Source organism: Vreelandella sp. L-15, assembly GCF_056857635.1.
On record NZ_JBSXNN010000103.1, the window covers coordinates 1 to 57,671 of the forward strand.

Below are 57,671 nucleotides of genomic sequence, written 5' to 3' on the forward strand. Positions count from 1 at the left end.
GCGCTCAGAGCACACAGGCGAGCGAATTCAGCGGAACGAAGCTCAGCCCGATAATGGGGGACAGGAACCGCCGTGGTACGGATCCGTTTGCCCGGTGGTGTGAGAGGACGGGGGAGGCGACTCCCCCTCCTACTCGATCCACGCTTAGCGCTCTCGGCTCAGGCTTTACACGGTGAATGAGCCGGTAGACGTAGGCAGAAAGATACGCCCTGATTTTTCAAGCGAGGCGGACGCCATAGCATCCACTCGCCGAAACAGCGCTTTTACCCGGACGGAAAGCTCTGCCACGCTGAATGGCTTCGTGAGATAGTCTTCTGCTTCCATTTCCAGCCTCAGCACTCTGTCCAGCTCGGCCACGTGCATACGAACCAGCTCGCCGATACCTGGGTTGTCCTCGATGATCAGTACGTTTCGCGTCATAGCTTCCTGGCTCTCGAAAGGGGCGTTACTCTTTCATGCTGTCGGTGGAGTCCATGTGATCGCTCTCCATGCTCATGTCGTCCATGGAGTGGCTCATGCCATCGACGAGCTGTTGCTCACCGCGCTGTATGACGACGCGTTTAATCGCCTAGGAAATTTGGAAAACTGAGTGAAAAACTAAGCGGCCATTTCTTGCCTTCGCCTTACGCCACCAAGCGCTAGAGCCGCGATTGCTTGCCGGATAAGGTAACGTGGTCTGTACTTTGACCAACCATCGACACGGATAGCCCACTGATTTAAATGGGCGGGCGGCACAAGCCGTTGGTTGATGGCGGGTATTGGCTCACTTTTACTGAATAAGGCAAGTATGAAAAATTACAGCTCGTGGCCCGTTTGGGGTGTGCTGGTCGTCACGCTACTGTTCTCTAGCGTTGGCATGGCGCAAACGCAAGGCGATGAGAGCGAGGACCCGCGTTGGTTCACCATGGATGCGATCAACTCAGGGTTGGATGAGGTGCCGGAAGAGGCGAAACGCATGTCGCCCCGGGAGACCATCCGCAGCTTTTTGAATTTCACCGACGATGAAAATTACGCCGATGCGGCGCATTTGTTGAACCTAGCTGATATCGACCCTAGCGAGCAGCCCGCGCGGGGTACGGAGCTAGCCAAGCAGCTGGCGGAGGTATTACGACGAGGTGAGTGGCTGAACGCCTCTAACCTGCCGGGTCGCCAAGATGCTGCCATTGAAGATCCTTCTGGCCAAAACCCTTTGGCTGGCGAGCCACGGCGCAACATTGAACTGGCTGCGTTGCAGGTAGAAGGCCAAGCCTATGATGTGCGCTTAGGCCGCTACCGTGTTGGCGAGGAAGACCCCGTATGGTTGATTATGCCGGAAAGCGTGTCGTCGATTCCCGCACTGTATGAGGAGTATGGCCCCTCCATGCTGGAAAGCTATATTCCCGAACGCTTCAAAGCGTCGTTTGGCGTGCTGAAAATCTGGGAGTGGCTGGCGATCCCTATTTTTCTGATCACGATTGGCTTAGTGGGAGTGGCAACGTATTACCTTGTCAGTTTGGTCGCGCGCATTCTGCCCTCCGGGCTCTCGACCATTTTTGCTGATCAAATTGGCGTGCCCGTCGCGTTCATTGTGGTGTCATTGTTCACCCAGATGCTGCTGGATTACGTGGTGTCGTTTTCAGCGGTAGCGACCACGACGTTTAGGGTGCTACTGATCGCGATCATGGCCTGGGGGGCAGGCACTATTGCGCTGCGGTTGGTCGATACCATCATGCTGCGCATGACCCGCCGCTTGGTGGGGGAAATCGACGATACCAAACCCAGAGACAAACGCCGGCTGCTGACCTCACTCTACGCCCTGCGCCGGGTGATTATTTTAATCACCGTGGTGGCGGTTTCGGTGTATGTGCTGGGGCAAATCCAGCTGTTCGAATCGTTGGGCCTGTCCATTCTGGCCTCGGCCAGTGTGTTGGCCGTGCTGGTCGGTATCGCGGGGCAGACGGTGCTGGGCAATATTCTGTCGTCGTTCCAACTCTCACTGGCCAAGCCCATCCGCATTGGCGATTTGGTGATCTTCGAAGGGCAGTGGTGCTATGTGGAAGGGATTTTCTACACCTTCATTCGGCTGCGTTCTTGGGATGAGCGGCGGTTGATCGTGCCGGTCACGTACTTTACGTCCAAACCGTTAGAAAACCTCTCGGTGAAAAGCACCAAAATGTACCGCTTCATGGAGCTAACCCTGCACCTCAGCGCGGATATCTCTCAGGTGCGTGAGAAGTTTTTAGAATTCGCTAAGGAAGAAGAGTGCGTGATTGAGCACCATAAGCTGCTCTGCTACGTCACAGGCCAAACTTCCTACGCACAAACGGTTACCTGCTACTTAATGACCTCGGACCCGCTAGCGGGCTGGACCGCTGAGATGAACGTGCGTGAGAAGCTGATGGCCTATATCCGCGACGAACACCCCGAGTGGTGGCCCCGCGACGTGGTGGTGATTAGCCATCATGATATTGCGCGTGGGGAGCATGCTAGACAATCAAGCGGCCAACAGAAAGGTGCGACGGGACAAACCGGTGAGTCAAACGACTCAAGTGACGCACCGGACGGCGGTGCTGAGTAAGTTCGCCAGAAAGGGCAGCGGCCATGCCGCTGCCCTTTTTACTAAGATGATTCAGCCGCCAGCTGCGCTTCGGCAAGCCGTTTCGCGCCAGCAAAGTCTGCTTTTCCTGACCCTAGACGAGGTATCTCTTCCACGGTGAGCCAGTCGCTGGGAATCATTAACGCGGGCGTACCGTGGCTACGCAGGGCGGTTTTGAGCGTTTGGGCGTCCAGCGCTGCTTCGCTCAGTAGGACGATGCGCTCGCCTTTGTTTGCATCGGGCAGGCTGACGGCCATCAGCGGTATGTTGGGGTCGTCGACGACCGCTCTGACCGCGGCTTCGACGGCGCTGAGGCTGACCATTTCGCCGCCGATTTTGGCAAAACGGGCGTAGCAGTCGATCAGTGTTAAAAAGCCATCTTCATCGATAAACCCTTTATCGCCGGTAACGTACCAGCGCTGGCCGTCGAAGCTTTTGAGGACCTGTTCGGTGCGCTGGGGGTCGTTGAGATAGCCCTGCATCACCTGCGGCCCGCTGATCACAATCATGCCTGGCTCGTTGGTGGGTAGCTCCTCGAAGCTCTCTGGATCGACGACCTTAATGCTGGTGCCGGGGAGCGGCATACCCACGGTGCCGGGCTTATTACCTTTTTGTACCTGCTGGTAGTGAACGCCGACGGCGTCGGGTAGGTTAACGGCCGCCACGGGGGCGGTTTCTGTCGCGCCGTAACCTTCATAAATCGCCTTACCGAATTTTTGCGCAAACCCTTCACGTACGCTGTCATCCAGTTTCTCGGCACCAGCCACCACAATACGCAGGCTTTCCAGCATGGCGGGCTGTACCTTTGGGCTGCGGTTGAATAGCCGTAGCATGCTGGAGGTGCCGAACATAATGGTGGCTTTATGCTTGGCCACCGCGTTGGCAACACCTGGGGCATCGGTGGGGTCGGCGTGACTGACCAGCGGCAGCCCTTCGATCAATGGCAGTAGCTGGGTGACGGTAAAGCCGAACGCGTGAAAGAGCGGCAGCGAGGCCATGACCACATCGTCGTGCTGGGTATTGAGCACGTCGGAGGTCTGCTTGATATTCGCCATCAGGTTGCGGTGGCTCAGCATCACGCCCTTAGGCTGCCCTTCGCTGCCGCTGGAGAACAGAATGGCCGCCGTGGCGTCCGCATTCCGTCCATAGCAGAACAGCGCTTGTAACAACCAAGCGGGCAGCAGGCGCACGGCAAGAAACGTAGTGACGCGCTCAAACCGGGAGATCCCCGCCTGTAGATCTTCCAAATAGATCACCTGCTTGCCTTCTAGCAGCGATTCCACCGCCAGCCCCCGCTGGCTCAGCTTTTCCATAAAGCGGCGCGCGGTGACGACGGTGCGAATATCAGCTTGCTGCAGCGCAGAGGCAAGGGCAGCTTGGCTGGCAGTGTAGTTCAAGTTCACCAGCGTTTTGCCCGCGAGCAGTGTGGCCATATTGGCCAGTACCCCAGCAGTGCTGGTAGGCAGCAGTAGGCCAAGCGTCGATTCGTTGAGGCTACGGTGGCGAAAACGCTTGGCGAGCAGCAGGCTAGCGGTGAGCGCTTGACCTGCGTTGAGTGAGCGGTTCAAGGTGTCGGCCAGCGCTGGGGCGCTTGGGCTGCGTTTGACACTGTTGATCCAGGCCTCAGGCAGCGAAGGCAGCTCCTCCATGGCGTGTTGCCACGAGTGGGTCGCCTGCTCGAAAATACGCCGTTTGAGTACGTCGGCGGGGGTGTCTTTGGGCAGCGGTTTGCCAAAGGCAACTACCACAGAGCGGTGCAGCGGCGCGTTACGTAGCTCTTTGAGTTTGCTAGACGAGCGGGAGAATTGGCTGCCCCACAGGCCACGCAGGTAAAACGGCACGATGCGCACGTCTGGGTGGGCGTGTTTGCAGGCTCGCTCGTAGCCTCGGCGCAGCTCGCCCAACTGGCCGTTGCGGCTAATCGCTCCTTCGGGAAACAGGCAAACCACTTCCCCTGCGTTGAGCTGCTCGGCCACGGCGGCCAGCGCGTTCTCGGCCCCTGCGCCGCGCTCGATGGGAATGCAGCCCAGCGCTTTAAAGAACCAGCGTAGGTACCAGCGCTGGTAGATGTTTTTCAGCATCACAAAGCGCACCGGGCGCGGGCTGGCAATTTGCACCATCGCCCAGTCTACCCAGCTAATGTGGTTGCCCAGCAGCAGCACGCCGCCTTGGGCAGGCAGGTTTTCTAGCCCGTGAACGTCTACGCGGTAACGGCGGGTAAGCAGGAAGCTGAGAATGAAGCGCACTAGGCTCTGGGGCAGTTTGAAAATGGTGTAGCCACCGCCCACCATCGCCACGCTAGCGACCAATAGCAGCAGGTAGTGGCTATCGACCCCCGCCAGCGCGAACAGCGCGGTGAGCACCAAAAAGCCCAGCATCGACAGGTTTTGGATCCAGTTATTGGCGGCCAGCACGGTGCCTAGCTCGTGATCCGCCGCATGAAACTGGATCAATGCGTTGAGCGGCACGATAAATAGCCCGCCCATCATGCCGATGAACACAAAGTTGAGCGCTTGGCTGGTGGGCGTGGTGAGGAGAGGAAGGCACCAAAGTCCGACGGCGACACCGACAGCACCCAGCGGAATTAACCCGGTTTCAATACGGTTGCGGGAGAGCTTGCTGGCTAACAGCGAGCCGAGAGCAATGCCGATACCGCTGGCGGCGAGAATGGCTTGCAGCACCAGCGTGTTCCCAATGCTGAGCGCCTCTTTGGCATAGGCGGGAAAAGCGGCTAGCAGCACTTGCCCCACCGACCAGAACGTCGCCAACCCAATGATGGAGAGCCGCAGCACCGGCTGGCGGGCAAGAATACTCAGATTGTTTTTTAGCGCAGTGCCGCTGCGGTAGCGTGCCCACGTTAGCGGGGTAGCCGCAGGCGGTGCTTCATCCAGTTGGAGCCGATAGAGGGCGACGACCTGAAGGCCACTGTTAAGCACCAGTAGCCAGCCCAGCGGGGCGATATGGCGCAGCAGGTCGCTGGGCGTGCTGGCGCTGGGGGTGACCCAGTGTTCAAACAGGGCGGTAAACGCCACCGTGCCGGCCAGGATCGCACCAATGGTAACCGCCTGCACTAGCCCGTTGGCTTCGGCTAGCCTCGGTTTACCAAACAGCCCTTTCACTAGGCCGTACTTGGCGGGTGAGTAGAATGCAGACTGAATAGCCAGCAGCAGCGTCATCGCAAAAGCGAGCCAGAACCAGCCCTGGTAGTAGGCGGCGGTAATGCCCAGCGACACCGCCACCGCAGCCCAGGCGGAGAGCCTTAGCACACGTACTTTGGGAGTGCTGTCGGCAATATGGCCTGCCGGGCTGAAGAGGAGAATAAACGGCAGCAGAATTAGCCCATTCACCAGAGCGGTAAGCACGACCTGGGTCGCGCCATCGTAGCTTTTGAAAATCGTATTCTGAATGACGATTTTGTGCCCGAGATCTACAAAGGCATTGAGAAAGATGGCCATCAAGTAGGGCCAAGCGCCCGCGATGCGCAGCAAAGGTTGCATGGTATGTTGCCTTAGTCGCCGAAAGTTAACGCACTGTCGGCAAACGGGGTGAGTGTTGCAACGCTCACCGTTCAAGTTGAGTTATATGGGCTTTCCGGTATCGTTAATGTTTAGATGCCTGATGCCCATCGATGATGTGTCAGCATATTGCCCGTCTATTCACACCAGAAAAAGCCGTCACGAGAAACTTCCGATGAATCGTACCCCTTTTCAGGCCTTGGCCTGCCCATTAGACGGCGAACCGCTCCAGTTGGAAGGTGGCACGTGGCGGTGTGCCTCAAACCATAGTTTCGATGTGGCGAAACAGGGCTATATCAATCTGCTACCAGTGCAGCAGAAACGCTCCACCGACCCTGGTGATAGCAAAGCCATGGTGGCCGCACGCCAGCGCTTTTTGGCGGCGGGTGACTATGCGCCTATAGCAAAGGCGCTTAGCCAGGCGGTGATGCGCCACTGTGAGCAGGCAGAAACGTACAGTTGCCTGGATGCAGGCTGTGGCGAGGGTTACTACCTGCGCCAGTTGGCCCAACAACTGCCAGACGTGCAGGCGCTTTCACTGATGGGGCTGGATATCTCGAAGTGGGCGGTGCAGTCGGCGGCGAAGCAAGACGATAAGCACGCACCGATCAGCCGTTGGGTCGTGGGCAGTAACGCTCAATTGCCGGTGCAGTCAGCAACGCTGGATAGCGTGCTGTGTATGTTTGGCTTTCCGGTACACGGTGAGTTTGCGCGTGTGCTTAAGCCGGGCGGGCAACTGCTTCAAGTAGAAGCGGGGCCGGAGCACCTGCGCGAGCTACGGGAAATTATTTATCCCACCTTAAAACCTGCACGTGAGAAAGCGCCTGATGTACCGGAAGGGTTTGCCCACCGAGCTTCCGAGCAGATTCGCTACGCTATTTCATTAGAAGGGGCAGACGTTATCCGCGATTTGCTGACCATGACGCCGCATTTGTATCGTGCCAGTGCGGAGGGGCGCGAGCGAGCAGCTAACTTGGAGCAGCTAACGCTGACTATTGATGCTCAACTAATCGTATGGGAGAGGATTTAATACCCAAACGCAAAAAGGCCCGCCGAGGCGGGCCTTTCTGTTTGAACCGTTCACCTAATGGGTGAGGGTTCTAGCAAACTTTTCAGTGCTATCTAGAAAGATAGGACTTAGGAGATTTGCTTGATGTTAGAAGCCTGAAGGCCTTTTTTACCCTGGGTAACGTCAAAAGAGACGTTAGCGCCTTCCTGAAGGGTTTTGAAGCCGTCAGACTGAATTTCAGAGAAGTGTGCAAACAGGTCGTCGCCACCGTCAGAAGGAGCGATGAAACCGAAGCCTTTGGTGTCGTTAAACCATTTAACTGTGCCAGTTGCCATTGTGTAGATCCTTTGCGCTAAAGCGCCGTAATAAAGTTCCTGGTATTACCCAGATGAAGTAGCGGGTGAAACAAGGAATACAATATCAGGCTGCCGAAAAAGATCGTACACTTCTGAAACCATGCTGCTTGCTAACCAACTGACGCTACAGTGTCATGCTTCTTAGCCTAGGTCAAAGCCTTTCTGCATTTATTTTCATAGGGCAGCGAGTGGTAGGTTCGCTACTTCCAACCCATTTTCCAGGTGCTATCGTCTTTTAGCGCTTGCCATGCCAGCGTTGTTTCCCGGTGGGAGTGAACCGCTTCCAGCACCACGTCCACTACGTTCTCCTCTTCATCACGTAGCAGTTGGGTCACGATAAAGTGTTTTTCTTTATTACGTGGCGTCACCGCGGTCCATTTGCTGTGGTGGAGTTTGTTAGGGTTGATCGTATTCATAGTGGCTCCTGTTAGTGGCGTTGAGGAGAGGCAAGCAATCGGCCCTGTGTAAAGTCGCCATAGGTGCCATGCTAAGCTATTTAGTCGGCGTAATGGAGCTCAAGCAAACGCCACGCTGGTTTGGCAACCCGCGATGATGCAACATGACGTGGTTTTCCATTGATTTATACCAACCTGATTTAAACCAACAGGGCATTCAATGACATATTTATGGAAGCGCTACCTTCAAGCGTCGCTCATTTTGCGCGTCACCATCGCGCTGGTGATGGGTGTTCTGGTGGGTATTGTGGGCGGTGACTGGGTGGCCGTTTGGCTGGCACCGCTGGGCGATTTACTGCTTCGTCTCCTGACTTTCCTCATCGTACCGATTGTTCTGTTTACGCTCATGGTAGGGGTGAATCAGTCTCGGGAAGGAAGCGCAGGGCGCGTTGGCGGCAAAGTGTTTATTTACTATTTGGCCTCTTCTGCATTCGCCATTGTGGTGGGCTTAACCGTGGCAACGCTATTTAGCCCAGGCAGCGGCATGACGCTCAACGACAGCGCGAGCTTCTCGGTACCCGAGAATCCCGGTGTGGTCGATGCGCTGCTCAATATCGTGCCGGGCAATATCGTGGCCGCTTTTGCCGAGCTCAATATGCTGGGCATCATCTTTACCGCGCTGGTGTTCGGGATTGCGCTGTTGAAAATGCGCCAATCTGAGCAGCAGCACGCGCTTGGCGAGCAGCTTTATCAAGTTATTGAAGGGTTAAACGAGGTGACCCTGAAGGTGATGTCGGGGGTGCTGCATTTTGTGCCCATTGGCGTCTTTGCCATTGTTGCTGAAACGGTGAGCCAGCAGGGGATGGAAACGCTTCTCTCGTTGGGTGACATGGTGATGGTGCTGTACATCGCACTCGGCGCACAGCTGTTGATCTACTGCGCGGTGATGCTGCTGTTTGGCGTGAAGTTACGCAGCTTTTTTGGTGAGGCGCGCACGCCGATGGCCACCGCGTTTGCAACCCAAAGCAGCTCCGGCACACTGCCTGTCACGATTAACGCCGCGCAGCGTTTAGGCATCCCGAAAAGCATTTATGGCTTTAGCCTGCCCCTGGGAGCAACGCTCAATATGGACGGTGCCGCCATCCGTATTGCCATTTCAGCGGTGTTTGCCGCCAACGTGATTGGCGCTCCTCTGGATTTGATGAGCATGGTGCAGATCGTGCTGATCGGCACGCTGGTGACGGTAGGCACGGCCGGGGTGCCAGGGGCGGGCATCATCATGATCGCCACCGTGTTTGCCCAAGTAGGCCTGCCCATCGAAACCGTGGCGCTACTCACCGCCATTGATGCCCTGGTAGGTATGGGGGCAACGGCGCTGAATGTCACGGGAGACTTGGTCGGCACGACCGTGATTGCCCGAAGTGAAGGGCATACGCTGGCTGAAGCGCCTGATGAAGAAGGCGGCCACGCGGTGGAGAACGGCTAATCCGTATTCAGACGATAGGGGAGGTCAGCATGGTTTACGATCATGAGTATCGCTACTTAGAACGCGCCGTGGCGCTAGCAGAAGAGGCGCTCAACGCCGGTGATGGACCCTTTGGCAGCGTATTAGTCAGCGCCTAAGCCGTTTCAACCAGAGTTTAACAAACGCCGCCTTGCGCAATGCAAGGCGGCGTTTGTTAAACTAATGACGCAATGAGAGATTACGCAATGAGAGAGGCTAGTGCTTCAATATGACGTAGAAGGCGTGAATGATGCCTGGAATGAAGCCAAAGAGCGTCAGCAGGATATTGAGCCAAAAGTGTCCTTTGAAACCGACCTCAAAAAACACCCCTAGCGGGGGAAAGATAACCGCAAAAATCATCTTGATCGGGTCAGTCGCGGTAAACGCCATGTAGCCTCCTTTGCTTACACCGTTAGTATAATGTTGCCCAGCCGCCAGTGTAGAACTAATCCCTACACTTGGCTAATTAGTCACTCCATCATACCACTACCATTTTTCGTAGCCGTTCCCCGATGAACGTCATAATGTTGAACGCTCACTGATGATTCATTGGGATTTTTCATTGGAAAGGATGCCATGACTCGCTATCTCCCTCCTTCATTATTGTTACTCAGCACCGCTTTTTCCGCCCCCGTATGGGCACAAACCGATACAGAAGCCGTACTGCCCACTGTAGAAGTCAGCGCACCGCGCTTGGCGCGTGAGATTTACGCCACGCCTGCTGCGGTCTCGACGATAGAGCAAGACGCCATTGCCCAAGGCCAGCAGCGGGTGCGTTTGGATGAGTCGCTCAACCGGGTGCCGGGCGTTTTCCTGCAGAACCGCGATAATTTTGCCCAAGGGCAACGTATTTCAATTCGCGGCTTTGGTGCCCGCGCACCGTTTGGGGTGCGTGGCATTACGGTGATGGTGGACGGTATTCCTTACACGCTGCCGGATGGGCAGGCCCAGCTAGATGCGATTGATTTGGATAGCGCTGAGCGCATTGAGGTCATTCGCGGGCCGTCCTCGGTGCTCTACGGCAACGCGGCGGGTGGCGTGATCGACATCACCACCGCCGATGGACGCGACAACCCCGGCACTCGGCTGCGTATGGGCGCCGGTAGCGATGGCTACCAGAAAATGGCGCTGCAAAATGGCGGCGTGCAGGGGGATTGGTCGCACCATATCAGCCTCACTGCGCTGAACGTAGATGGCTACCGGGAGCAGAGTTCCACCGAGAAGTATCTGCTCAATGCCAAGCTGCGCCGTGAGCTGGGCAGCGATCGGGCACTCACCGCCATCATCAACTTGCTGGACAACCCGCGTTCGGAAGACCCCGGCGCGCTCAACGCCCGCGAGGTTGCCGAAGGGCGTGACCAAGCCGCACCGAACTCGCTGGCGCTAGATGCCGGTCAAACCGTCGACCAGCAGTTGATCGGCCTGCAATACGAGGATTTGTCTGCAGGGGAGGGTGAGCTGTACCTGAAAGGCTTTATCGCTCAGCGGGATTTTGAGCAACAGCTACCGTTTGTGGGCAGCAGCCGCCTGGGCTATCAGCGCGATTACATGGGCGCTAGCGCCGAGTATCACCACGAGGTAACGCTAGGCAACCTGCCGCTGAATTACATCGTTGGGGTGGATGCCGCTCGCCAGAAAGATGACCGCTTCCGCAACGATGTGAATCCCCAAGGGGCGGTGGGCGAGCCCCTCGCGGATGAAACCCAAACCGCGACTTCCACTGGTGTGTTTGCCCAGGGGGACTTAGCGCTGTCAGAGCAGCTTTCGCTCTCATTGGGCGCACGGTTTGACCGGGTGGCACTTGATGTCGACGACGATTTTGCCGCCGATGGCGACCAGAGCGGCCAGCGCACCTTCAACGAATGGAGCGGCTCTGCCGGGCTGAGCTACCGCTATCGCCCGCAGCACCAAGCGTATATCAATACCGGCACGGCCTTCGAGACGCCGACGTTCTCTGAGTTTGCCAACCCCGCTGGCGGTGGCTTCAACCCCAGCGTAGAGCCGCAAAAAGCCTGGAACCGTGAAGTGGGGCTGCGTGGTTACATCGAGCCGCTGGCGCTGGATTACGATGTCGCGCTCTTCTCCGTCCGCGTGCGCGATGAGCTGGTACCCTACGACGAAGGCGGCCGTACGTTCTACCAGAACGCCGGTGATACCAAGCGTGATGGTGTCGAGCTGGCGCTGGGCTGGCAGTTGGCCGACCAGTGGCGCTTGGACAGCGCGCTCACCTTGGCACGCTACGAGTTCGATGAGTTTGCCACGCCTTCTGAGCGTTTCGATGGCAACCGCATACCTGGGTTGCCGGAGCAAACCTGGGTGAGTCAGCTCACCTGGGAGAGCCTCGACGAGCGTTTTGCCACGCTGGAGACCGAGTATGTGGGCGATTTGGTGGCCGACAACGCCAACCAGACGGCGGTGGATAGCTACTGGTTGGTGAACCTGCGGGTAGGCGACGGCTGGCAGCTGAGCCAACAGACCCGGCTAAGCGCTTATGTGGGCCTGCGAAATCTGCTGGATGAAGAGCACTACTCCAATGTGCGCTTGAACGGCACCTTTGGACGCTTTTACGAACCCGCACCAGGGCGCAGCGTTTATGGTGGTGTCGAGCTGAGTTTTTAACGCTGGCTATGCTTAAGGCTGACTCAGGGTTCAGGTAGCGCCAGATGCAAAAAGGGCGGCCTATGGCCGCCATATCAGTCAGTTAAAGTATTGATCTATCAGTTACGCTTGGTAAGTCTGCTGTGGGAGGCCGCTTTAGCGGGCGAATGGCGCCGTCAGGCGCCTTGGCTAAGCCACCAGTCGCGAGCTGAAGCTCCCTCCCACCAGCACTAGCTGACTCCGTAGAGCTAGCGGTTACTCCGGTAACGCGTAGCCAATCACGTAGTCACCCATCTTGGTGCCAAAGGTACCGTGACCACCGGCCGTCACCACCACGTACTGGCGGCCGTCGGCGCCGGTATAGGTCATCGGCGTGGCCTGACCACCGGCGGGTAAGCGCGCTTTGTAGAGCTCTTCACCCGTGGTGATGTCGTAGCCGCGTAAGTACTGGTCCAGCGTGCCGCTCAAGAAAGAGACGCCGCCAGCGGTGGTCAGCGGGCCGCCCAGCGCAGGAACGCCGACGTTCAACCCAATCGGCAGGCCAAAGGGCATGCTGTCGCGGGTGGTACCGTTGCGGTGTTTCCACACCACTTCTGCATCCTGCAAGTCGATACCTGCCACATCGCCCCAGGAGGGCGCTTGGCAGGGTAAGCCCAGCACGGAAAGCAGCGGGCCTAGTTCTACCGCATAGGGTGCGCCTTCGTTAGGCTGTAGGCCTTGTTCACTGGCGGAGCCTTGGCCCTCTTCCACTTGATCACGGGGCACCAGCGTAGACACGAACGCGAGGTACTTCGCACCGGTAAATAGCGCCTGGCGTTCAGGGTCGACCGCAACGCCACCCCAGTTCATTACCCCCACATTACCCGGGTAGACGATGCTGCCTTCCAAGGAGGGCGGCGTGTACTGGCCTTCGTAGCGCAGCGAGCGGAACTGGATGCGACACATCATCTGATCGAACGGTGACGCGCCCCACATATCTCGCTCGGTGAGCGGTGGTGGCAGCAAGTTCAGCGCCGAACGTGGCTGCGTTTCTGCGGTCCAGTCGCCTTCGATAGCCCCTTGCGGTGCGGGCACTTCTTCGATTGGCACGATGGGCGCGCCGGTTTCCCGGTTGAGCACGTAAAGGCTGCCCTACTTGGTGGGCTGAATCACGGCGGGCTGGGTGCCGTTAGCCGTTGCTAGGTCGATCAGAACCGGCTGAGCCGGGGTATCCATGTCCCACAGGTCGTGGTGAACGAATTGGTAGACCCAGGCCACTTGGCCGTCGTTCAGGTTCAGCGCTACGAGTCCTGCGCTATACGTTTCATCGTTTTCAGAGCGATCGGCACCGTACTGGTCCGGGGTGGCGTTGCCCATGGGCAGATACACCAGCCCTAATTCTTCATCGACGCTGATAGGGGCCCACACGTTGGGAGAGTTGCGGGTATAGGTTTCACCCTCTTCGAGTGGGGCGGTGTCGTCTGGGTTGCCACTGTCCCAGTTCCACACCAGCTCGCCGGTATGCACGTCGAAGGCACGAATCACGCCGGACGGTTCGTCGATGGAGCTGTTGTCGGTGACGTGGCCGCCCAAAATGACCAAATCTTCCGTCACCGTGGCCGGGGAGGTGGAGTAGTAGCCGCCGGGGGAGAACTCGCCAATGTTATTGGTGAGATCCACTTCGCCGTTGTTGCCAAAGCTTTCGCAGCGCTCGCCGGTATCGGCATTCAGCGCAATCAGGCGGGCATCGGCAGTGGGCAAGTAGAGCCTGCGCGGGCACATTACGTCCGTGGCGCTGAGCATGGCCGCTTCACCGCCGTCCTCAGACGCTGGGTTATCGCCTAGGCCGCTGATGAAGAGCAGGAAGGCCAGGTCCAGGTCGAACTGGCTGCCGTCATCAAACAGCACGCGAGCGGCGGCCGCGCCGTTTTCCGCAGGCGTCGTGCCATCGTTAGCGCTGCTGTCTGTATTTTCAGCGTCGTCGTTCGAGGCTTCGTCGTTAGAAGAATCGTAGTTAGCAGCATCATAGTAGGCGAGGCCGCGGCAGGTCATGTGGGCCCAACCGGAGAAATCGTCTGCGCCCATGGTGCTGATATTGGGATCAAACTCCCAAAGGGTTTCGCCGGTTTCCGGTGACAGCGCCATGGCACGGCTATGCGAGGTGCAGATATATAGGCTGTCGTTGACTTTCAGCGGCGTATTCTGGTTGGTGATTTCCGGCGGGGCATTGGGGCCGGGTTCATCGCCGGTTTGAATGCGCCACACTTCTTCCAATTCGCCAACGTTCTCGGGCGTGATTTGGTCGAGTGACGAGTAGTGGGTGCCAGCATTGGTACCACCGTAGGCAGGCCAGTCGTCGCCCGCGACCTGGGCCGGGTTGACCGCCTCGGTGTTATTGGCAGACTCGATGCTGCCCTCAATGGTGCCTGGGTAGCTAAACTGGCTGGCAATAGCGACGATGATAGCCGCGCCAATACTGGCCGTAAGGGCGAGGCTGCCACCGCGCGAGTTGAGCGGTTTGCGCCACCACGGCAGCAGCATGATGATGCCGATTAGGCAGGGAATGGCGACCCTAGGTACCAGTTGCCACCAGTCTAGGCCTACTTCCCAAAGCGCCCACACCAGGGTGGCGAACAAAATGAGGGCGTATAGCCAAAGTGCTGCGCCTTTGCGCAAGGCCAGCAGCAGCCCAGCCACCACCACGGCGACCCCAGCAATTAAGTAGTAAGCACTACCGCCCAGCATAAGCAGTTGGCCGCCACCTACGGCAAGTGCTACGCCAGCTATCGCTAGCAGCAAACCCAGCAGCAAGGCTGGCCATTTGCCACGATCACGCGTGTGTTCATCCATGAGGTAAACCCCTGTTGACAACAAGTTGATGCTGCTTTGATAAACATCAAAGCAGCGGCTCCACAACGTGCCCTAACCCATCGGCAGCGCCGATGGGTTAAAACACACATTGATTAGCTGTGATTTTAATAATCAATTCGCTTTTGGTCTAACACTTTGCTGGCTAATTATTTCTATCGACAAAAAAGCCGCGCTATTCACCATAGCGCGGCTCAGATAGATAAGCTGGGAAAGGTGTCAGATTTAACCTAGCGTAACCTCGTTAACAGCAGCCTGGTGCTTAATCAGATAGCTTCACCAGCATTTTGCCGGTATTGCCGCCTTCAAACAGCGCTAAAAAGGCGTCTGGCGTGCTTTCAAGTCCTTCTTTGATCGTCTCTTTATAGTCCAGCTTGCCATCAGCCACCTGAGGAGCGACTTCATTTAAGAAGTAGCCATAGCTGGCCCAGTGGTCGGCGACAATAAAGCCCTGCATTTTGGCTTTACGTGCCACCAACTGCGACAGGTTACTTGGCCCTGGGGCTGGGGTTTCCGCATTGTAGCCATCAATCATCCCGCAGACGGCAATGCGTGCGCCTTCGTTAAGTTGGCTGAGTGCCGCTTCCAAACAGATACCGCCTACGTTCTCAAAATAGATGTCGATGCCGTTGGGGCTGGCGAGTTTAATGGCATCGCTTAACTCTTGCGCGCTGCGGTCACGGTAGCTGACCGGTTCAACGCCTAGCGACTCCAGCCAAGCAAGCTTATGCGCAGCACCTGCGATACCCACGACATGGCAGCCTTTTGCTTTTGCCAGCTGCACCACCAGAGACCCCACCGCGCCGCTGGCGGCACTCACCAAAACGTTATCGCCCGGTTTGCACTCGGCTATTAGGTTAAGGCCTGTCCAGGCGGTCATGCCGGGCATGCCCAGAACGCCTAGGTAGGCTTGGTCTGGCACGTTGTGATCTGGAAGAGCGGTGACACTATCTCCCGGCAGCTGTGCGATATCGCGCCAGCCGCCCATGTGGCTCACTTTATCGCCCACTTTCAAGTTGGGGTGGTTAGAGGCGATGACTTCGCCAATCGCGCCGCCTTCCATTGGCTTTCCAAGCTGAAAGGGCGCTACGTAGGTGTGCACGCCGCTCATCCGGCCACGCATGTAGGGGTCTACCGAGAGCCAGTGATTGCGAATGCGTACTTCGCCTTCATCTAGGTCGGGAAGCTCCTGGCTCTCTAAGGAAAATAGCTCGCGCTTAGGTAGGCCGGTGGGGTGGTCGGTGAGGGTATAAAAACGAGATAGCATCGCTGCCTCCTGCATCAAGATGGTAAGTTACGCTTCTAGCAGGGTAGAGACCATTAGCACGCATGCAAGTTCGCGGACTTAACACGAGCATATAAAAAAGCGGCCCTGGGTGGGGCCGCTTTACTCAGCATTTGCTGCAACGCTGATCGCTTAAGGGGTATCACACGCTTGCGGATGTGTTATCCGTTAATCTACCAGGGTGATCATTACAGGTGCCGTGCCTCGGCGAATCATCCCGAGGGCTCGCGCTGCCCGTTTAGAAAGGTCGATCACGCGTCCTTTTACGAACGGGCCACGATCATTGATCATGACTTCGACTTCTTGTCCGGTATCGGGGCGGGTGACCAGCACCTTGGTACCGAAGGGCAGACTCGGGTGCGCTGCAGTCAGCGCTTGTTGATCGAAGGGCTCGCCACTGGCGGTGGTGGCCCCTTGGAAGCGGTCGCTATAGAAAGAAGCCACCCCTTCTTGTAACTCAGTTTGCGCATTGGTTTGATGAGCAACTGCTTGATTGGCCGTCAAAAAAAGCAGTGCGACTGCCAAGCAGGTCGTTCGTAGTCGGTGTTTATGGGCTCCCATAGGAGTACCTCAGTGGTTCGTAAAGCGGACTCCGCATTCGTCGACGAGGTGCCGATAGGCGTATGGATAGTAGCTTGCTATGCAGGGGTCGGCAAGCTTTAAGAAGATCGGCGCAATTACCCCCATGATTGCGGTTTTTGTCAATATGCGCTATGGCCTTTCGTTTCAGTCAGTTAGGTCGCCTCGTATGAATCGGGGTAATGAACCGGCGTCAGCGCCGCCATATTTTTCATCAAACGCTCACTTTAACTCGTTAGGCACCTTATAATTTATCAACATCATTGATATTGACTATCACTCAACCCACCCTTGCCAATGAACAAGGATGCCCCTATGGCTAAGTCTTCTTCACTGACTCTTTTGGTTGTGGCGGTCGGCGGCGCTGCCGTTGGTTACTTCGCCGCGCAAACGTTGCCCAGCGTGACCCCCTCGTCAGAAGAGCCCGACGCAGACACCACTACCGAACAGGGAGCGATGCCTGCGGCCCTTCAAGGCCTGGACTATCTCACCTTGGGTGAGCGCTCGCGGGGCGAAATCACCTCCGCCAGCGAGCTCAATGGCAAAGATGGCAGCCGCTTTACGCGTTATGCCATTTCATTGGAGGAAGAGGCACTGGTCGAGATATCGTTGAGCGGTGCGCTACAAGGCACGGTAGCGCTATATGACGATCAGCTCCAGCTATTGGCCAACGCTGAAACGGTACGCCACCGTATTGAAGAGGGGGCGATTACATTGTGGTGATCAGCGGTGTTGATGCCCATAGCTATGGGCCTTTCAACGTCAACAGCCGCACTATTGAGCTGAGCGATGCCGATACCATGACGGTGGGTACGCCCATCGATAGCTGGCTCGATACCACCGAACGTGAGATCACGCTAACCATCGAAGAAGCAGGCATGTACCAGATCGAAATGCGTGCCGATGAGTTCGATGCGTACCTAGAATTGGAAGGCCCGAACGATTACTACCGCGAAGATGACGACAGCGCGGGTGAGTTGAATGCTCGCATTGCCGATTTTCTTGCCCCCGGTGAGTACACGTTGACTGCCCGCTCTGCCTTTGGTGATGGCAGTGGCCTGTTCACCCTGACGGCCGAGCCCCATGAGCTGCCGGGGAATGGCGAGCTGCGTAACGATGGCACCGTCACCCCCAACGAGACGCTGAGCGGCTGGTACAGCGGGCAAGACGTCACGTATGACTTAGAGATCGACCAAGCGGGCATGTACCAAATCGATATGAGCTCCAGCGATGTGGACGCTTACTTGGTACTCGAGGGCCCTAACGGTTATTACCGTGAAGATGATGACAGTGCGGGTGAGTTGAATGCGCGCATTGCCGATTTTCTCGCGCCGGGTACTTACCAACTCACGGCCCGTACCGCCTATGGCACCGACAGCGGGCTGTTCACCCTCGCCATCGAGCCGCGTGATCTGCCGAACGATGTCGAGTTACGCAACGAAGGTGCGCTCACTCCCGATGAAACGCTCAACGGCTGGTACAGCGGCGAGGCTCTGACCTATCAGCTCACGATAGAGGAAAGCTCGCTCGTCACGCTGAGCATGAGCTCTAACGACTTCGATACGTATCTTGAACTGTACGGCGAAGGCGTGTCCTATACTGACGACGACAGCGGCGGTGGTACCAACGCCCGTTTAGAGCAGGCGCTACTGCCCGGCACCTATACCGTGAGCGCACGCGGTTTTAGCGCCAGCGGCAGCGGTATGTTCGAACTAGCGGTGAGCGCAGAACCCACCGAAATGCAGCCGGACACCTAAACGCGACCGCGAAGTATCGGTTCGTTTTCAACAACGCCCCTGCCGCTCTGCAGGGGCGTTGCCGTTCTACGATGATCAGCCCGCCTCATAGGGTGAGTGATTCACAAGGAGGTTAAGATGCTACGCACGTTCAAAACACTAGGAGTGGGTCTATCGCTCGCCGGAGCGCTTCTCTTGGGCGGCTGTTTGGCCGCTGATACATCGCCCTCAGAGCCGTTTGCACTGGCCTCGCTGGCCGTGGAAAAACAGTACGTGGCCCCGGGATGCCAAGGGGAGCAGTGTTCGACGGTGACTATCTCAGCGCTGGCATTTCCCCAGGCGCCTGCGTTAAGCGAGGCCCTACAAACCCGCTTGCTCACCCTAGGCATGGCGATCAGCGACGAGACGGCTGCCCCTGCCGAGAGCTGGGACGCGTACGCTGAGCGCTTCCTGAGCCTAGCTGAAGAGGACAACCAAGCCGCGCCTGGCGACATGACCAGCGAAGCGCTATTGGAAGCCACGGTGTACGCACGTCATCACGACCTGTTGGTCATCGAACTCAATAGCTATGTGTATCATGCCGGCCAAGCGCATGGGCTTCCGTTGACCGAATACATGGTCATCGATGAGCGCGAGCGGCGCATCGTCGAGCCCGAGGACATGCTGGTGGACGGGCAGGAGGCCGCTTTCGATGCCCTTTTGGCTGGCGCGCATCAGCGTTGGATCACTGAGATGGGCCTCGATGCGCAGTTTGCAACCCAGTGGCCGCTGAGTAAAAGCCGCAACATTGCGCCGCTGGAGGACCGCTGGGAAGTGACCTACAACGTTTATGACATTGCGCCCTATGCGGCGGGCCAGCCAACCCTTACGCTCCCCCTTGAGGCGCTGAAAGGCGTGGCCAAGCCGCGTTACCTGGGCCAATAAACTAGCTCTGCGATTGCTCCTAATGGCGTAAAACAAATCGCCGGTTATCGACTACGCTGAAAAGCAGCTCGCCGACACGAGACGTGTGGGGGAGCTGCTTTTTTATTGTTCCCACGAAGACCAATAGGCATGGATCGCTTATGACACCCGATACGCAAGCCGCTCGGCAAGTGCAGCTACTGGTGGTCGATACGCAGGGCCGCTTGCTGCTCAAACGCGAGGCATCGCCTCCCCACTGGACGCTACTGGGCAGCGCGCTGGCTCACGATGAAGATTACCCGGCGGCGGCAATTCGTTTGCTCTTCGAGGAGGCCGGGCTTACCTGCCCCTTGGGGCCGCTACTTCGCCAGCGTGCCCACACCGCGAAAGCGGGCCAAACCGGTGAAGAGCGCTTTTTCTTGGTGCGCTGTCCCGATACCCAGCTTGACACCCACGACAACGCCCAGGGCAGGCTGATGCTGGACGATAGCCGTGACGCCACGCCCTGCTACGCGTGGTGGCCACTCTCGGAAATCCAGAGCAGCGAGAGTGACACCTTTGCGCCGTCCTGGTTGCCAGAGCTGCTGGCCAGCGTGCTGTTTAGCGAGATGATGATGCCCACCTCAGCGGCCCGCCTTTAAGCACCCAACGACCACCAGCAGGGCGGCCGTAGGTAGCCGCCAGTCGAATACGCTCATGCCTGCCAGGACGAGTAGCAACGCTGCCAAGATAGGCACGCCATACGCCAAGCTGCCCACGAGGCTGGCGTGACCGAATCGCAGCGCTTTGTCCCACGCCACCATGGCGATGCCGTAAGGCCCCAAGCCTAGCGCGATGCCTGCCACGAGCGCTTCGCCGCGAGGCAGCGCCACGTCACCCTCCAGCCAAACGCTAGCGATACAGGTGAGTGCACAAGCAATCAACAATAAGCGCGGCAGCAGCGGCGTGAGTGAGATAGGGGCCGCTTGACCTAGCCATGAATAGAGTGCCCAGCAGCAGGCCGCCAGCAGCGCCAAGCCATAGCCGGAAGCCGAACCGCCAACTCCCCCGCTGAGCGCTTGGGGCAGCAGTAATATCGCCGCGCCCGAAAAAGCGATCAGCGCGCCGGCCACGCTTGCCCACTGCAACCGTCCCCAGCGGCTCCACTGGCTCAGCAGCACGAACAGCACCGGCCATGTATAGGTAATCAACGCCGCTTCGGCGGCGGGGGCGAGACGCATACCAATGAAATAGCTGCTAACGGCCCCAACGATCAGTAGCGGGATACCCAGCCAGACGCTTAGCCGCCAGCCTAGCGAACAGGTTTGCGTAGCAGCACGACGACTCAACGGCAGAGTGGCAAGTGCACCTGCTAGCAAGGTAAGTGCTGTTAGCTGAAGAGGGGCGGTGTCGCGGGCAAGCTCCACCAGCAGCGGCGCAATGCTCCACAGCGTCACCGCTACCAAGGCGGCGCAGACGCTGAATTTCGGGGATATGACTACTGGGGAGTGAGTGGGTTGCATGACGCGCCTCCTGGAGCCTGCAGTGATCCAACCTTTGAAGAGGACCAAGTCTTGTAATGATCCTATGGCGCGCAGCATACTCATCACCCACTCATCAAGATAACGATCTTTTATGATCAATATCATCAACAGTGGTGATGTATGCGCGCACCCACGTTTGACTTAACGCTGTTGCGAACGCTAGTGGCGATTGCGGATACAGGAAGCGTGACCGCAGCGGCGAAACGGCTGGCCTATACGCAGTCCACGGTGAGTATGCAGCTACAGCGGTTAGAAGCGCAGTTAGCGGTCAGCCTGCACGAGCGAGATGGTCGGCGGCTGCGCTTTACCGCTGAAGGTGAGCGCTTACTGGCTCATTCGCGAAGGCTGCTGGCGCTAAACGACGAGGCCTGGAGCGATATGCAGGCCCGCCAGATTACCGGAGATCTCACCCTCGGCATCCCTGAGGATTACGCCTCGCTGCTACCGTCGGTGTTTGCCTACTTTCACCAGCTCTATCCGGCGGTGGGATTAACCGTTAAGTGCGCCACCAGTGCTCACTTGGTCGAGCAAGTGAAAGCCTCGGAACTGGATCTGGCACTGGTAACGCGCCAGCGCAACTCCCCAGGGGGCGATGTAATTCGTCGTGAGCCGCTGGTCTGGGCGGTAGGGGTTCACCAGCAGCCATCATTGAGCGACCCCATTCCGCTAGCGCTATATTCCCCAGGGGCGGATGTGTTTCGTGAGGTGGCGGAGCAGGCCTTACAGGCCGCCGGGCGGGATTGGCGAGTGGCTTACACTAGCCAGTCTATGGCGGGGCTTGCGCCGATTGTGACTGCTGGGTTGGCAGTGGTGGTTGTGACGAGGAGTATGCTCACACCTACGCTGCGACCGTTAGATGAGAGTAGCGGGCTGCCTGCTTTGCCGATGATTGAGCTGGCGTTGCACCGTGCGCCGCACCGGCCTTCAGAGCCAGCTCGACGGCTGGGTGAATTGATTCGCGAACAGCTAGCGGCTCCCAGCGAAGCGTTATAAGGTATGTCATTACCTAACAATTATTTTTCTATCGTGACGCCGCTGAACTAAGCTAACGCTGACGACGCTACTGGGCAGGGAGTTTTGAATGCACGAATTAGATCACTATATCTACCCGCATCGGGTGCTGCACTGGCTGGTAGCACTGGCGGTGCTGCTATCGCTAGCGAGTGGCTTAACCCTTGGGTTTTTGGGCTATGAACGTACTGTAGCGCTCGTCGGGAATACGCTGACCAACCTACTTTATACTAGCCATAAGACCCTGGGCGTCACGGTTCTGCTGCTGATGACGCTGCGCATTATTACCCGAATTGCCTTTGTAGTACCGGATCATGATCCGCCCCTGAATGCCTTTGAGCGCATTGTGAGCACCAGCGTGCACCATTTGCTCTATGTGGGGCTGGTCGTTATGCCGCTCCTCGGCTGGGCAGCCACCGCCACAGGCGGTTTTCCGGTGGAATTTTTCCACTGGCATTTGTCAGGGCTACTAGGTAAGAATGAGGCGCTCTCGGAAACTCTGTTTATGTGGCACGAGCGTGTAGGTTGGGCACTGGTGGTGCTGATTACGCTGCATGTGGCTGGCGCGCTGTTTCATTGGCGAATTAAGCGCGATAACGTGATGAAGCGCATGAGCCTGTTTGATTAAATCGCTGCCTACGCATCTTCTAAGTCACGCTGAACCATAGCCATAAAAACGGGTGGTTTGGCGTGCTTTTTCCGTACTCATAAGCTGCCGTTGGAGAGTAATGGGGCTGCTCTGGTTCCTTGAGTGTAGACCTCTTTTTAGAGCCCTGAGTAAACATGATGCTAAAGCGTGAGATGGCTCAGCCTTTCCGTGAGCCGCTGAATCAGCTGCCCGCTGTGCCGCCAATAGTGCCAGTAGAGCGGTACGGTTAATCCTTGCCCCGGTGCGATACTCACCAATTGGCCTGCTTGCAACTGTTCAGCAGCTTGGCGCTGAGGAATCATGCCGTACCCAATGCCCGCCATGGCCAAGCGCACGAAGCCCTCTGACGAAGGGCACAAGTGGTAGGGGAAGTGCCCTTGGTAGCCGCACTGCGCCAAAAACTGGTGCTGTAGCTGGTCGTGGGGGCCAAAGACGATAGCGGGGGCTTTTTGAAACGCCTCTGCGCTCGGGCCTTCCGGAAAAAAGCGTGCGGCATAGCTGGGCGATGCCAGCGGTTGATAAGACATATCCCCCACGTGTAGGCAGCGGGCACCGGCAATTGGGTTGGGTGTGGCGCATAGGCAGGCGGCAACATCGCCATCGCGTAGACGCTTTAAGCCTACCTCCTGGTCTTCAATGACCAAATCCAGCAGCACCTCTTCCGTTTGGCAGATATCCGCCACGGCGTCGGCCCACCAGGTCACCACGCTATCGGCATTCAGGGCAATGCGTAGCCTTGGCGCGGCTTTTTCTAGAGAGGGAAGAGCATCGTGTAAATCGCGCTCCAAGAGCTGCACCTGCTGGTAATGAGCTAATAATCGCTGGCCGGCAGGCGTGGGCGCGAGAGCGGGGTGGCGCACCAGCACCGGCTGGCCCAAACGAATTTCCAGCGCTTTTATCCGTTGAGAGATAGCTGATTGCGAAAGGCCCATCACGTCGCCTGCTCGCTCGAAGCCGCCGCACTCCACCACGGTGGCCAGTGCATGCAGTAATTTGTAATCCACCATGATGTCCTCTCTGTTGTTGGCTCTGGCAGTTAATCAACACCGCAACGGCGAGTAAAGGAAGGCGCGCGGGCCAAGATGCGTAAATGAAAATCAGTCTCTTTGTTTGACTTGCCGGGGAAGTGCGTCACAATTCGCCGCTTATGTGTAAAGGGGTTGCAGCATGGAATTATTGCGGGTGGTTTTTCGTCACTACCGCTGGCCGTTTCTAGGCGCACTAGCGCTGAGCCTGGTGAGTGCCGGGCTAGGGGTGGGGGTGATTGCGTTCATCAACCAGCGGCTGATCGAAGCGGGCAGCGCCCTCTCCGCATTGCCTCAATTTTTAGGGCTATTGGCGCTGCTGCTGGCGGTCACGCTGGGCACGCAGCTAGCGCTCACCTTGCTTGGCCACTACTTCGTCTTTGATCTGCGCTCCCGGCTGGTGAAGCGGATTCTGGATACCGATATCGAACGGTTAGAGCAGCTTGGTAACGCGACGCTGCTGGCAAGTCTCTCCAGCGATGTGCGCAATATTACCATTGGTTTTGTGCGCTTACCTGAGCTGGTGCAGGGCGTAGTACTCACGCTGGCCTCGGTGGCGTACCTTGCGTGGCTCTCGCCGCAGATGGTGGTGATCACCGTGCTGTGGATGGCCTTCACCATGGGCGTTGGCTGGGTGCTGGTATCGAAGGTGTATCGCCACTTCCATCAGGTGCGCGAAAGCGAGGATCGGCTGTATAAGGATTATCAATCGGCGATCGAAGGTCGCAAAGAGCTGGCGCTTAACCGTGACCGTGCGCGGCGCTTTTTTGATGAATCCTACACGGATAACGCAAAAGCGTATCGCCACCATATTATTCGCGCAGACACCTACCACCTCAGCGCCAATAACTGGTCCAACATCATGATGCTGGGCGCTATTGGCGTGGTGTTCTTCATGGCCAACGTGCTGGGTTGGGCAAGCCCTGCGGTGGCAGCCACCTTTGCTCTAACCCTGCTGTTTTTACGCACGCCCTTGATTCAGGCCGTGGGCGCATGGCCCACGTTAATCAGCGCCCAAGTGGCGTTCGATAAATTGGCCAGCCTGGAGCTAGCGGAGTACCAGCCGGGCTTCGATGTGGAGGATCGTTTCCAAGGTTGGCAGCGCTTAACGCTCACCAACGTGGTGTATCGCTACACGCCGTCCTCCGGGGGCGAAGGCTTCCAGGTGGGACCGCTCAATCTCACGCTGGCGCGTGGCGAGCAGGTGTTTCTGATTGGCGGTAACGGCAGCGGTAAATCGACGCTGGCGCGTCTGCTGTCAGGGTTGTACCGCCCGCAAAGTGGCCAAATTAGTGTGGATGGAAAGGAGCTTAGCCCGCAAGAGTGGGCTGCGTTTCGGGCGCGCTTTGCCAGCGTCTTTACCGATTTTCACCAGTTCGACCAAGTCATGGGGCCGGGTGGCAAAGCGGCTGACCCGGTACTGGTCGCGACCTGGCTCGAGCGGCTGCAGATGCAGCAAAAGCTTGAATGGCAAGATGACCGCGTGGTGAATACGCAGCTCTCGCAAGGGCAGCGCAAGCGTTTGGCACTGCTGCTGGCGATTGCCGAAGAGCGGGATATTTTGCTGCTGGATGAGTGGGCGGCGGACCAGGACCCGCAGTTCAGGCGGCTGTTTTACCGCGAACTGTTACCTCACTTGAAAGCGATGGGCAAAACCGTGTTTGCCATTAGCCACGACGACAGCTACTTCGTCCATGCGGACCGCTTATTGGAGATGTCTAAGGGGCAATTGAGTGAGCTGACGGGAGAGCAGCGGGCACAGGCCAGTGAAGATGCGGTGGCGCAGATCAGCTCGTGAGCCTACAGCAGCCACCGACGCAGGGTGGCCACTTTTCAGCGGCCAGCTACTGGGCAACGGCGATATTGTGCTCTCCATTGGGGTGTCGGATGACTTGCATCGGCAACCCGTAAATGGCTTCCAGGGTGCTGTCGCGCATTAGCTCGTGGGGAGACCCGTGTGCCAGGAGTCGGCCGCTGTGCAGGGCCATCAGCTCATCGCAGTAGCGGGAGGCCATGTTGATATCGTGCAGCACGATCACCACGCCCAAATCGAGCTCGTCGCACAGCTTGCGAATCAGCGCCAGCACTTCGATTTGATGGGCAATATCCAGCGCCGCCAACGGCTCGTCCAACAGCAGGAAGCGGCTGCCCTGGGCAAGCAGCATCGCCAGCCAAACCCGCTGGCGTTCGCCGCCGGAGAGGGTGTCGACCAGTCGGTCGGCGAAGGCTTCCGTATGCGTGAGCGCAATGGCGCGTTCCACGGCTTCTTCGTCGGCCTGGGTGTGGCGCCCCAAGAGACCGTGCCACGGATAGCGGCCAAAGCCGACCAGTTCACGCCCGGTCAAGCTCTCGGCGCTCGGCAGGTGTTGAGGAAGGTAGGCCACTTGGCGAGCAAACTCACGATGCCCCCAGTCACTCAGCGGGCGCTGATCGAAATGGATCGCGCCCCGAGCGACCGGCTGCTGCTGTGCCATCAGCTTGATGAGCGTCGACTTGCCGGAACCATTATGGCCAATCAGGCCATACACTTTGCCTTCGTGAAACGTGTGCTCGATGGGGTTGAGGATGGGTTTGCCATTGACTTCAAACGTGGCGTCTTTGATCTCGAACATGGACGACTCCTGGTGGCGAATGCATCAATCATCATGCCGCCATTCTAGTGCTAATGGTTCTCATTTTTAATGAAAAAATGAAAAAAATAGCCGAACGCTCAATGGGACCCGCCTTGTACTCATCGATCATCTTCTGGGCGTAGGCCTGCTGAGTGAAACCCTCGGAAGTATGCCCGGTGAACGGCATGTCGACCTCGTGGGATTTCAGTTCCGGTGCCATCATGATCCCCTGCTGCTGGAAGAGCACAATACTGTTGGCATGGCTCATCAAGGTACCAGGGGACGTATAGAGGTCTGTGCGCCACCCTGGGGTGCCCGTCACTTACACCACGATACTCGTGGCATCGCTATTCACGCCCTTGCAGCGTATGAAACTCCGCGAGCGTTATGTCACTAGTGCAGCAGCGTATATCGGCCGCGTTGGTCAACGCGCCGGTGGTGTCATCGAACGCTGGCGGCACGCTGCACTACCCGGCCAATGGCGTCTCGACGATATTGGTGGTGGCGTGGAGGTCACACTGTGAGTGGCGGCAGACTAGTGCTTCGTTGGCGGTGAAGGCGACGTCGCACTCCAAGATATCGGTCCCGCCCTGAGCGCCTGCGATATACGACTCGAGCGTGTGTTCGGGAAACTGAAGCGGTGCGCCCCGATGCCCAATCGGCAGCGGCGAGCAGTGCCAGGTGGTTCGCTCGGCGGCACTGATCAGTAACGTCGCTTTGAGTGCCTGCTCGTGAGCATTGTCCGCACTCATGTCGTTGACCAGAAAGAGCGGGCGGGGTCCCAGCGTCACTGCCTACGCCGCCTCGATCAGCGCCTCGTTCCAGCGGGGCGTCTTCTCGCTCTCTTCAGCAATGGCAAGGGCAGGAGCCAGCAGGCTGCCTAGCCCGGATGTTGCACCGGGTCAGTCAGAAGTCCCCAGATGCCAGGCTCGGTGGGGATAAAAGGGATCTGGAGTGGAGTTTGGCTGCTTTTTGATCAAGTTCCTGTGCTCAGGGCGCCCCCCCCCCCACCCCTATGTCTTTTCTGTGCCGGGGACAGCACGCCGCGGTGCTATCCAGGCACCAGTTTGCCAGCCAGCTTCAGGAAGAGGTCCTGCTCCGGGTACTGGCTGCTCAACATCAGCCGGATGGTGCGCGTGTTGCGGGTGATGACGGCGCCGATCTTCAGCAGCTTCAGGCGGAGGGTGTTGACCTGGGCTTGGGCGAAGGCGGTGCGCTTAAGGTAAATCCGACGCAGCCGCTCCAGGAGCAGGTAGGCCAGCCCCGAGAGCAGCAGTCGGTACTGATTGGGCCACCATTCGTGGCAGCTGGTGCGGTCGGAGAACAGGAACTGCTGCTCCACATAGCGGGTGTTGAAGCCACGCCGGCTGGTCTCGGACTTGACGATCACCCTTCGTCGACGCTCCTTCCAGCTCTTGGCAGCGTACTCGATGAAGCCGAAGACACGCTCCTTCTCCCAACTCTTCTCGAAGCGGATAGCCGACGTGTAGTCGATGTCCAGAGCCAGCTTGGCCAAGCGCTTGTTGCCGGCGAGGCCGATGATGTAATCGACGCCGTGGCGGTCGCACCAGTTGAGAATCAGCGGACGGCAGAATCCGCTGTCGCCTCGGAAGACGATCTTCACCTCAGGCCACGCCTGGCGCAGCCGCCGGACCAACAGGGCGAGGATGGCGCCGGCGTGGTGAGCGGCATCCAGCGAGGCCGGACGCAGGTAGCTGACCAGCAGCTGGTCGCCACAGAACACGAACAGCGGCAGGAAGATGTAGTGGTTGTAGTAGCCGTTGAAGTGCCGCCCGAGCTGCTGGCCATGCACCCGATCGGCGGTAGCATCGAAGTCGAGGTAGAGCGGCTTCTTGGGTGGCCGCCGGAACGAGCGGATGAACTGCTCGATCATCTCCTCGTGGATGGTGATCGCCCAGTCCCGGTCAGCTTGCTGCTCGAAGCGGCACAGGGTGGACTGACTGGCCAGCACGCCATCGGTATCGACGGCGGTCTGCAGGGCGATATCGTGACGCAACGCCTGGTGGTCGTTGAGATCCTCGTAGCCCAGCGCCAGGCCAAACACGCGCTGCCGAACCAGGGTTTCGGTGCGATGCAGGCAGCGCTGAGCGTCGCGCTCGTCGCTGAGTCGGCGAGCGACGGCGCGGGTCAGGCCCATCTCGCGATCGAGCTGCCGCAGCAGCAGGATACCGCCGTCGGAAGTGACATCACCGCCATCGAAACGGGCGATGACCTGACGGCCTTTGCAGCGTGGAAAGGAAGCGGATGGCGTGGTACATTTTGTCATGGCGGCTGAAGCGGTTGGTTCTTGTGTAGGAGCTTGAATTATAACCGATTTTCAGCCGCCTTTTTCATGTCTGATGCAATATCCAGGCTATGGCACATCGGCTGGTAAGTTTAGGGGCTTGAAAATCAACGTTGTGATCTTTTCCCAGAAACAGGACTACTGCAAGTGAGATTTTCCGCTACGTTTACCCTGGTAGTTGGGAGTCTCGTGATGAGGTGATAGCGACTGACGATGGGCCGCTTCGGACTCGCCTGAAAGCCTTGGATGAAAACGCCTAAGAAAGAAAAGGATTGGCCTGAGGCTGACATGGGCCTCGACTCCATGTCAGTCTCTTTTGGTTTACGCCTTGAATTGCAACGATCTACGCACGTTCGGGTACAGGTAATCTCAGCCACTGTTCATAAAAGGCTTCAATATCCGGCTCGAAGTCGTGGATCACCGGGTACCACTCGGTGGGGGCCTCGACGTCGAGCAGGTCGCCGCTCAGCGGGCAGTAGTACTCGCGGATGGTTTGCCAACCGGCGCTGGGCGCCATCAGCTTCGGGTAGACCTCGTCGAGCGCCTCCTGGGTATCGCGCACATGGACGACGGCGTGCAGTTTCCAGTTCTCGCGATAGTCGCAGAACACATGGCCAGCCTCGGACTTGACCACCCAGTGGTGGGTGTCTTTTTCCTGCACGATGTACAGCTTGGGGCCTAGCGGCAGGATAATGTGATCCTCCCAGGGCACGCGTTCCTGCAGGATGGCGCGGTAGGTTTCGAAGCGTTCTGGATCCTTCGGGGTCGACTGCATCCGGTGTAGCGTATCGCGGTCGATGGTGCCGTCGACGAGATCGGCGATCTTGTTGCGTGGGTAAGACATCTTGAACTCCTTACGGAATGGTGGTGGCGGACTCGGCCGGTTTACTCCTCGACGAACTGCACGGTATGTACATCCGGCAGCTCGGAGAGGTCCATGTGGTAGCGTGAGCCGTAGTGGGGGATACCGATCTCCTCCTCGTTCAGTTCCCACTCGTCCGGCAATTCCCAGAACGCCTTGAAGTCGGCGTAGAAACGTGGTCCCAGCTTGAACGAGGCGGCAAACATCTGCTGGACTTGGGTCGAGGCCCGTTTGTCGATGATTTTCTGCCGCTCATGGGCCATCCACTCGCGGGTCGGCACGGCGCGTTCCAGTCGCTGCTTGCGGATCTCCTGGCGGCGGGCGGTGGTGGCCGCCTCGTCCAGGGTGTAGAAACCGTCGCTGTTTTCCCTGACGACCACGCCGTAGATGGAATCGGCGAAGCGTGGCAATACGTAGCCGCCCTCGAGATCGGCAACCACGCTGTGTGGGTCGCGATCCAGCGGATCGCCGAAACCGGGGCCACCCTTCATGGTGTTGAGGTAGAGGTCGTAGTCCTTGTACATCTCCTCGGTGGTGATCGCCTGCTTGTCGCGCTTGATCTTGGCATCGGGAATCAGGCTTTCGTAGACGGGATTGCCCGGGTCGATGTCGCCGCCGAGCGGGATCGGCTTGCCCTCGGCAATCAGTTGCTCGAGGTTGGTGTCATGGGCGGCGAAGCGGTAGCCGGAGGCGGCCGGATAGCCCCCCATCAGGCCCCAGTCGGAGCTGATGTGGCCGTTGCCCATGAAGAACATGCTCCAATCCTTGGCGTTCCATACCAGGCGCAGGCTCTCCCAGCCGCAGCCGCCGCGATACTTGCCGGAACCACCGGAGCTGGCCTTGATCTGACGGCCGAGATAGATCAGCGGCTCGGCCAGTTCCCAGATCTCCATGTCGCCCATGTCGCCTTCGGGGTTCCAGATCGCCGCGGCATGGCTGAGGCCATCGGCGTAGGCCGAGGCGCCGATGCCATTGGCCGCGCATTCGAAGCTGTTGACCGCATGGATCTCGTCGTACTGGTTGAAGCCGCCGCCCTGCAGCCAGTTGGAGGTGTTGGCATTGCCGGCATTGACCTCCTCGAGATAGCCGCGTCCGAAGTAGGAGCGGGAGAGACCGCGCCACAGTGCCGTCCAACTGGACACCAGGAAGTGCCAGGAGTAGGAAAACGCCACGCGGCGGTCGTCCGGATTCATCCAGGTGCCCTTGGGCAGCCGGAATTCGGTGCCGTAGGCGGCCCCATCGTTGATCATCTCCGACGGTATCAGGGTCTGGGTCATCATCACCCAGATACCCGAGGTGAAGCTGACCTGATGGGCGTTGTAGGTATGCCAGCCCCAGCGGCTGGCACCCTCGAAATCGAGCTTCCAGGTGCCGTCCGGGCGGATGGTCATCTCCGATGGCGCGTGCATGATGGTATCGACCTTGGCGAAGTCCGAGGGCACGCGTACGTCCTCGTGATCGTAGGGCACGTCGACGAAGCCCACCTGCCGATACTTGCCGGGAATGGTCATCGCCTTGATGCGATTCTGGAGGCCGATCCGACCATGTTCGACGGCCTCGTAGGCGAACTTCCAGTAGGCATCGATCCCTTCCTCGGCGATCACGTCCTCGACCAGCTGGCGAATCATGTGACAGCCGGCGACCCGGGTGCGCTCGTCGAGCATCCAGTAGCGTGTGGTGCGCACCATGCGCTGACTCTCGTGCAGCCAGTCGCGGAACAGCGTGTCGTCGGCACCGACCTTGCGGCAGGTGATGGAGTAGCCATCGCCGAAGCGCTGCACCTGGCCGGTGGCCATCGAGCCCGGCCCGACGGCGCCCGTGTCGATGACGTGGGTGACGCCGCCGACCCAGCCGATCAGTTCCCCCTGGTGAAAGATGGGCACGATGGTATGAATATCGCAGGGGTGGACGTTACCGATCAGCGAATCGTTGTTGCAGAAGATGTCCTTGTCGTTGACGCCCGGATTGCTCTCCCAGTCGTTCTCGATCATGTACTTGATCGCGGCGCCCATGGTGCCGACGTGGATGATGATGCCGGTAGAGGTGAGGATGGAGTCGCCTGCAGCGTTGTAGAGGGTGAAACAGAGTTCGCCCTCCTGCTCGACGATCGGCGAGGCGGCAATGCGCTTGGCCGTCTCGCGCGCATCGACGACGCCGGCGCGCAGACGGGAGAACAGCTTGTTGTAGAGAATGGGGTGCTTGTCGCGCAGTTCCAGGGTCTCGAGGCCGGCGTAGTGCCGTGACTGCCGGGTGTCGGCCATGATCCGGTCGCGGTGTGCCTTGAGGGTTTCACCGCCGCGGACGATGCCCTGGGTTTGGTTCGTTGTCTTGACGTGTTCTGGCTGGTTCATGAGGGTACTCCTTCGATGACATTCTTCGATCACATTGTTATGGAGTTCGCACGGGATCAGGTCTGGGTGAGATGGAACAGACGGTGCTCGTCGAGGAACGTCTCGAAGCCTTCGGGCACGATGAAGGTCGTGGCGTCGGATTCGATGACGGCCGGCCCGGCGATGCGATTGCCAGGGTTGAGTGCTTCCATCAGGTAGAGTTGCGCGTCGACCCAGCGCTGTTTGCGGTAGAAGCGACGCGTTCCCAGGAAGGCACCGTCATCCGGTGTCTCGCTGCCGAGCGCTTCCTTGGGGATGCGGGGTTTGGTCGTCGGCACGCTGCCGCGCATGATCGCGCCGGTGACCGAGTAGCCCAGTTCCGGTGAGCGCGCCGAGGCGGCGTAGACCCGGCCGTAGGTGTCGTTGAAGGCCTGCTCCAGCGCCAGCCAGTCGGCTTCGCTGTCGACCTTGTCCAGCGGTGCGTCGATCTCGAGGTCGTTGAGCTGGCCGCGATACTGCATGCGGTAGCCGGGCTGCAGGGTGACCTGGTCCGGCGTGTAGCCGTTGAGCTTGAACTCCTCGAGCACGTTCTGGGTCAGCTCGTCCCAGGCTTGCTGCAGAGTCCTCGAGGCGGCTTCGCGCTGCTCGGCGGGCGCGTCGCAGGCCAGGTTGATGTCCAGGCTCTTGTCATAGCGATACTCGAAATCTGCCGCGGCACAGCCGAAGGCCGAGAACCCGGCGGCCCAGGCCGGTACGATCACGTCCTCGAAACCCAGCCCCTCGGTATAGCCGTAGGTGTGAACCGGGCCGGCGCCGCCGTAGGAGAAGCAAACGAAACTGCCGGGACTGTAGCCCTTGCCGGAGATCATTGCGCGCAGGTAGTCGCGCAGCTCGCTGTCGAGCAGTTCGATCACCCCGGCGGCGGCATCCTCCACCGACAATCCCAGCGGGTCGGCCAACTGCTGCTTGATGGCGTCGTGGGAGCGCTGACGGTCGAGCTTGATGGCGCCACCGAGGAAGTTGTCGGGATTCAGGTAGCCGAGCACCAGGTGGCAGTCGGAGATGGTAATGGTGTCGATGCCGCTGTCGGCCCAGCACACGCCCACCCGATAACCGGCCGAATCCGGTCCCAGCTTGATCGACTTGGTGTAGGGATCCAGGTGGATGAAACTGCCGGCGCCGGCACCGACCGAGTCCATCGCCACCAACGGCAGTGACAGCACCAGTCGCGCCATGTCCGGATCGTTCTTGATGGTCAGCTCGCCCTGGGTGATCAGCGCCATGTCGAACGACGTGCCGCCGATGTCCGAGCAGGCGATATTCTTGTAGCCCAGCACCTCGCCCAGGTACTTGGCGCCGATGACGCCACCGATGGGGCCGGAGACGATGGTGCGTGCCAGCTCCTTGGCTTTCCAGGCGATGGTGCCGCCATGGGTGGCCATGACCCGGAAATCGAACTTGGTGCCGTGCTCCTTGAAGGCGGTGGATATCTTCTGCAACGTCTTTCGCGACGGCTCGGCGGCATAACCCTCGAGAATCGTGGTATTGGTGCGATGGCTCTCCTTGCGTACCGGATAGTAGTCGGTGGAGGCGAACACCGGGATCAGTTTGCCGCTTCTGGCAACCTCCTCCAGCACGATGTCCCGCACCCGGCGTTCGTGGGTGGCATTCTTGTAGGAGTGCAGGAGACTGATGACGATGCCTTCGACATCGCTGTCGATCAGCTCCCGGGCCGCCTGCCGCGCTCCCTCCTCGCGTAGCGGGATGACCACGCTACCGAACATGTCGACGCGTTCGATCACTCCCCGGGTGAGTCGGCGGGGCACCAGCGGTTCGTCGTAGTAGTGGGTATTGAGATGGATCCGGTCCTCGTAGGCGAAGCCCAGGTAGGCCTGAATGCCGCGGCCCATGCGGTGGAAATCCTCCATGCCGGCATTGACGATGAGGCCACATTTCAGCCCCTTGCGCTGGACGACGCGGTTGAGCATGGCAGTTCCTGAATAGACGCCCGTCTTCAACTGCGGCAGCGCCTGGTCCAGCGGCAGGTTCCAGTTGGCCAGGCCGTCCTCGCTCGAGGCGATCAGGCCGAGGGCTTCGTTCTCCGGAGTGCTTTGGGCCTTGCCGACGACGAACTCGCCTTCGGCATCGACAAAGAAGGTGTCCGTCATGGTACCGCCGGCATCGATGCCGAGGACCTGGACGTTGCGTTGTGGGGCTGTAGCTTCGGGCATGCGACTACTCCTCATTGTTGTTGTACGAATCCGTTCGAGTATCCGAACGAACGTCACAACATAAGGGGCATGAAGTGTGCCAACTTGACGATCAGAAGCTAGCGCGATGATTTTATTGGATACCTAAGCGTAGGACGTGCTGGTTATGAAAACAGAGTGTACGGGATCTGGACACCTGACCGTTCGGAAGTCGTACGGTCAACCCTTGTCGGCGTTTGCGCTAGACTCAATGAACGCAGCCGGTCAGATTGGTGGTGTTGCTTTTTACGCCGAAGGTCTAGTTGCGCTTGGCGTAACCGCATGTCTAGCTTCAACCAAAAAAGATTTCTACCTTCGGAGGGAGGAGTTATCAAGGCACTCAATCGTGGACTGGCGTGGCGACGGGCCAGCCACTCGCCGTGCCTCCGCTGTCCTCCTTCGTTGGACATGCGGCTGCTGTACCACAGGAGAATGGCATGATCGATAACAAAAACATTCAGCAAGCCTGGGACACTTTTCAGCAATATGGCGTTGCATCCACGCCTATCAGTCCACCCGTCTTGGCGTCATGGCAGCGTAGTCTGCAACACGGTATCGATGTCGAACGCAATGCCACAACCTTGCTCAAGGAGGGCGGGCTCCATCGTCTCAAGCTTCAGCACTCACCATTTCTATATGCTTCGCGCTTGGCCATCAGGGAAGGGCAGGAGCGTCTCAACGATACCCAATCGATGATCATTCTCGCCGACCCCCAGGGCGTGATTCTCGAAACCGCGGGAGATCCGCGTGCCATCGATGCGGGGCAGGACATCAGGTTGCAGAACGGTGGGCGCTGGGATGAAGCCAGTATCGGCACCAACGCCATCGGTACGGCGATCATGCTGAATGCACCAGTGCAAATACATGCTGTCGAGCATTTCTGCAACGAAGTCAAAAAGTGGACCTGTGCTGCCGCTCCCGTGACCGATCCTCGAGATCAGAGATTGCTGGGTGTTGTCGATATTTCCGGTCCCGCCGACACTTTCTACCCTCAGATTCTTGCTCATGCCGTCGCCATAGCACGCCAGGTTGAAGCATTGTTGGCCCATGAAATGGAGATCGAGCACTCTGGTGTGTTGCACTACTTCTTGGCTAGGCGATTTTCAGGACTGAATGACACGACGATCGCTCTCTCGCACAGTGGGAAAGTGCTTTACGCGACTGACCGCGCGTTGAAAGACCTTCGCCATCGATGTCCCCGCTTGCTGGACAGTCAGAATGGCAAGTTGGATTTCGGACAAGACAGTACCAAGATGACATCGGCAAGTTTCATTGAATTCATCGAGAGGATGATTCCTGGGGTACGTTGTGAGCCAGTGATGGAGCGGAAGCTGCTCGGCTATATTCTCATTCTACCCAATGCCTCCCCAACGGCGCCTGCCACGCGGTTGATCACGCCACAACGGTCCATTGGTTTTGAAGATATTATTGGCGAAAGTCATATCATGCGTGAAACGTGTGCGACCGCACGAAAGATGGCGCAAAGTGGCGTACCCATCCTGATCGAGGGTGAGACGGGAGTGGGCAAGGAGCTGTTCGCACGGGCGATTCACGGCGAATCGCAACGCCCGGGCTCGTTTGTTCCGATCAATTGTGGTGCGATCTCCCGTGAATTGATGGCCAGCGAGCTATTCGGTCACGAGAAGGGGGCTTTCACCGGCGCCGAACGCTCGGCTGCGGGCAAGATCGAGGTGGCGGATGGTGGCACCCTGTGTCTTGACGAAATCGGCGAGCTGCCGCTCGATATGCAGCCGTACCTGCTGCGGGTGCTGGACGACGGCGTCGTCTACCGTATCGGTAGCCACCAGGAGAAGCGTGTAGCCATCAGCTTGGTATCGATGACCAACCGCAATCTGGCCAATGAAGTGGAAAAGGACGGTTTTCGTCAGGATCTTTTTTATCGTATCGCAACGCTGCGCTTGAGGATTCCCTCTCTGCGTGAGCGAGGCGATGATGTGTTGTTGATCGCAGAAAAGTTGTGTAAAGCGCTTGCCATGCAGCGAGGATGTGCGCCCCTTTCGCTGTCGAGCCAGGCGCAGGACTGCCTACGACATTACCACTGGCCAGGAAACGTGCGTGAGCTGCGCAATGTTTTGGAAATGTCGATGCTAATGGCCTCGGGTAAACGCATTGAACGGCACGATCTACCCGAGGAGGTTCGTATGGGTCAGGGGACGCTCACCGCTATGCATTCTGTAGAAGGTTCTTCTCCTTCTGATCTAAGGACATCGGAAGAACTTCTTATCAAAGAGGCTATAGCACGCCAAGGGGGAAACTTGACGCAAGCGGCAAAGCAACTCGGCATTGCCCGATCCACACTCTACAGCCGGTTGGCTAAAGCGACGAAGCGTTAGCCGTAGCAGGCCAGGTATGACGAAGCCATTTGGGGTCACCAGCGCGATACTGCCTAATAATTATAGCGTCTTGCCTTCGCGAAATTGGGAGACTTTGTTGCAGCACGGCATGGATAAGCGCAATAGTTAATCATAGGTTTCCTGGTATCTTGATTTTCACTTCACGACTTCACACAGGGGAGCGAGGTTTGACCTTGCCGATATTGAGCAGGGCAATACCAGCACCGATCAATAGCGTGCCGAGTAGCAAGCCCTCGGGGGCGGTTTCTCCTTGCAGTAATATGGCGACAGGGACACCTACCACGGCGCCGACGGAACCCAATAGGCTTAGAAATACCGGGCCGCCACTTTTTTGCAGCAGGAAGAGCAGCAGGAACTGGCCTGCGAAGACCATCGCCTGAACGGCGATCAGCAGGATCGGGGAACGGCCTGCCGGAACGCTCAGTGATAAGCCCGGCAGAAAACCCACGCTGAAAAGAATGAAGACAGCGGCGATCAGCATCCCGGGGGCCAGCGCATCGCTGGATACGCCTTCCGGCCAGCGCAAGGTGCGGTAGAGGTTGCCGATGGCCAGCAGTACAGGGCCAATCAAGGCAAGAAGAATCCAGAGATAGTCCGCATCAGGTGCCGAGAGCTTATGAAAGGCCAGAGTGAAGGCGCCTGCGAGAGCTGACATGACTCCCGCCGCCCGCAACACCTGGAAACGTTCCATTTTTAGGATTAATGCGCCGATATAGGTGAGCAAGGGTGGCAAGGTGATGATTAACGCCACGAACCCAGCACCCACATGCGGAACGGCTGTGAAGAAAATCAGGTTGGCGCCGGCGACGCCCAGCAGCGCGGAGACCGAGTAATACTCGACGGTGCGAACGGTAATCGGCGGCAGGTTGTGGCGGAAGGCTGCGAGACCCAACAGGATAAGCGCTGCCCCTGAAATCGACCAAAACAGGAAGGCGAGCGCTGATAGCTGAATCTCGCCGGCCAGTTTCGCCAAATTGGTCGATAGACCCAGCAGGGCCCCGCCGGACAGCAGATACAGCAGTGGCGCAAGCCAGGCTCTTTTACGGGAGTGTGTTCGGGCAGTGGTGCTTGATAATGGCATTAATAATGTTCTCAATGACGTGTGCTCGAGGGTAGTGTTCTCAATTGTTAGCTTGATAACAAGGTATGGGGCATTAATCTTGACGTCCACCCAGGCCAACTGGTGAGCGGGCTGAGTGAAGAGCAACATGAGCAACTCGATGATCTGCTCAAGCAGTTCCTGGCGGGGGTCGAGCAATTGTGATGACACGACAGGTGGGCTGCAAGGAGCGTTTATGATCAGTGGCCGTGCGTTACGTTACTTCGATACCGTGGCGCGCTGTCGTTCGCTGCGCCAGGCTGCGGCTCAGTTGCATATCGCCCCTACGGCGATCAGCCGCCAGATTGATTTACTGGAGCATCAACTAGGCGCGCCGTTGATCGAGCGCGGTCCCAACGGTATTCGCCTGACAGCTGCGGGGGAGCTTCTGGCCGCCCAGGCCCAGCGCACCCTGCGCGACCTCGAGCGGGTGCAGGAGCATATTGCCGACCTGAAAGGCCTGCGGACCGGCCGGGTAAGCTTGCAGGTGGCGGAAGGGGTCGTGGCAGGGGTGCTAGCGCCTGCATTAGCCAACATGGGGCAGCGTTACCAGCATTTGAGTTTCGATATCGGCATCGCCAGCGCCAGCCAAATGGTGCAGGCCCTGCGCCGTGGCGATGCCGATATCGGCCTGTCCTTCTTCATGCCTCGCCATGACGACATCGTGCCGTTTACCAACGCCGAGCTGCATCATTATGCGGTCATGGCGCCTGACCATCCACTCGCCGAAGCGGCTGAGATAAGCCTCCATGCACTGGCAGACCATCGATTGATTCTGCCGGATGAGTCTTATGGGGTGCGTCAGGCACTGGAGCGCGCTGCCCATCGAGAGGGCGTTACGCTGGCACCCACCTTCAAGACTGCTTCTCTGGAAACCCAGAAAGCGCTGGCTCTTAACGGTGCGGGTGTACTCATACTACCGCCAATGGCAGTAGTCCGGGAGTGCCGACTAGGTGACCTGGTGAGTATTCCTTTATCGCCATTGGAGCTCGAGGCAGCACGGATCGACCTCTGCGTCTATCGTCATCGCCAGCGTAGCTTTGCCACGGAGGCATGCCTTTCGTTACTGGCAGGAGCCTTGCAAACGCTGCAAGCATCGCCGTCCTGGTGAGTAGCGTGCACACAAAAAGTGGACGCGCTGTGGTCAACATTGTAATGGCAGAAGACACGTTGTGCGTTCATGCTTTGGCTGTTGATGACTAACGCACGATAACAACAGCACAAGGTGATGCGATGTCTGACCTACACCAATTAACCGCCACCCAATTGCTCGAAGGTTACCGCACTAGAGCATTCTTGCCGCTGGAAGTCGCTGAAGCACTTGTCAGCCATATCGCGCAGTGGGAGCCGCATATCAACGCGCTTTACGCCTACGATCCTGAGACACTGCTGGCTGAAGCGAAGGCGTCGACCCAGCGCTGGGCCAAGGGGCAGCCAAGCGGGGATCTGGATGGTGTGCCGGTTACCTTGAAAGAGTTGATCGCCACTAAAGGCACACCTGTGCCGGTGGGTACGGGGCTGGGCGGTCAGGTCGCTGCCGATGAGGATGCGCCCCCCGCGGCACGTTTGGCGGAGGACAGCGCACTGCTGCTGGCGAAAACCACCTGTCCTGATTTCGGCATGCTCTCGTCCGGGCTGTCATCGTTTCATGGCCTTACCCGCAATCCGTGGAATCTTGACTGCAATACCGGCGGTTCCAGTTCGGGCGCCGGGGCAGCCGCCGCGGCAGGGTTCGGTCCACTGCATGTCGGTACCGATATTGGTGGTTCGGTACGCTTGCCGGCGGCATGGTGTGGCGTCGTCGGGTTCAAGCCGACTCTGGGCCGCGTCCCGATAGATCCTTATTATGTGGGCCGTTGCGCCGGGCCGATGACACGCAGCGTAGAAGACGCCGCTCTCATGATGACCGCGCTTGCCCGCACGGATAGGCGCGATGCAACGCGCTTGCCCCCGGAAGAGATCGACTGGCTGGACTTGTCGCTAGAGATAGAAGGCCTGCGCGTGGGAGTGATGATGGAGGCGGGCTGCGGATTACCGCTGGATGACGAGATTCGCCATCACGTCGAACAGGCGGCGAGGCAGCTGGAAGCCGCCGGAGCAACATTGGTGCCGTTGGCGCCGGTGCTGACACGTGAAATGCTGGATGGTCTGGACCGCTTCTGGCAGGCTCGCCAATGGAGTGAACTATTGAAACTCACTGCGCAAGAACGCGAGCAGGTGCTGCCCGCCATTCAGGCCTGGGCCGATGCTGGCTCACGATTGAGCGGGGTGGAGGTGGTGCAGGGGTTTCAGCAGACCCTGGCCATGCGTCGTGCCACCGAGGCGGTATTTGACGAAGTGGATGCAGTGATTTCACCCACGACCCCGAATATTGCCTTTCCCGCGCAGTGGCCGTCGCCTACCAATGATCCACGCCAGCCTTTCGAACATATCGTCTATAACGTGCCGTGGAATATGGGGGAGCAGCCTGCGATTTCTCTCAATGCCGGGTTCAGCGGTTCCAGCATGCCCATTGGTGTGCAGCTTATCGGCCCGCGTTTTGCCGATCATTTCGTGCTGAAACTGGCACAGCGGTTGGAGGCGTGTCTTGCGATGCCGATGCGCTGGCCAACACTGCCGTCAGCGAGCCATTAACGATAAATGATAAATAAAGGGGTTACTCATGCATCGTTTGATCGTATTGCCCACCTCCCGTGTAGGCTGGGGGTTGTTGATTGCATTCGTCGCGTTGGTGGTGGCGGGCACCTGGCCGGTGATTGGGTGGGTGAACCGGGCCACGCTGGTGATGGGCCTGCCGCTGATCGTGGTATGGAGCTACCTGGTCATTTTTGCCTGCGTGGCGGTCATGCTGATCGGTAATCGCATTGTGGAGAGAGACGACCATGAATAGCCCCTGGCCGCTGCTGATTACACTCGTCTATGTGGCGATTGCGATGACGATCGGACTACGCGCCCGGGCGGGGCGCTCCATGAACAGCCTGGAAGAGTGGGGGGTGGCGGGGCGCAGCATGGGCCCTGTCACTCTCTACCTGTTGATTGCGGCGGGCAGCGTGAGTGCTTACACCTTTATGGGGGCGCCGGGCTGGGCTTATTCCAAGGGGGTTGCGGTATTTTATGTGGCGATTTATCTCGCCTATCTGGCACTGGTGGCGTGGTATTTCGGCCCCAAGGTGTGGCAGTTCGGCGAACAGTTTGGCCATGTGACTCAGGCCAGCGCCATTGCCGACCGTTACCAAAGTCCCGCGCTGGGTGCACTGGCGGCGTTGGTCATGGCGATAGGGTCCATTGCCTATGCGGTACTGCAGACCATCGGCTCAGCCTACATCCTGTTTGTGATGAGTGGAGGCATGATTCCGATATGGTTGGGCGTGCTGCTGGTTCTTGCCTGTATTGCGGTGTATCTCTATGTCAGCGGCCAGCGAGCGATCGGGCGCACCAACGCCTTCCAGGGTGTGTTGATGCTGGTCGTCGCCTGGGCCGTCGGCCTGTGGGCGGTACATAGTGCGACTGGCGGGCTGAGTTTTGCCGATGTATTCGATCGCATTCAAGCCGAACACGGTGAGTTTCTCACCCTGCCGGGAGCGGGAGGTGACATGAGCTTCAGCTTCTGGACCACCTCGATCATCGTCTCGATGTTTTCGTTCATGCCGCCGCAGCAGCAGGATACCGCCGTCGGAAGTGACATCACCGCCATCGAAACGGGCGATGACCTGACGGCCTTTGCAGCGTGGAAAGGTGGCGGTGGGCGTGGTACATTTTGTCATGGCGGCTGAAGCGGTTGGTTCTTGTGTAGGAGCTTGAATTATAACCGATTTTCAGCCGCCTTTTTCATGTCTGATGCAATATCCAGGCTAGCAGCAGTGTGCGGGTAAGAAGGCCGGTCGTCTTCAGCGAGTCTCTCGTTGGAGCAAAAGGCGTCTAGTTGAGTGTCGCGGGTTATCGAGTTGACCTCAGGGTGTGCTGATGGGGCCGTGGCTTTGTCGATGCGGTATATCGTTAGAACGACCTCGTTTTGCAGAGCCGATTGACTTGCCTTTTCCAAAAGATAACAATAATTTTTTGCAGTATTGGCATTGAACACGGTAGGAGGCCAAACGGTGAATACCCAGACCTGGAGCGCTGAGTTAGAGGATATCTTCGTCAATCAGCGGTCTGTGCTCTGTAGTGTCGCTGCGAAAGTCTTGGGCAGTGCCGACCAAGCCGATGATGTGGTTTAGGATGCTTATCTGAAAATTTCAGAAGCGACCACCGTCTTTGACTTACAGACTCCTTGTCGGTAACGTTGTTCGCATTGACCTGTGCATGCCAGCCTTCAAAGCTTGCATCGATACTTGAAAAATCATAGCTCATGGATGCATCAAACAGCGTCGTGGAGGGTAGTGAGTTATCATTGGCGCTATCATAGAAACTTGAGCCTATGTAACTAGTCGAATTGATGATATCACACGAGAGATGCCCCAGGGTCAGGAGAGGCAAGCGTCACCTCAGGTGCCTGCTTTACAGCGTCTCGAGTTGCGCGATGTCACCCATCAGTACTATCACGAGCAGAGCGATGACTTCTTTGAGTTGGGGCCGATTAATCTGAGCTTTACGCCGGGAGAAGTGGTGTTTCTGGTGGGGACAACGGTAGCGGTAAGACCACGCTGGCCAAAGTCGTGGTGGGGCTTTACCCGCCGGAAGGTGGCGAGGTATTGCTCAATGGCGAGCGGGTCGAAGCGGATGGCTGGGATGCCTACCGGCAGCTCTTCTCGGTGGTGTTCTCAGACTTCCATCTCTTTGGGCGCCTGTTAGAGGCTCCACGTGACGGCCTGGACGAAGAGGGTAACCGCCTGCTGGCCAAGTTGCACCTGCAGCACAAGGTGCGGGTTGAAAACGGTGCGTTCACCACCCAAGCACTCTCCCAGGGCCAGCGTAAGCGTCTGGCGCTGGTGGTTGCCTACCTTGAGGGTCGGCCCTTCTTGGTGTTTGACGAGTGGGCGGCGGATCAGGATCCGTTATTCAAAGAGGTGTTTTACTGCGAGGTGTTGCTCGAGCTAAAACGCATGGGCAAAGCGGTGCTGGTGATCACCCACGATGACCGCTATTTCCACCTCGCGGATAGGTTGGTGCGGCTGGAGAGTGGCAAGCTGTTGGCGACAGAGCAGCTAGATGGTGAGCAGCCGACTAGTGTGGAAATGGAGGCAATCGAACCGCCGTAGGGTTGTTGAGCCAGGGATGGTTCAAGAGCTTTTAACCAAGGTCTCCACCTCAAACGCTACAATCTGGCGCTGGGTGCTGGAAAACTCCACGCCGATCAGGTGTATGGGTTTGCCGGAGGCGCGGTGCTTATCGGCATAGCCCTTGTATTTGATTTGCGTCAGCGCTTTACCTTCTGGCAGTTGTTCGACCACCTTAAACTCAAACAGGTAAATATGCCCACCAACGTCCACACTCATATCCACCTTGCCGTGGTGGCTGGCATCTTCCACCGTCACATCCAGCCCCAGAGCGGCAAAGTGGCTATAGAAGACACTGGCATAGTGGCCTTCATATTGGGCAATGGGATTGTTGCGGTACCAGTCGTGGGGGAGTCCTGCATAAAGGGCTTTGAGATGAGCTTCCAAAGCAGCCAGATCATGGCGCTGAAAAATATCGAATAACGCCAGTTGATGGGTTTGTGCCTCGCTTGCGTTGATACCCAGTACCGGTAGCAATAAATCGTTGAGACTGCTTTCCACCTCTCGATTCGGAAAGCCTAGCGTATAGAGGCGATAGCCCAGTATGGGCTCCTGCACGTCCTTAATGGTGATATAACCCGTTTGAAAAAGTAGCCCTTCGGTGGTGATGTCATCCACATCAAAGCGCCCTAGCAACTGCGCTTTTGCCTGTAAGGTCTCCAATCGAGGGGTAAACACTCCCCGCTGCTTGAGGATATCGACCAAAAACGTCGGCGTCGCAGACTCAAACCAGTACGGGCCGAACTCTTGTTCTTGGAACAGCAACAGTACATCGAAGGGATTGTAGACAGACGTAACCTCTCGGCCACCCCAACGATAGCCGTTATACCACTTTTTGATTTCCTGACGGTCTAACCCAGACAGTTCGGGTTCAAATACTGTATCAATGTCGTCATCGGTATAGCCACAAAGGGTCGCATAGTCGGGCGACAGGGTAATATCGCGCAGATTGTTCAAGCCCGAAAACAGACTGACCTTGCTGAACTTGGAAACACCGGTAAGCAGCACAAAGTGCAAGTGCGGGTCGGCGTCTTTGATAACGCTGTAAAGGTTTTTCAGGCCCTCGCGTAGTTCTCGGGCGCGCTCCGACACCAGGATATTATCCAGAATCGGTTTGTCGTACTCATCGATCAGCACAACCACCCGCTGGCCGCTCTGCTGGTGGGCGGCGCGGATTAGGGCAGAAAATTCACCCGGTATATCGGTTTTATGATGCTGAGTAATGCCGAACTGCTCGCGTTGAACCCTTAACTGCTCACGAATACGCTCGTCCAGCCCTTCACGGCTCTGCATCACTCCATCGGCAAAGCTAATACGAATCACCGGGTAGCGCTGCTGCCAGTCCCACCTATCATGAATATAGAGCCCTTCAAATAGCGCTTGGCGGCCTTCAAACAGGCAGCGCAGGGTATCCAGCAACAGGCTTTTGCCGAAGCGGCGCGGCCGCGATAGGAAATAGTATTTGTTCTGATTAACCAAACGCTCGATATGCGGGGTTTTATCGACGTAGTAATAGTTGCCCTCGCGGATATCCGAGAACGTCTGAATCCCGATGGGTAACTTACGGCGGTGGGAATTCGTCACGGCGGCCTCCAGAGCAAAAAACAGCGATACAAATAGCAGTTTAGCATGCCCAGCGGCTTGGCATAACGCGTACTATATCGCGGAGCAGCCTCGTCGGGTTGAGTATGTCTACCGAGGCAATATTCGGTAAGTCTGGGTGTAGATCATTGATCAAATCGACGAGTAGAGTTATGGCCGATCAACCCGTAGATCTTGCCCTCTTTGAAACGGTGCGCCACAGAATGCAGCAGGCATTTGCCGTTGATCTCGAAACGAAAGTGGCACCCTTGACCTCGAACATGCTGGTTTCCTTGTGCAAGGAGTTTATCTTACAGGGAGTCGATCTCCATAGAGTAAACGAGAATCGTTGCTTCTATCTCTCGTGCTTGACCTCCTTGCATTTCTCAACTCTGGGCTGATTCAATTACCCGCACCCTGCTAGCTTGTTACCGATAGTCGATGCAGCGTTAGGTCATGCGTAGCATCGCGATAGCGGTGCGCATTAACGCCCTTGTGTAATGACCTCGGTCGCCGCCACCGCACGCTCGACGGCGCTGAAGGAGATGCGCTCCTGCTCCAGTCGCACCCTCGCGCCCAAACGGTCTGCGCGCAGTTCCTCGAACAGTGCCTGCTCGTCGGCGGTGAGCCGGGTGGGGTGGCCGGTGTAGCGCTTCTCCTCGGGTTCCTGGCCCCACAGGGGGTGGTGGCCCATCAGAGTGGGACGGTCCATCAATAGGGAGCGGGCATGGGGCAAGCTGGCGCGCAGGCGGTTGAGGATGCCGAAGCCGTGGGTGTCGATGTCGCCCCAGTACCAGAGCGCGCTATCGTGCAGCCAGGGGATCTCTCTCAGCCTCTCCAGGCCATAGCCCAAGCCGAAGATCACCAGGCTGGCGGATGTCTCGGGGAAGGCCAGGCCGTTGGTGCGGTTCTCGGTGATAAACACACGCTGCACCGGCAGGCTCAGCCCGGAGAACTCCTCCGGCGGAACCGCGATATCGCGCAGGCCCTGAATGGACAGCGCCGGGTCGAGCAGACGGAAGCGGATCTGCGGCGCTTCCGTGCGCAGGCCATAGCGGCGCGCGAAGCCCTTAACGCCGCTGGCATCGCGGTGGATGGCGGTCGCCGGTAGCACCACATCCAGCAGCTCGGCGAGCAGGCCCCGGCGGGTTTCGATGAACTTGGTGTCGACGCCGGGAATGTCCAGTTGGCGCAGGTAGAGCCCTGGCCGCGGGTGGGCCAGGAACCACGCCAGTACGGCCAGCAGGCGGGGCCAGTCGTGGGCATGGCGGAGCACGGCGAGGGGGTGGCGCGCTATCCAATCCTGCAGTTCGAGGTGGTGGTGAAGCAGGGTGTCGACCAGGGCCTGGAAGCGCTGGGCATCCTGCTGGCGACGGATCAGCTGCAGCGCCTGGGTTTCATCGGCGATGATCGCTGCCACCGGAATGGCGTTGCTGCCGTGAACCCGGTTGTTGACCTGCTGCCAGCGCAGTTCGTAGCCGTAGCCGCGTCTCTCCCGGCTCTGCTCCCGCAGTGCGTTCACCCAGTCCATCACCGCGCCGAAGCGCTCGGTGATGTCCCGGGCGCTGGGGCGGCGCAGGCGGATCTCCAGGGGGAACGGCGATTCGCCGGACACCCGGGCGGCGAGAAGGCGGCCGCTGTCCCAGGCCTTTTCCACCTGCGCGCGGATGGATGCAGGGGTACTCCAGCTCATGACGCGCTTATCATGCTGCGGGCGGCGCGCTCGGCGCGATACTCCTCGATGCTGAGGTTGCGCACCATCGAGTGCTGACCACCGTCGTTGTGCACATAGCCGACGTTGGCCACAAAGGGCTCAATGATGTGGATTTTCTGCAGCGGGGTGATGATCAGCAGTTGCAGATTGAGCCGCTGGAACAGCTCCAGACCGTAGCGGGCGGATTCGTCGGAGCCGCGGCCGAAGGCTTCATCGATGACCACGAAGCGGAATGAACGTGAACTTTGCCCGCCCGTTTCGAGGCCGAACTGGTAGGCCAGGCTGGCGGCCAGCACCGTGTAGGCGAGCTTTTCCTTCTGACCACCGGATTTGCCGCCAGCATCGGTGTAGTGCTCGTGCTCGGCGTCGTCCTCTCGCCAGCGTTCCGAGGCGGAGAAGACGAACCAGTTGCGCACATCGGTGACCTTGCGTGTCCAGCGCTTGTCGGGTTCGGTCTGGCCCTCCCGCCCGCGCAGGCGCTCGATGATGGCTTTGACCTGCAGGAATTTGGCTTCGGAGTACTCCTCGGTTTCCGAACCGGTCAGCGCCCCTTCGGTGCAGGCGCGCAGCGACTCGCGGAACTCGCGTACCTCGGGATCCGGGGTCGGTTCGGCCTGCAGGCGGATATAGCGGTTGGGGTTGTAGTCGATGGCGTGCAGCGAGCGGTTGATGGTATCGATGCGTTCGCGGATCAGCTCGCGCTCCTGGTTGAGCTTGGCCTGGAAGCCGGCCACCTCGCGGATGGTGTTCTCCTTGAGCAGCTTGCGGAAGTCGGCTTCGAAGCGCGGCAGGTCGTCACCGACCAGCTGCTCGAGCATGCCGCGGTACTCGTCGCCGGCGGCGATGCTGACGTCCACCTCGCGGGTCTCCAGTGGCCACTCGGTCTGGTAGCTACGCATGGCGTCGATGATGCGTTCGCCGAGGCGCTTGAGGCGTTTCTCCTCGGCGTCGATGCGCCCCTGAAGCCAAGTGCGCATCTCCCGCTCGGCATTGTCGCAGGACTCCACGGTCAGGCGCCGCTCGGGCAGGGCCTCGGGGCGTAGCGCGTCGAGGCGGGGAAAGTCGCTTTCGCGCACCGTGGCAGCGGTACGCTCCACCAGGGCTTCGGCCTCGGCCTGGGTCTCACCGGCCTGATCGTACTTGAGCCGTGCAGTGGCGCGTTCGTCGCGCAGCCCGGTCAGGCGCGCATCCTGCTCCTTGAGCTCTGCTTCCAAGTCGCCGAGCTGCTGCTGGAGCAGGCGCAACGTATCCGAGGTTGCCTCGAGCGACTGGCGCTCCTCCTCGAGTCGCTGGATGAGCAGCGTCGGGGTGTGCCAGTCAAGCTCCTGAAAGTGGCGGTAGACATCGATCCGGTGGAGCAGGGTGCCGCGGGTTTCCAGTTGCTTCTGGGTCTCCTGGGCCTGGCTCAGGGTGTCGGCCAGCTGCTGTAGCCGCTGCTGCAGCTGATACTGCTGCTGCTCCAGGGCGGCGATCTTGGCCTCGTTGCTCCAGCCCAGCACATAGCGGGCACGGTCATTGATGGCGTGGCGGTCGTCCTTCTCGTGGCGCTCGCCTTTGGCCTTGATCTGGCCGCTACGGGTGATGGCGCGTTGCTCGCGGCGCAACTGCGCCAGGTCGCGGCAGCAGGCGTAGTCGAAGCGGCGGGCGAGCTCCTGTTCCAGCCAGGCGTAGAAGTCGGAGTCTGGCCGTACGGCGAGCTTGCGCACCAGGGAGTCCGGGTGCAGCTGCGGCAGGCTGGCGCCTTTCGGCTCGCGCACCCGGTAGTAGACCAGGCGTCCACGCAGGTGGGTGCGGTCCACCCACTCGGCGACCTCCTGATAGTGTGCATCCGGCACCAGCAGCGACAGACCGAAATTGTGCAGCACGCGCTCGATGGCGCCCTCCCAGTCGCGCTCTTCATCACGCACCTGGATCAACTCACCGGCAAAGGGCAGCGACTCCACTGGCAGCCCGGTGCTCTCGCACAGCCGCTCACGCAATGCCAGCATGGCGGCAGGGATGTTGGAGCGACGCTGGCGTAGGGAGTTCAGCTCGCGCTCGACCTCCTCGACACCCTCGCGGCCATCGCGGAAGGCGACCGCCGCCTCGGTTACCGCGTTCTGGGCCTCGGCCTTGCGGTCCTCCAGGGTCTCGAGGGCGTGTTCCACCCGCTGGCGGTTCTCCACAAACACCGCCTCGTCGCCCAGTGGGTCCAGCGCCAGGCGCTGGGTAAGCGTTTGGTACTCCTCGGCCCGCCGACGGCGCTCATCGGCCCGCTCGCCCTGATCCTTGATCTGTCGCTTGAGTTGCTCCAGGCGGTCGCCGCCGTTGTCGGCAATGGCCTGCTTCAGCTCGTCGCGCTTGGCCTGGTTGTGCTGTTGCTCGCTGGTCAGCGCCTCAATACGCGAGGCCAGCCGTTCCAGCTCCCGCTCCAGCTTCTCCCGCCGCTGCTCAAGTAACTGTGCCTTGATTCCGGCGAACCAGGGTTGTAGCGCCTCGCGGCAGGCGGTGAGCTCCCGGGCCTGGTCGCTGGCCTCGGCGTAGCGGTCCAGGTTGTCGACCATCGGCTGCAGGGCGTCGATCTGCGCTTTCGCCTTGAGCACCGCCTGGTGGGCGCGGTCAAGGTCCTCGAAGTGACGGATCAGCGCGTCGATGCGCTCCTCCACCGCGAAGGCTTCCAGCATATGCCCGCGCACGAACTCGGTGAGATTGCCGACCGATTTCATCGAGACCGTCTGGTTGAACAGCTCCAGGGCCTGCTCGCTGTCGAGACCAAAGCGCCGGCGGAACGCCGCCCCATAGGGCGGGAAGTGGTCGAAGAGCTCCACCTGGGGCAGCTGGCGCAGGCGCTTGCGCAGGGCATTGAGGTCGCTGCCGAAGTTGGCGAAGTCCTCGGTGATGGTCAGCGGCCGGTCGGCGACCACATAGCTGCGAGCGGGTTGCCCTTGGCTGTCGCGCAGCCAGAACAGCTGGGCCAGGGTGACGTGCTGGTCGTAGCCGGCATGGTAGAACTGCGCGAGAATCACCGAGTAGCTATTGAAGTCACGCAGGGCAACGGGCTTGGCGGCCAGGGCGCCGTCGCTGCGCTCGGTCTTATAGTAGCCAAGCACGTAGGAGCGCAGGCTACGCTCGCGCTGTTCGGCGCCGGCGGCCTTGTTGTAGGTGATGCGCTGGGCCGGTACCAGCAGGGTGGTGATGGCGTCCACCAGCGTCGACTTGCCGGAGCCGATGTCGCCGGTGAGCAGGCTGGTTTCGCCATTCGGTGCCAGGTGCCAGACTCGCTGATGAAAGGTGCCCCAGTTGTAGACCTCCAGGCGCTGGAGCCGAAACCCGGTGTGAGAGTCGTCGCTGGCGAAGTCGAACAGCGCGTTCTGCGGATTATCCGTCATCGTCGTTATCCAGGTGCTGGCGGTAGTCTGCTAGGTGTTGGTCGAACTCGGCGAGCCATTGGGCGTCGACGAAGGCGGCGAGAATGCGGCGCACCTCGAAGCGCTCCTCCTGGCCGCGCAGCCGGCGCAGGAAGCCCAGTTCCACTACCCGCTTGATATGGCTGTCCATGCGGCTCATCAGGCGCACTTCATCCCCTGTTTCAGGCAGGAACAGGCGCAGCATGTCGGCGATCTGCTCGCGAGAGAGAATCAGCCGCGGATCGCAGCCGGTGGCGTCATGCTCTGCCAGCTTCTTGCGCAGCAGTGCCAGCAGCAGGCTGACCGGGTAGCTGAGCTGGCGGCGTGGTACCAGACGCGGCAGCTCCTCCTCGCCCTCCTCGGTCGGGCGCTGGCGCAAATAGGCGTAGCCCTCGGCTTCGTCCAGGATCAGCTCCAGCCCGAATACACCGGCATGGTCGCGTACTTGCGCCTGGAGTCGCAACAGATCCTGCCACGCTCCAGACTGGTCATCGCGGTAGAGGACGCCTTTGAACAGTTGGATCAACACCGGAGAGAGCGCCGGTTCGCGCTCGTTGGGTGGGGTGCCGGTCTCGTTCATGGGTGGGCTCCCTGGTGGCCACTAACGAAGATCACCGCAGGCAGGGCGGCGCGGCGCTGCTGGCCCTGGTCATCGGTCCAATACACGACCTGCTCCTGCGTTTCATCGACGAGGCCCAGCCCCTCCCCGGTGGCCAGGCTCAGCCAAGTCACCAGCTCCGCCAGTCCCTGTTCCAGTGGATGCCGCTGCAGCAGCGCCTCCAGGCTGATCTGGCGCTGGGTCTGCAGCGCCTGGCGTAGCCGGGCCCGCAGCCGCTCCTTGTCCACGTAGACCTGTTCGAACAGTGGGTCGGCAGCGATGTCCGCGGTTCCCTCCTCGAGCGGCGCCTGCTCGATACGTGGCTTGATGGGAGGGCTGAACAGCGGCCGATCCATGGCCAACTGGACGTCGGGGGCGGGAGCCTCTACGGTCATGAAAGGGGTGGTTGGCAGGTTCTCGCGCACCGCCAGGGCGTGCTGTTCCAGACCGCGCAGCAGATCCATGATACGCCGATTCTCCAGCCAGGCTTGATCGTCCAGATAGCGTCGCAGCTGTTCGGAGAGCCGGGCCACGGTGCGCTGGGTCGCTTCTCCGGCGGTTAGCCAGTCATAGTGGATGCGGCGCAGCCTCGGGTCAGGATTCAGCTCAGCGACCGGCTCCAGCGACAGGATCGACTCCAGCAGTTCGGTGAGCTCCTGCTGGCGGTCGGCGGACATCAGGAAGTCCCAGAAGGCACGAAAACTGCGGCCCTGGTCGGAGTCTGTAATGGCATCACGCTGGCCCAGTACCTCCTCCAGTATCGCGGCCTTGCCGCCCTCCCAGGTGGCGATTCGTTCGCGTACCTGGCGATCCAGGTCACGAAAATTCTGCTCCACCTGGCGGAAGTCGGCCAGTAACGCCCGAGCCGTGTCGGTGGCCTGAAGAAAGCGCTCGCGTAGTCGCGTGGGATCCATGAACGCCATATGGCCGGCACGAATCTCCTCGATCTCTGCGTCAATGGCGGCGCGGCGGCGACTCAGCTCCGCGATGCGCGTCTCGGGATCCGTTTCGCTGTTCTGGGAGATGTCACGTAGCAGGTCGAAGACCAACTTCAATCGCGACTCCGCCCCCACGAAGGTGCGCTGCTCGAGCCCGGCCAGCCACTGAATGGCTTGCTCGACGGCAGGTATCAGGTCGTAATGCGGTTCGTCCGAGTCGGCGGGAAAATAGCGCCGCAGCCAGCCGCGTTCATCGCTGGCCCAGTCATTCAGATACTCCCGCGCGGGCTTTGGGAAGTGCCCTTCGCCCAGCCCCTGGCGAAGGTGGAACAGATAGTCTTCCAGCCTTGCCGCCAGCTCCTGCTCCGGCAGGCTGCGCACATTGGGCTCGATAAAACTGCGATGCACGAAGGCAATGATCAGCGGTGCGTGGTCGGCCAGCAGCAGCCGCCAAGCGGGATGGTATTTACGTAGACTGTTGAGGTAGTCGTAGTCCATGCGGCTGGATTATGCTCTATGAATAGCCACCCATGTCCAGGCCGCACAGGGGGAACTAGGTAGCCTTGAACAGTTGGATTGAGATTCGTTCGATTATGCCTCACCTTAGGCCGCGCTTGCTACCCCAGCCAACCACGCAGCCGTTGGCGAGGGGATGAGTAGGCGGCAGTGTTGCGCTGTGCACTACTCGAAAGCTGTGCGGTGGCTTTGCTCAATGCTTCACCGCCCCCTTGCCCCCACCATACGTGCCAGTACCCGGTCTTTGAGCCAGAAGCGGTGAATCAGCGCCATCGTGATGTGGCCGATGACTAATCCACATAACAGCCACGAGAGCGGGCCGTGAAGGAGCTTGGCTGGGGCGATCATCCAGGTGATGTCGCGTTCCGCTTCGGGCAGCAGCTCCATGCCATAAAAGCGTAGTGCCCCGCCGCGGCCGTACTGGCGCAAAATGGCGAAAGCAGGCAGCAACAGCAGGAGCGCATAAAAAGTGATATGTACAAGGCGTGCTATGCGGCCATCCCATCCGAGCGGCTGCGGAGGACGCTGCTTGCGGTTGACCCATGCCCAGCCAAGGCGAGCCAGCGTCACGATCAGAATCAGAAACCCTAACGAGCCATGAGGCCCAATGCTTGCCAAAAACAGCGTGATAGCGTTTCCGCCCATTCCCCGCCAAGCCAGCAACACAGTAAATTGCAGCGTGACCAGCGCGGCGGTCAGCCAGTGAAGCGCACGGCTGACCCGCCCATAGCTGTCAGGGCTGTCTCGCCAGCCAATAGGCGTTTGAGCTGGCTTGCGTGTGAGATCACTGTTTAACGCCGTGTTGTTTGCCGTTTCTTTAACCATTGGCCTTGCCCTGGCGCCAGTAGCCCATGCTGGTAACGTACTGCTTGGGTAGCCCGCACTCGTTGACTAAGTAGCGACGCAGCTTCATGGCGACCTTGGTTTCAGCAGCTATCCAAGCGTAGAAGGGAGCTCTGTCATCCAGGGTGGCGGGTTCCCAGAGTGGGCCGTCCTCATCGTCGCTTTCGTCGTTGCTAGTGGCTGCCGTAGGCACGCCGCCTAGCGCTTGAATTTCCTTATGCAAATCAATATCGCGCACTGCTCTCATCAGCAGCTCACCGTGTTGGCAGCCGGGTTCAGCATCGCGGGCCAGCCAGTGCAGCTTAGCGGCTTGGGGCAGCGGCTGAACGTCGTCACTGCGAGGCACTTCGAACAGCGCTTCGACCCTGGGTTTGAGCGGCAGGTCATCAAGAGTTTCAAGAATGCCTGCGGCGGCGGGGAGGGCGGTTTCATCGGCGATGATCAGAATACGGCGTACACCTTGGGGCGGCTTCCACTCGTAGCCCAGCTTTGGGCCTTCCGAGTTAGCGTCGGGGGCTGTCATGGCAAGGCGGTCACCTGGGCGGGCGTGCATAGCCCAGCGCGATGCGGGGCCATTGTCGCCATGGAGTACAAATTCTACGTCCACCTCTGCCTTCTCCGGCCGCAGAGCGCGAATGGTGTAGGTGCGCGCAGAGGGGCGCTGTGCATCCGGTAGTGCGCGGTAAGCGCCGTACCAGTCATGCTCTTCCAGCTTGGCAATCTCAAACAGCGGATCGAGACTACCACCGCCTTCGGGGAAGAACAGCTTGACACGCTGATCCGGTGCGTAGGTCGCCATATGGCTGACTTCCGGGCCAGTGAAAGTAAACCTGACTAATGAGGCGCTGACTTGGGTGCGTCTGGCAAGGGTGATATCGAAAAGCCGATAGCTCGGTTTGGCTGCCATGATGGGGTTCCTCATGCGGAGACATAAATCAAGGGGTCAATTGTAGTGCTAATTATTATCATTTAGAATCTTCGACAGTCATTCACGCGCTCATTTCCATGCACTCGTTTGCTTATATCCAAGGTCACTCCCATGACGCAGCCGCCTGCCCTCGCTCTTTTGGTGAATCGTCCCGCCACCACCAACGGAGGGGCATCATGCTAGGCGCTGCTCAACGAATGGGAGGAATGACCCCCGCGAAAGCTTGTCTGTTGCTGAGCCTGCCGATGGTCGTGCTGTTTTGGGTCGGTCTAGAGAGCCAAGGCGGTTTTGCGCTGGGCCTAGAGGCATTAGTGACCCCTTCTTTCGAGAATGTCGACGAGCTTCTGCTCTATTACGCCTGGTGGCCGCGCCTCTCGATCGCGCTGTTGGCCGGGGGCGGTTTGGGGCTAGCGGGCGTGCTCATGCAGCAGGTGCTGCGCAACCCGTTGGCGTCACCCACCACGTTGGGGGTGGCATCGGGCGCTAATCTGGCGCTGATGACCGCTACCTTGCTGGCGCCAGGGTTGTTGGTGGTGGGGCGTGAGTGGGTCGCCTTGTCGGGTGGCGCACTGGCGGTGGGGCTGGTGTTCCTGCTCTCCTGGCGGCGCGGTTTGGCCCCTGTTGTGGTGGTGTTGGCGGGCCTGGTCGTTAATTTATACCTGGGCGCACTCTCCACCGCGCTGTTGCTGTTTAACCACGAGGTGCTTTCCGGGCTGCTGATTTGGGGCGCGGGATCGCTGGCTCAAAATGGTTGGGATGGCGTGGCGTCGCTGGCTCCTAGGCTTGCCATTTGCGGCTTGGCGGCATGGCTGTTGCTGCGTCCTTTGGCGGTTTTAGAGTTAGATGACGCCAGCGCCAAAAGCCTGGGGATTTCGCTGAAGCATTTGCGCTTTGCCGGGTTAGGGCTGGCGGTGTTTATTACCGGTAGCGTGGTGAGCGTGGTGGGTATTATCGGCTTCATTGGTTTAGCGGCCCCCAATATTGTGCGTATGGCGGGGGCACGCACGCTGCGTGCGCGCTTGCTTTGGTCGACATTATTAGGCGCCGTGCTGCTGGCCACCACGGACCTCTTACTGCAGCGCTTTTCCGGCATGGTGGCGACGCTGATTCCCACCGGGGCCGTGACGGGCGCCTTAGGCGCACCGCTGCTGATGTGGTTAATTCCGCGCCTTAAGCTGCAGGGCGACCGTCCTCCCCAGGCCTCCGGCGTGGTGATCACGCGCCATGCCGCGCCCTATCGATTAGCCACTGGGCTACTGCTGGCGCTGGTGGCAGCTATGGTGGTGGGCCATTTGGTGGGGCAAGGGGCAAACGGCTGGAGCATCATCGCCCCGACGAATTGGGGTGTGATTGAGTGGCGCTTTCCGCGCGTGATGGCGGCAGCGGCCAGCGGTTTGATGCTGGCAATAGCGGGTACTATTCTGCAGCGCCTTTCGGCTAACCCTATGGCGAGCCCTGAAGTGCTGGGTATCAGCGGTGGCTGCGCCATTGCGCTGATTTTAGGTATTTACCTGCTCCCCGCCCCCAGCAATGCCATGCTGGTGGCGATAGGAACGCTGGGGGCGTTGGCGACGCTGCTTGTGCTGGTAGCGCTCAACCGTAAGAGTGGCTTTGTGCCTGAGCGTTTACTGCTCAGCGGCGTAGCGATTAGCGCGCTGTTCGATGCGGTGCGCAGCGTGCTGCTGGCGGGCGGTGACCCGCGCGGCCAGCAGGTTATTGCGTGGCTGGCAGGCTCTACTTATTACGTGGATGTAGGCAGCGCGCTGCTCGTAGGCAGTATTGCGGCAGGGCTTGCGTTGGTATCGCTGCCGTTCACCCGCTGGCTAGATATTATGCCGCTGGGTACCGCCACAGCGCGTTCTCTGGGCATAGGTCTGAACCGTGCGCGCCTAGCACTATTACTGCTGGTCGCCTTGCTCACCGCCTGCGCCACGCTAGTGGTGGGGCCACTCTCCTTCATTGGCTTATTGGCCCCGCACATGGCTCGGCTACTGGGCTTCTCCCGCGCCCGACAGCACTTAGTAGGCGCTGCCTTGATCGGTATGCTGTTGATGGTGCTGGCCGACTGGGTAGGCCGTCAAATCATGTTCCCTTATGAGATTCCGGCAGGCTTAGTGGCTTCGCTGATCGGCGGCGCCTACTTTATGTGGGGGCTGCGGCGCTTATAAGCGCTTAACCTGAGCGTGTATAAGCTGCGCTAATGAACTATTAGCAAGATGATTTTTTGTTATGTCAACTTACCCTTACCCTAGCGCTTTCTTAACTCAAGCATAAGGCGAGCGGCGATGTGGGAAAGCTACCTAACGGGTTTAGTGGTGTGCGGCGGCATTATCATGGCGATTGGGGCGCAGAACGCCTATGTGCTGGGGCTGGCCGTTCGCCGCGAATACCACTGGTGGTCGGCGGGGCTGTGTATGAGCGCGGACATCATTCTGCTTACGGCGGGTATGTTTGGTGCCAGTGCGTTTTTGCTCACCATGCCTAACGCCATGGAAGCCATGCGCTGGGTGGGCGTGCTGTTCTTGGCCTGGCTAGCGGCACAAGCGTTATGGCGAGCTGCCAGTGGCCGTGAAGGCTTAAAGGCTAACAGTACCAAAGCGCGCAGCTTGCGCGGCGTGTTACTGGCAACTCTGGCGGTCACGGTGCTTAACCCGCAAGTCTATCTCGATACGCTGCTGTTAATTCCCGCCATTGGCGCTCAGCAGGAGAGCGCCGGTGTGTTCGTCGCCGGGGCGTCAACGGCGTCGATTCTTTGGTTTAGCTTGCTGGCCTGGGGCGGCGCGGCGCTGTCGCCCTGGCTCTCTCGCCCCGGCGCTTGGCGCACCATCGATGGGCTGATTGGCCTGATGATGGCTGCCATCGCGGTGCACCTAGCGCTCGGCTCGGCGCTGTTGTAGGGGTTGATTGACGCGTTATACCTGATCGAAGTAGCGCTTGATGATATCCAGCACCTGCTCAATATCGCTGTCGCTGATATCACGATGCACCACCATCTGTGTGGCGTAGAGCAGCTCTATCAGTACGCCGTGCTCTTATAGCAGCGCGGCTTCCTTACCTGCTCGCTCGGCCAGCGTGGCTTGAAAGGCATTCACCGTTGGGTCGTCGCCCCACGCATTATCGTCCAGCGGTGCTGACATCATGGCGTCTCGCATGGCGGCGGTAGGGAGTGTCACCGTATCGCTACGTAAGTCGATCATATGATTCTCTCCCGACGGTCCTCCCGAACAGGGCACTATTGATATAAACAGCTATGCTTATCGCAAACATGGTTATCGCAGACATGGTTATCGCAGACATGGGTCATCGTTTGTATAACCAACTCCTACCGCATGGCAACCTAGCATAGGCAATTAGATGGATCTTAAAAGTGGTTACCCGTTTTGGACGGTGAAAAATGGTCTGTTAACTGCTTTCCCGCAGCTTACCTACGATCACCAAACGGAAACGGTGATTATTGGTGGCGGTATTACAGGGGCGTTAATTGCCGACGAGCTAAGTCGCCACGGTCATCAAGTGGTAGTTCTTGAACGCAGGGACGTAGGGTGGGGCAGCTCTGCTGCCAGTACGGCGCTGCTGCAGTACGAAATTGATACCCACATGGTCCATTTGGCCGAGCAGTACGGAGAAGCTAATGCGGTGATGGCTTATCGTAGCTGTGCCGAAGCGATTCATTCGCTGGAGCGACTCGCGGCGGAACTTGGCAATGTGGCGTTTAGCCGTCAGCAGAGCCTCTATTTTGCCAGTCATGACGGAGATGTGGCGGCCCTGAAAGCGGAGCTTGCGATGCGCAAGCGCTTTGGCTTTGACGTTGCCTGGCTTGACCAGCGTGCGCTTGAATCCGACTACGGTTTTTCAGCCCCAGGGGCGATTCTTTCCTCGTTGGCCGCCAGCATCGACCCTTACCGTATGGCGTATCATCTGCTGGAAAATGTGGTGCGGCGTGGCGGAGGTGTGTTTGATCGCACACAGGTCGAGCGGCTTGAGCCGAACGCCGAGAGTGTCGAGGTGATCTTGCGCAACGGAGCGACGCTGCGCTGCCAACAGGTGATTATCGCAGCGGGTTACGAGAGCCAGTCGTGGTTGCCTGAACCGGTAGCCGAAAATCGCAGCAGCTACGCGTTTGTCACTGACCCGTTGCCTCTTGAGGTGCTGGGCAAGCTAAGCCATACCCTGGTGTGGGAGTCGGCGCGACCATATCTCTACCTACGCTCTACCCAGGATGGGCGGCTACTCATCGGCGGTGAAGATGATGAGGAAGATATTCCGGAGTGCCGGGATGCGCGTGTGATGGAAAAAGCCCAGACGCTGGCCGCAAAGGTAGAAGCGCTCTGGCCGGGTTTAAAGATCAACCCGACGTTTTGTTGGGGCGGCACCTTTGCGGAAACGGACGATGGTTTACCCTATTTCGGGCCTCATGAGGCGCTAGGGCCACGGTTACATTTTGCCATGGCCTATGGTGGCAACGGCATTACCTACAGCATGATAGGCGCACAACTGCTGCGCGCGCTCATTGAAGGCCGTCAGCACCCGTTAAGCTCGCTATTCTCATTTCAGCGGTAGTGTCTGGCCAATCACCTATCGGTAAGTAAACCGCTACACTACGAATATG

General features: G+C 59.0%; 45 protein-coding genes and 3 pseudogenes. 22 read left to right on the plus strand and 26 right to left on the minus strand.

Annotation, left to right across the window (positions count from 1 at the left end):
* Positions 1-165: 165 nt before the first annotated feature.
* Positions 166-420: a response regulator gene (locus AC13CY_RS16565; RefSeq protein ID WP_276325996.1), complete on the minus strand. Its 255-nt coding sequence runs from the start codon at positions 418-420 to the stop codon at positions 166-168.
* A 367-nt stretch (positions 421-787) separates the two neighbouring features.
* On the opposite strand from AC13CY_RS16565, the gene AC13CY_RS16570 reads away from it, so the two are divergent.
* Positions 788-2,557, plus strand: a complete 1,770-nt coding sequence (locus AC13CY_RS16570; protein ID WP_483052815.1) for a mechanosensitive ion channel family protein — start codon at positions 788-790, stop codon at positions 2,555-2,557.
* A gap of 41 nt (positions 2,558-2,598) precedes the next feature.
* On the opposite strand, the gene AC13CY_RS16575 is transcribed toward AC13CY_RS16570, so the two are convergent.
* A complete protein-coding gene (locus AC13CY_RS16575) occupies positions 2,599-6,072 on the minus strand; it encodes an acyl-[ACP]--phospholipid O-acyltransferase (RefSeq protein WP_483052816.1) in 3,474 nt (1,157 codons plus the stop codon).
* Positions 6,073-6,265: 193 nt separating this feature from the next.
* Between AC13CY_RS16575 and AC13CY_RS16580 the strand changes: the two genes are divergently transcribed.
* Positions 6,266-7,120 (plus strand): putative RNA methyltransferase, encoded by an 855-nt coding sequence (locus AC13CY_RS16580; RefSeq protein WP_483052817.1) that lies wholly within the window; start codon positions 6,266-6,268, stop codon positions 7,118-7,120.
* Between the two features lie 107 nt (positions 7,121-7,227).
* Here AC13CY_RS16580 and AC13CY_RS16585 read toward each other — a convergent pair whose 3' ends face one another.
* Both AC13CY_RS16585 and AC13CY_RS16590 read right to left on the minus strand, forming a co-directional pair.
* On the minus strand, positions 7,228-7,434 hold the full coding sequence (locus tag AC13CY_RS16585) for a cold-shock protein (protein ID WP_009095703.1): 207 nt from the start codon (positions 7,432-7,434) through the stop codon (positions 7,228-7,230).
* A 221-nt stretch (positions 7,435-7,655) separates the two neighbouring features.
* A complete protein-coding gene (locus AC13CY_RS16590) occupies positions 7,656-7,871 on the minus strand; it encodes a TIGR02450 family Trp-rich protein (RefSeq protein ID WP_044629801.1) in 216 nt (71 codons plus the stop codon).
* A gap of 199 nt (positions 7,872-8,070) precedes the next feature.
* Here AC13CY_RS16590 and AC13CY_RS16595 point away from each other — a divergent pair, with 199 nt between their 5' ends.
* Entirely contained in the window at positions 8,071-9,336 is a 1,266-nt protein-coding gene (locus AC13CY_RS16595; RefSeq protein ID WP_044629800.1) for a dicarboxylate/amino acid:cation symporter, read from the plus strand.
* 234 nt (positions 9,337-9,570) lie between these two features.
* Here the strand turns inward: AC13CY_RS16595 and AC13CY_RS16600 are convergent, their stop codons facing one another.
* Positions 9,571-9,744, minus strand: coding sequence for a YqaE/Pmp3 family membrane protein (locus AC13CY_RS16600; RefSeq protein WP_044629799.1), 174 nt, complete (start codon positions 9,742-9,744; stop codon positions 9,571-9,573).
* A 186-nt stretch (positions 9,745-9,930) separates the two neighbouring features.
* Between AC13CY_RS16600 and AC13CY_RS16605 the strand changes: the two genes are divergently transcribed.
* On the plus strand, positions 9,931-11,973 hold the full coding sequence (locus AC13CY_RS16605) for a TonB-dependent receptor family protein (protein WP_483052818.1): 2,043 nt from the start codon (positions 9,931-9,933) through the stop codon (positions 11,971-11,973).
* Between the two features lie 234 nt (positions 11,974-12,207).
* Here the strand turns inward: AC13CY_RS16605 and AC13CY_RS16610 are convergent.
* The 3 genes and pseudogenes from AC13CY_RS16610 to AC13CY_RS16620 all read right to left on the minus strand — a co-directional run bounded on the left by AC13CY_RS16610 (position 12,208) and on the right by AC13CY_RS16620 (position 16,645).
* Positions 12,208-14,781 (minus strand): annotated as a pseudogene (locus tag AC13CY_RS16610) (glucose/quinate/shikimate family membrane-bound PQQ-dependent dehydrogenase).
* A gap of 280 nt (positions 14,782-15,061) precedes the next feature.
* The gene (locus tag AC13CY_RS16615; RefSeq protein ID WP_284453615.1) at positions 15,062-16,066 is read right to left on the minus strand and encodes an NADP-dependent oxidoreductase; all 1,005 of its coding nucleotides are present in this window, start codon (positions 16,064-16,066) and stop codon (positions 15,062-15,064) included.
* Between the two features lie 186 nt (positions 16,067-16,252).
* Complete coding sequence (locus AC13CY_RS16620) at positions 16,253-16,645, minus strand: septal ring lytic transglycosylase RlpA family protein (protein WP_044629795.1); 393 nt, start codon at positions 16,643-16,645, stop codon at positions 16,253-16,255.
* Between the two features lie 333 nt (positions 16,646-16,978).
* On the opposite strand from AC13CY_RS16620, the gene AC13CY_RS16625 reads away from it, so the two are divergent.
* The 4 genes from AC13CY_RS16625 (at position 16,979) to AC13CY_RS16640 (ending at position 19,943) form a co-directional block, all read left to right on the plus strand.
* A complete protein-coding gene (locus tag AC13CY_RS16625) occupies positions 16,979-17,386 on the plus strand; it encodes a hypothetical protein (RefSeq protein WP_427721593.1) in 408 nt (135 codons plus the stop codon).
* Positions 17,380-18,420: a hypothetical protein gene (locus AC13CY_RS16630; protein WP_232068220.1), complete on the plus strand. Its 1,041-nt coding sequence runs from the start codon at positions 17,380-17,382 to the stop codon at positions 18,418-18,420. The genes AC13CY_RS16625 and AC13CY_RS16630 overlap by 7 nt, the downstream gene beginning before the upstream one ends.
* A gap of 117 nt (positions 18,421-18,537) precedes the next feature.
* Entirely contained in the window at positions 18,538-19,323 is a 786-nt protein-coding gene (locus AC13CY_RS16635; RefSeq protein WP_058578672.1) for an RsiV family protein, read from the plus strand.
* 140 nt (positions 19,324-19,463) lie between these two features.
* Positions 19,464-19,943, plus strand: coding sequence for an NUDIX domain-containing protein (locus tag AC13CY_RS16640; RefSeq protein WP_054641277.1), 480 nt, complete (start codon positions 19,464-19,466; stop codon positions 19,941-19,943).
* Here the strand turns inward: AC13CY_RS16640 and AC13CY_RS16645 are convergent.
* Positions 19,926-20,804, minus strand: a complete 879-nt coding sequence (locus AC13CY_RS16645; RefSeq protein ID WP_054645110.1) for a DMT family transporter — start codon at positions 20,802-20,804, stop codon at positions 19,926-19,928. The genes AC13CY_RS16640 and AC13CY_RS16645 overlap by 18 nt on opposite strands.
* Positions 20,805-20,945: 141 nt before the next feature.
* Between AC13CY_RS16645 and AC13CY_RS16650 the strand changes: the two genes are divergently transcribed.
* Positions 20,946-21,818 (plus strand): LysR substrate-binding domain-containing protein, encoded by an 873-nt coding sequence (locus AC13CY_RS16650; RefSeq protein WP_054641605.1) that lies wholly within the window; start codon positions 20,946-20,948, stop codon positions 21,816-21,818.
* Positions 21,819-21,906: 88 nt separating this feature from the next.
* Entirely contained in the window at positions 21,907-22,464 is a 558-nt protein-coding gene (locus tag AC13CY_RS16655; protein WP_062361355.1) for a cytochrome b, read from the plus strand.
* Between the two features lie 161 nt (positions 22,465-22,625).
* Here the strand turns inward: AC13CY_RS16655 and AC13CY_RS16660 are convergent, their stop codons facing one another.
* Positions 22,626-23,492, minus strand: a complete 867-nt coding sequence (locus tag AC13CY_RS16660; RefSeq protein WP_253027427.1) for a LysR family transcriptional regulator ArgP — start codon at positions 23,490-23,492, stop codon at positions 22,626-22,628.
* A gap of 160 nt (positions 23,493-23,652) precedes the next feature.
* Here AC13CY_RS16660 and AC13CY_RS16665 point away from each other — a divergent pair, with 160 nt between their 5' ends.
* Positions 23,653-25,308 (plus strand): multidrug ABC transporter permease/ATP-binding protein, encoded by a 1,656-nt coding sequence (locus tag AC13CY_RS16665; RefSeq protein WP_172415971.1) that lies wholly within the window; start codon positions 23,653-23,655, stop codon positions 25,306-25,308.
* A gap of 46 nt (positions 25,309-25,354) precedes the next feature.
* Here AC13CY_RS16665 and AC13CY_RS16670 read toward each other — a convergent pair whose 3' ends face one another.
* The 7 genes from AC13CY_RS16670 to AC13CY_RS16700 form a co-directional block, all read right to left on the minus strand.
* The gene (locus tag AC13CY_RS16670) at positions 25,355-26,122 is read right to left on the minus strand and encodes an ABC transporter ATP-binding protein (RefSeq protein ID WP_062372434.1); all 768 of its coding nucleotides are present in this window, start codon (positions 26,120-26,122) and stop codon (positions 25,355-25,357) included.
* 31 nt (positions 26,123-26,153) lie between these two features.
* Entirely contained in the window at positions 26,154-26,390 is a 237-nt protein-coding gene (locus AC13CY_RS16675) for a hypothetical protein (protein ID WP_062361348.1), read from the minus strand.
* A 199-nt stretch (positions 26,391-26,589) separates the two neighbouring features.
* Positions 26,590-26,913, minus strand: coding sequence for a glycerophosphodiester phosphodiesterase family protein (locus tag AC13CY_RS16680; RefSeq protein WP_062361346.1), 324 nt, complete (start codon positions 26,911-26,913; stop codon positions 26,590-26,592).
* Between the two features lie 260 nt (positions 26,914-27,173).
* Positions 27,174-28,409, minus strand: a complete 1,236-nt coding sequence (locus AC13CY_RS16685) for an IS1380 family transposase (protein ID WP_483052819.1) — start codon at positions 28,407-28,409, stop codon at positions 27,174-27,176.
* Positions 28,410-28,770: 361 nt separating this feature from the next.
* Positions 28,771-29,271: an acetone carboxylase subunit gamma gene (locus tag AC13CY_RS16690; RefSeq protein WP_172515510.1), complete on the minus strand. Its 501-nt coding sequence runs from the start codon at positions 29,269-29,271 to the stop codon at positions 28,771-28,773.
* A 41-nt stretch (positions 29,272-29,312) separates the two neighbouring features.
* Entirely contained in the window at positions 29,313-31,640 is a 2,328-nt protein-coding gene (locus tag AC13CY_RS16695; protein ID WP_022522501.1) for a hydantoinase B/oxoprolinase family protein, read from the minus strand.
* A 56-nt stretch (positions 31,641-31,696) separates the two neighbouring features.
* On the minus strand, positions 31,697-33,850 hold the full coding sequence (locus AC13CY_RS16700; protein ID WP_474601398.1) for a hydantoinase/oxoprolinase family protein: 2,154 nt from the start codon (positions 33,848-33,850) through the stop codon (positions 31,697-31,699).
* Positions 33,851-34,305: 455 nt separating this feature from the next.
* Between AC13CY_RS16700 and AC13CY_RS16705 the strand changes: the two genes are divergently transcribed.
* Entirely contained in the window at positions 34,306-36,222 is a 1,917-nt protein-coding gene (locus tag AC13CY_RS16705; protein ID WP_483052820.1) for a sigma-54-dependent Fis family transcriptional regulator, read from the plus strand.
* Between the two features lie 169 nt (positions 36,223-36,391).
* Here the strand turns inward: AC13CY_RS16705 and AC13CY_RS16710 are convergent, their stop codons facing one another.
* Positions 36,392-37,513: a DMT family transporter gene (locus AC13CY_RS16710; RefSeq protein ID WP_289109600.1), complete on the minus strand. Its 1,122-nt coding sequence runs from the start codon at positions 37,511-37,513 to the stop codon at positions 36,392-36,394.
* A 25-nt stretch (positions 37,514-37,538) separates the two neighbouring features.
* Between AC13CY_RS16710 and AC13CY_RS16715 the strand changes: the two genes are divergently transcribed.
* The 5 genes and pseudogenes from AC13CY_RS16715 to AC13CY_RS16735 all read left to right on the plus strand — a co-directional run bounded on the left by AC13CY_RS16715 (position 37,539) and on the right by AC13CY_RS16735 (position 42,540).
* Positions 37,539-38,453, plus strand: coding sequence for a LysR family transcriptional regulator (locus AC13CY_RS16715; RefSeq protein WP_289109601.1), 915 nt, complete (start codon positions 37,539-37,541; stop codon positions 38,451-38,453).
* A gap of 122 nt (positions 38,454-38,575) precedes the next feature.
* The gene (locus AC13CY_RS16720) at positions 38,576-39,976 is read left to right on the plus strand and encodes an amidase (RefSeq protein ID WP_483052821.1); all 1,401 of its coding nucleotides are present in this window, start codon (positions 38,576-38,578) and stop codon (positions 39,974-39,976) included.
* A 28-nt stretch (positions 39,977-40,004) separates the two neighbouring features.
* Positions 40,005-40,232 carry a hypothetical protein gene (locus AC13CY_RS16725; protein WP_483052822.1) on the plus strand — a complete coding sequence of 76 codons (228 nt, stop codon included), beginning with the start codon at positions 40,005-40,007 and terminating at the stop codon, positions 40,230-40,232.
* Positions 40,225-40,995 (plus strand): annotated as a pseudogene (locus AC13CY_RS16730) (sodium:solute symporter family transporter); the annotation flags it as partial. The gene AC13CY_RS16725 and the pseudogene AC13CY_RS16730, both read left to right, overlap by 8 nt.
* Before the next feature lie 1,002 nt (positions 40,996-41,997).
* Complete coding sequence (locus tag AC13CY_RS16735; RefSeq protein ID WP_476293747.1) at positions 41,998-42,540, plus strand: ATP-binding cassette domain-containing protein; 543 nt, start codon at positions 41,998-42,000, stop codon at positions 42,538-42,540.
* Between the two features lie 21 nt (positions 42,541-42,561).
* Here AC13CY_RS16735 and AC13CY_RS16740 read toward each other — a convergent pair whose 3' ends face one another.
* The gene (locus AC13CY_RS16740; protein WP_062361343.1) at positions 42,562-44,142 is read right to left on the minus strand and encodes an ATP-binding protein; all 1,581 of its coding nucleotides are present in this window, start codon (positions 44,140-44,142) and stop codon (positions 42,562-42,564) included.
* 170 nt (positions 44,143-44,312) lie between these two features.
* Between AC13CY_RS16740 and AC13CY_RS16745 the strand changes: the two genes are divergently transcribed.
* A complete protein-coding gene (locus tag AC13CY_RS16745; protein WP_062374717.1) occupies positions 44,313-44,540 on the plus strand; it encodes a hypothetical protein in 228 nt (75 codons plus the stop codon).
* Positions 44,541-44,623: 83 nt separating this feature from the next.
* Here the strand turns inward: AC13CY_RS16745 and AC13CY_RS16750 are convergent, their stop codons facing one another.
* From AC13CY_RS16750 to AC13CY_RS16775, 6 genes are all read right to left on the minus strand, one after another.
* A complete protein-coding gene (locus tag AC13CY_RS16750) occupies positions 44,624-45,832 on the minus strand; it encodes a DUF3322 domain-containing protein (protein WP_062361338.1) in 1,209 nt (402 codons plus the stop codon).
* Entirely contained in the window at positions 45,829-49,221 is a 3,393-nt protein-coding gene (locus AC13CY_RS16755) for an ATP-binding protein (RefSeq protein WP_062361336.1), read from the minus strand. The genes AC13CY_RS16750 and AC13CY_RS16755 overlap by 4 nt, the downstream gene beginning before the upstream one ends.
* On the minus strand, positions 49,211-49,819 hold the full coding sequence (locus AC13CY_RS16760) for a DUF4194 domain-containing protein (protein ID WP_062361334.1): 609 nt from the start codon (positions 49,817-49,819) through the stop codon (positions 49,211-49,213). Before AC13CY_RS16760 ends, AC13CY_RS16755 begins: the two co-directional genes overlap by 11 nt.
* Entirely contained in the window at positions 49,816-51,273 is a 1,458-nt protein-coding gene (locus tag AC13CY_RS16765; protein ID WP_062361332.1) for a DUF3375 domain-containing protein, read from the minus strand. Before AC13CY_RS16765 ends, AC13CY_RS16760 begins: the two co-directional genes overlap by 4 nt.
* A gap of 219 nt (positions 51,274-51,492) precedes the next feature.
* Positions 51,493-52,116 carry a cytochrome b gene (locus AC13CY_RS16770; RefSeq protein WP_172515520.1) on the minus strand — a complete coding sequence of 208 codons (624 nt, stop codon included), beginning with the start codon at positions 52,114-52,116 and terminating at the stop codon, positions 51,493-51,495.
* The gene (locus tag AC13CY_RS16775) at positions 52,109-53,041 is read right to left on the minus strand and encodes a siderophore-interacting protein (protein ID WP_062361326.1); all 933 of its coding nucleotides are present in this window, start codon (positions 53,039-53,041) and stop codon (positions 52,109-52,111) included. Before AC13CY_RS16775 ends, AC13CY_RS16770 begins: the two co-directional genes overlap by 8 nt.
* A gap of 197 nt (positions 53,042-53,238) precedes the next feature.
* Here AC13CY_RS16775 and fhuB point away from each other — a divergent pair, with 197 nt between their 5' ends.
* The 3 genes from fhuB to AC13CY_RS16790 all read left to right on the plus strand — a co-directional run bounded on the left by fhuB (position 53,239) and on the right by AC13CY_RS16790 (position 56,100).
* Entirely contained in the window at positions 53,239-55,230 is a 1,992-nt protein-coding gene (gene fhuB, locus AC13CY_RS16780) for a Fe(3+)-hydroxamate ABC transporter permease FhuB (protein ID WP_172515521.1), read from the plus strand.
* 117 nt (positions 55,231-55,347) lie between these two features.
* Entirely contained in the window at positions 55,348-55,959 is a 612-nt protein-coding gene (locus AC13CY_RS16785; protein ID WP_137093384.1) for a LysE/ArgO family amino acid transporter, read from the plus strand.
* A 3-nt stretch (positions 55,960-55,962) separates the two neighbouring features.
* Positions 55,963-56,100: a hypothetical protein gene (locus AC13CY_RS16790; protein WP_167359359.1), complete on the plus strand. Its 138-nt coding sequence runs from the start codon at positions 55,963-55,965 to the stop codon at positions 56,098-56,100.
* On the opposite strand, the pseudogene AC13CY_RS16795 reads toward AC13CY_RS16790, so the two are convergent.
* Positions 56,098-56,259, minus strand: a pseudogene (locus tag AC13CY_RS16795) (beta-eliminating lyase-related protein); the annotation flags it as partial. The gene AC13CY_RS16790 and the pseudogene AC13CY_RS16795 sit on opposite strands and share 3 nt — an antisense overlap.
* Positions 56,260-56,416: 157 nt before the next feature.
* Here AC13CY_RS16795 and AC13CY_RS16800 point away from each other — a divergent pair.
* The gene (locus AC13CY_RS16800) at positions 56,417-57,622 is read left to right on the plus strand and encodes an NAD(P)/FAD-dependent oxidoreductase (protein ID WP_483052823.1); all 1,206 of its coding nucleotides are present in this window, start codon (positions 56,417-56,419) and stop codon (positions 57,620-57,622) included.
* The last annotated feature ends 49 nt before the right edge of the window (positions 57,623-57,671 follow it).

Bases quoted from the DNA above. Each gene is read 5' to 3' on its own strand.
- AC13CY_RS16565 (WP_276325996.1), bottom strand. From the start codon at position 420: ATGACGCGAAACGTACTGATCATCGAGGACAACCCAGGTATCGGCGAG.
- AC13CY_RS16570 (WP_483052815.1), top strand. From the start codon at position 788: ATGAAAAATTACAGCTCGTGGCCCGTTTGGGGTGTGCTGGTCGTCACG.
- AC13CY_RS16575 (WP_483052816.1), bottom strand. From the start codon at position 6,072: ATGCAACCTTTGCTGCGCATCGCGGGCGCTTGGCCCTACTTGATGGCC.
- AC13CY_RS16580 (WP_483052817.1), top strand. From the start codon at position 6,266: ATGAATCGTACCCCTTTTCAGGCCTTGGCCTGCCCATTAGACGGCGAA.
- AC13CY_RS16585 (WP_009095703.1), bottom strand. From the start codon at position 7,434: ATGGCAACTGGCACAGTTAAATGGTTTAACGACACCAAAGGCTTCGGT.
- AC13CY_RS16590 (WP_044629801.1), bottom strand. From the start codon at position 7,871: ATGAATACGATCAACCCTAACAAACTCCACCACAGCAAATGGACCGCG.
- AC13CY_RS16595 (WP_044629800.1), top strand. From the start codon at position 8,071: ATGACATATTTATGGAAGCGCTACCTTCAAGCGTCGCTCATTTTGCGC.
- AC13CY_RS16600 (WP_044629799.1), bottom strand. From the start codon at position 9,744: ATGGCGTTTACCGCGACTGACCCGATCAAGATGATTTTTGCGGTTATC.
- AC13CY_RS16605 (WP_483052818.1), top strand. From the start codon at position 9,931: ATGACTCGCTATCTCCCTCCTTCATTATTGTTACTCAGCACCGCTTTT.
- AC13CY_RS16615 (WP_284453615.1), bottom strand. From the start codon at position 16,066: ATGCTATCTCGTTTTTATACCCTCACCGACCACCCCACCGGCCTACCT.
- AC13CY_RS16620 (WP_044629795.1), bottom strand. From the start codon at position 16,645: ATGGGAGCCCATAAACACCGACTACGAACGACCTGCTTGGCAGTCGCA.
- AC13CY_RS16625 (WP_427721593.1), top strand. From the start codon at position 16,979: ATGGCTAAGTCTTCTTCACTGACTCTTTTGGTTGTGGCGGTCGGCGGC.
- AC13CY_RS16635 (WP_058578672.1), top strand. From the start codon at position 18,538: ATGCTACGCACGTTCAAAACACTAGGAGTGGGTCTATCGCTCGCCGGA.
- AC13CY_RS16640 (WP_054641277.1), top strand. From the start codon at position 19,464: ATGACACCCGATACGCAAGCCGCTCGGCAAGTGCAGCTACTGGTGGTC.
- AC13CY_RS16645 (WP_054645110.1), bottom strand. From the start codon at position 20,804: ATGCAACCCACTCACTCCCCAGTAGTCATATCCCCGAAATTCAGCGTC.
- AC13CY_RS16650 (WP_054641605.1), top strand. From the start codon at position 20,946: ATGCGCGCACCCACGTTTGACTTAACGCTGTTGCGAACGCTAGTGGCG.
- AC13CY_RS16655 (WP_062361355.1), top strand. From the start codon at position 21,907: ATGCACGAATTAGATCACTATATCTACCCGCATCGGGTGCTGCACTGG.
- AC13CY_RS16660 (WP_253027427.1), bottom strand. From the start codon at position 23,492: ATGGTGGATTACAAATTACTGCATGCACTGGCCACCGTGGTGGAGTGC.
- AC13CY_RS16665 (WP_172415971.1), top strand. From the start codon at position 23,653: ATGGAATTATTGCGGGTGGTTTTTCGTCACTACCGCTGGCCGTTTCTA.
- AC13CY_RS16670 (WP_062372434.1), bottom strand. From the start codon at position 26,122: ATGTTCGAGATCAAAGACGCCACGTTTGAAGTCAATGGCAAACCCATC.
- AC13CY_RS16675 (WP_062361348.1), bottom strand. From the start codon at position 26,390: ATGAGCCATGCCAACAGTATTGTGCTCTTCCAGCAGCAGGGGATCATG.
- AC13CY_RS16685 (WP_483052819.1), bottom strand. From the start codon at position 28,409: ATGACAAAATGTACCACGCCATCCGCTTCCTTTCCACGCTGCAAAGGC.
- AC13CY_RS16690 (WP_172515510.1), bottom strand. From the start codon at position 29,271: ATGTCTTACCCACGCAACAAGATCGCCGATCTCGTCGACGGCACCATC.
- AC13CY_RS16695 (WP_022522501.1), bottom strand. From the start codon at position 31,640: ATGAACCAGCCAGAACACGTCAAGACAACGAACCAAACCCAGGGCATC.
- AC13CY_RS16700 (WP_474601398.1), bottom strand. From the start codon at position 33,850: ATGCCCGAAGCTACAGCCCCACAACGCAACGTCCAGGTCCTCGGCATC.
- AC13CY_RS16705 (WP_483052820.1), top strand. From the start codon at position 34,306: ATGATCGATAACAAAAACATTCAGCAAGCCTGGGACACTTTTCAGCAA.
- AC13CY_RS16715 (WP_289109601.1), top strand. From the start codon at position 37,539: ATGATCAGTGGCCGTGCGTTACGTTACTTCGATACCGTGGCGCGCTGT.
- AC13CY_RS16720 (WP_483052821.1), top strand. From the start codon at position 38,576: ATGTCTGACCTACACCAATTAACCGCCACCCAATTGCTCGAAGGTTAC.
- AC13CY_RS16725 (WP_483052822.1), top strand. From the start codon at position 40,005: ATGCATCGTTTGATCGTATTGCCCACCTCCCGTGTAGGCTGGGGGTTG.
- AC13CY_RS16745 (WP_062374717.1), top strand. From the start codon at position 44,313: ATGGCCGATCAACCCGTAGATCTTGCCCTCTTTGAAACGGTGCGCCAC.
- AC13CY_RS16750 (WP_062361338.1), bottom strand. From the start codon at position 45,832: ATGAGCTGGAGTACCCCTGCATCCATCCGCGCGCAGGTGGAAAAGGCC.
- AC13CY_RS16755 (WP_062361336.1), bottom strand. From the start codon at position 49,221: ATGACGGATAATCCGCAGAACGCGCTGTTCGACTTCGCCAGCGACGAC.
- AC13CY_RS16760 (WP_062361334.1), bottom strand. From the start codon at position 49,819: ATGAACGAGACCGGCACCCCACCCAACGAGCGCGAACCGGCGCTCTCT.
- AC13CY_RS16765 (WP_062361332.1), bottom strand. From the start codon at position 51,273: ATGGACTACGACTACCTCAACAGTCTACGTAAATACCATCCCGCTTGG.
- AC13CY_RS16770 (WP_172515520.1), bottom strand. From the start codon at position 52,116: ATGGTTAAAGAAACGGCAAACAACACGGCGTTAAACAGTGATCTCACA.
- AC13CY_RS16775 (WP_062361326.1), bottom strand. From the start codon at position 53,041: ATGGCAGCCAAACCGAGCTATCGGCTTTTCGATATCACCCTTGCCAGA.
- fhuB (WP_172515521.1), top strand. From the start codon at position 53,239: ATGCTAGGCGCTGCTCAACGAATGGGAGGAATGACCCCCGCGAAAGCT.
- AC13CY_RS16785 (WP_137093384.1), top strand. From the start codon at position 55,348: ATGTGGGAAAGCTACCTAACGGGTTTAGTGGTGTGCGGCGGCATTATC.
- AC13CY_RS16800 (WP_483052823.1), top strand. From the start codon at position 56,417: ATGGATCTTAAAAGTGGTTACCCGTTTTGGACGGTGAAAAATGGTCTG.